This is a genomic window from Ignavibacteria bacterium (assembly GCA_017303675.1).
Lineage (GTDB): Bacteria > Bacteroidota > Ignavibacteria > Tepidaquicellales > OLB5 > OLB5.
Window position 1 is genome coordinate 922,747 of sequence record JAFLBX010000001.1, and the last position, 57,671, is coordinate 980,417.

Consider the following 57,671-nt stretch of genomic DNA (forward strand, 5'->3'; position numbering starts at 1 on the left):
GCAGGTCAAAATTACCAAGCTCAAAATGCACAACAAGCTGGAATACCTTGGCAAACTCATATACATCGCTTCTGAAATCAGAGCTTGCTTCATTGAGTACAATATTGATAAAATGCAGAGCCTGGTCAAGATCTCCGTCAAGCAGATAAAAGTAAGCAAGGTCTGTGAGCAGGATTATTCTCCTTTGGGCAGGTACTTTATCTTTGAATTTCTTCAGATTTTTTTCGATAGCGCGGGCTTTCAGCCGGCCTCTTTTCAGGTCACAATTCTGTTCATATATCAGCATTTCAATATTATCAGCATAGAAGAATATATTTATTTCTTCATGCTGTGATATCTTATTTTTCAGCCTGCGCCTCAGGCTGCCAAGCTTCATGATAGTTTCCCTGATATCATTGCGTTTGTGGCTGTAGCTGGAGCATAACAGAAAGTTTATAAGTCCAAAAGCATAGTTCTGCGGATTTTCATCTATAAAATGCGGATTTTTTTCTGCCAGAGTAATTTCTTTTTTCAGGTATTCGTAAATTTTTTCATTTTCCCTTTTAGCTGTGTAATAAAGCAGCTTGGTATGGGTCTGGTAAAGGCTGGTTGTATAAGTATTTGCTGCTGCTTCAGTGGTTAACAGCGGGTGTTTAATGATCTTTTCCATTTCATCTGTTTTCTGCGAATGCTTAAAATCAGCCTGGTGATCAACTAGGATAGTCATTCGGTCAACAAGCCAGCTGAATTCAAAGAATTCATTAAGCTTTAATATATAATCTGTCTGGTCTTTGAATATCTGTTTTCTTTTGGTATAAATATTCTTATCGGGGAATGCGAACAGTAAATTTCTTTCAGCCCCCAGAAGCTCATGAATGAATTTCAGCTTGTCATATTTATATGCCAGCTCTTTCGCTTTTTTTATCAGCTTGCCTGCTTCCTTAAATAAGGCCCGTGAAATAAGGATCTTGATATTTATCATAAGGTCTGTAAGCTTTTCTTCCGCTTTATCCTGTGCGCCATATTGGTGCAATGCTTTTAGTATCAGGTTAAACAGATATACTTTGTATACAGCGATCTGTTTTAAGAAAGTCTCTTTTTTTAATTTCTTCCGCAGCAGGTCTTCATCATATTCTTCCATACTGTCAATTGCATCAAACAAGACCAGGTAATTTTGCCTGCTTCCGCCAGCATTTTTCGCGGCAAATTTCTTAAAATAGCCTTTTTCTGATTTATTCAGGGTTTTTATGAGCCTGAAGAGGTCATCACTTACTGTTTTCAACCGGTCTTAAATTTATACTTTCGAAAATTAATCAAATTTATTGAAAAATAGCGAAATTAATGGATTTTTGCAAATTAAAACCATCAAATAACTCCATCAGCCTTTAATTTATGGGGAAATTCAATTTTTCCCGGCGGTCATTAAAACATATCTTTGCTTCATAAGAGAGAAATACTAATGCTCTCAAACAGATTTGAAAGGAAATAATACAATGCATCATAAAATATTAAAACACCTGCTTTCACTTTTTTTCGTAATAATACTGCTTACGATCCTGGGGCTGCAGTGGGCAGTAAAAGAAAACAGTCAGTTAACCAAAGAAGCAGTGAAACAGGAAACAGAAAATTACAAATTAATAATTCCGAGGTACCCGGAAAGCCCGGAAAAGATCCATCAGGAAGCAAAGATATATTAAAAAACAGATCCATACCGGAAAATACATTAAAAGGCAAAACGAACAAGAACAAAGAATCAATTAAAAATAAAACTAACCAATCTAAAATAAAAAGAAAGAATAAAAAATGATAACAGTAATTGCAATATTTTCGATAATCTTTACACTTATAGCCGGAGAGCTATATGCAGTTTACAGCAGCTACAGGGAAGACCTGAAAGATAAAAACGAAGCATTAAAAAAATTAAATTACTCCTCCAGGTAATTTCTTTTGGAATCCCCCTTTGATGAGAATATTGAAGGGGGATGAAAAAAGCACAAAACAAAAACAACTAATCTAACTAACTAATAAAATATACAATAATGAAAATAACTAAAAGAATAATTTTAACACTACTTCTGGCGGCTTCAGCGGTTTATCCGCAGACATGGGAATGGGTAAATCCCAAACCGCAGGGTAACAATCTCCAGTCAGTGGTAATGAACAGCAACACCGAAGGTTTTGCCGTTGGTATGCTTGGAACAGTTATGAAGACAACTGATATGGGAAGCAACTGGCAGGTATTGAACGTACCCACCAAAAAACACATGTATGATATAACATATTCATGGTTAAATGATGTTTTTGCATGCGGCGATAGCGGTACGGTTATAAACACATGGAATCTTGGCGGTAACTGGGCTGTTACACAGACCCCGGTAACAACATCTTTAAGGGGAATTTTCTTTCCTTCCAGGGATACAGGTTTTGCAGTCGGCTTTGGCGGGAAAATTGTACGCACCACAAACCAGGGTGCGGGCTGGCATTTGATCACGGTGCCATATACCAGGAATTTTAATGCCATACATTTTATCAATAAAACAACCGGATTCATAGCCGGCGATATGGGATTTTTTGCTAAAACAACAACTTCAGGTCTTACCTGGGATACAGTTTCTACCGGAACGACATCATCACTATTCAGGATGTATTTTAATACTCTTGGAACAGGTTACATTGTTGGTACACAGGGCAGAATACTGAAAACCACAAATTTCGGAACAACATTTGAATCAAGTATTTCCATAACTACATCAGGTCTCTACGATGTATCATTTGTGGGAAATTTTGGTGCGATCACAGGCGAGCAGGGCGCTATATGGACAACAACCAACGGCGGTGTAAACTGGACTCCGGTTTATTTCGGGCACACACCATTCAGAGGAATAACTAATAATTTTACTAACAGCTTTATTGCCGTTGGAGAAGGCGGAAAAGTATATACTTCAACAAACGCAGGTACAAACTGGGTGGGGAAAGTTACTTCCCAAACGGGTACAATCTATTCCAGCGCTTTTGCAGACGCAAATACTGGGTTTATCGGCGCATTTGGCAATAAATTTCTTAAGACAACCAACGGCGGAGAAAACTGGACTGAAATTCAGAGTTTAATCAGTTCTTACATTTATGAACTCAAATTCCTAAACAGCCAGTTTGGATACGGAATTCATTCAAGCGGGTATTATATAAAAACAACCAATGGCGGCGCAAACTGGCAGGGAAATCAAATAGCTGCAGGAATGTACGGTTGGTCAATTCATTTCACTTCAACTTCCAGCGGTTATGCTGTCGGGGATCCAGGAAAAATATACAGAACAACCAATGGCGGAGATAACTGGACAATTTCCACACACACCTCAAATGTTTATTTGACAGGTATAAGCTTTGTTAACGATAATACAGGTTTTATAACAGGTCACAATGGTTTGGTCTTAAGAACAACAAATGCAGGAAACAGCTGGGATTCGCTTGCAACCGGAACGACTTCAATTTTAACAAAGGTCGTTTCTAATCAAAACGGTGTAATTCTGGTATCAGGTATTTTCGGCAGAATTATGAAATCAACTAACCTTGGCAATAACTGGGTATCAACCACAGGGTTAACACCATTTACAATCAATGATGTGAAATTCCTGAATAATAATACCGCTTATGCTGTGGGTTCTGGCGGAGAGTTGTTTATATCGCACAATGCAGGCGATACATGGGTAAAAGAACAGTCAAAATCAGGAAATATTATCAGGACTTTAAGTATAGTATCACCTTCAAAGCTAATGCTATTTGGCGAAGAAGGTAACATGCTTAAATATACCCCTGATCTTACATCAACCGGAAATGGCAATAATAATATGCTGCCTGCAACTTATGCACTTCAGCAGAACTTTCCGAACCCGTTCAATCCTTCAACAAATGTTAAGTTCACAATTCCTTCAGAAGGTAATGTAAGGCTTACAGTATTTGATATAACGGGCAGGGAAGTGAAGACCCTGATAAATGAAAAAATGCCAACAGGCAGCTATGAAATAGCATTTGACGGCACCGGGATTTCATCAGGCGTATATTTCTACAGGCTTGATGTAATATCAACAGGCGGTGTAAGCTTCAGTGATACAAAGAAAATGATACTCGTAAAGTAAAATACAGGATAATAACCGAAAAAGATAAACATAATGAAAAATTTAAAATATATAATAACGATCTTAATAATAGCTGTAAGCGGATCATTTGCTCAAAGCTGGCAATGGGTTAACCCGCTGCCGCAGGGCAACCCGCTTAATGCAGTTAGCTTTATAAATGATAATACTGGCTTTGCCGCAGGCTTTCTTGGAACAATGCTTAAAACAACCAATGGCGGCTTAAACTGGAATGCAGTTAGTGTAAACACACAGCGCGATATATGGAAGATATTTTTTGCTACTTTAACAACTGTTTACGCATGCGGAGACAGCGGCCTTGTACTTAAATCAACTGACCTCGGCTCTACATGGTCACAGGTAAATATCAATACACCAAGAACGATGAGAGCTATACAGTTCTTTGACCAGAACACAGGAATTGCAGCAGGCTCATCAGGACAAATGTTCAAAACAACAAACGGCGGAATTAACTGGACTGCATACAATTCCGGGACCGGCGCTGATATCTGGACGATATGGTTCACAAGCCCGGATGCAGGTTACATACCAAACGGCATTGGCGCAATTCAGAAAACAAATAACGGCGGCGCCAACTGGACAGTTGTAAATACAGGCAGATCTACTTTTATAACAAAATTATTTTTTGCAAACGGTACCGGTTATGCTGCATGCACACAGGGAGAAGTATTAAAAAGCACGAATGACGGTCAGTCATGGTTCCTTGTTGGCGGGGCAACATCTGCTACAGTTAATGATATTTTCTTTACAGATGCCAATAACGGTTCGTTAGTTGTTGAGCTTGGCAGGGTTTATAAAACCACTAATGGCGGTGTTAACTGGACCCAGACATTAGGAGTACCGCTTTCAGGCAGAGCATTGACATTTATTAACGGCAAAGGATTTATGACAGCTGCAGGCGGAAGGATATTCCGTTCAACAAACAGCGGCAATGACTGGAGCCCGGTTGTAAATAATGTAATAACGAATATATCGGGACTTTCAACTCCAACACCGCTGGTTAGCTATATGGTAGCAGAAGACAGGATAGTATATAAATCAACCGATGGCGGTAACAGCTGGAGCCTGTTCCCAACACCGGTAAATATGAGCTTTACCAATTGTATAGAATTTGCAGACGCAAATACCGGAATAATTGCAGGTTCTACCCCCAACCTTAAGCGCACAACAAATGGCGGTTTGAACTGGGTAACAATAGATCCGGGAACAACTTCAGATCTTTACGGCGCGCAGTTTATTAACTCAAATACCGGATTTGTAACCGGGGATATGGGTGTTGTCAGTAAAACAACAAATGCCGGGCTTAACTGGACCCCGATCAATACAGGCACAAGCCATTCCTTTGAAAGCGTTTATTTTCTTGATGAATCAACCGGATTTGCAGGCGGAATGAACCAGAAGCTCTTCAGAACTGTGAATGGCGGCCTGAACTGGTCACAGGTTACAAGCGTAAATTCATCTGTACATGATATTCATTTTGTGAATGCAAGCACAGGATTTGCTGCCTGCAGCTTTGGTATCATTTTCAGGACAACAAACGGCGGCGCTAACTGGGATTTGCAGCAGCATGGATCATTTCAGCATAATTCCATCGCATTTATCAACAGCACAACCGGTTATTCCTCAGCGGATGACGGAAATATCTATAAAACAACCAATACTGGCATCAACTGGATTGCAGAACCGCGGGTTACTATTAATTCAATAAATGAGCTTGGTGTAGCCGCCGGAAATAATATTATTGCGGCTGGTTATTATGGAACAATATTGAAATACGGGCTGAATGTAACATCAACAGGCAACAATAATACCGGTGTTCCTTCAAAATTCTCACTTGAACAGAACTATCCGAACCCATTCAATCCTGAAACAAAAATTAAGTTCTCAATTCCTTCGGAAGGAAATGTAAAGCTTTCGGTATTTGATGTAACCGGAATGCTGATAACTGAACTTGCGTACGGCAATATGATGGCCGGAAGCTATGAAAAGAGTTTTGTTGGGTCAGGATTTTCTTCAGGCGTGTATTTCTACAGGCTTGATGTAACCGGCAGGGATGGGTTGAGCTTTAGCGATACAAAGAAAATGATACTTGTTAAATAATTCATATAAATAATAATTCAACTAACATATAACTTAAATAACTAAAACTAATGAAAAAATTTAAAAAAATAATATTCATATTCCTGGGGTTGATCACAGTACTGGGTGTATCGGGATATGTATATTTTAACCAGCAATTCCCGAAACAAATAGCAGCAGAAGATATAAAGATCGAAGTAACACCGGCAAGGCTTGAAAGAGGAAAGTACATATTTAATCATTCAGCCGGCTGCGTAGATTGCCATTCCACCAGGGATTTTTCGAAGCTCTCGGGTCCGATAACCCCCGGAACAGAAGGAAAAGGCGGAGAAAAATTTGATGAAGAAATGGGTCTTCCGGGCACATTTTACTCAAAGAACATTACTCCGCATGGTGTGGGTAACTGGACTGATGGTGAGTTAGTTCGCGCGATAACAGAAGGTATAAGCAAAGATGGCACCGTACTTTTCCCGATAATGCCTTACCTTGTCTACGGAAAAATGGATAAAGAAGATATTTATTCAGTGGTAGCTTATATTAGGACACTGCCTTCAATTCAGTATGATCCGCCGAAGAGCCATGCAAACTTCCCAATGAGCATGATAATGAAAACGATACCCACAGAAAAACAATTCACGCCAAAACCGGATAAAAGCAATATAATAGCTTACGGCGAGTATATGACCAGGGGAGCATCATGCAGTGACTGTCATACACCTTCAAAAGACGGCGCACCTATTCCCGGGAAAGAATTTGCCGGCGGTATTGAATTCAACCTGCCGGGCAATACGGTTGTAAGAACAGCGAACCTTACACCTGATAACGAAACCGGGCTTGGGCTCTGGACAAAGGAACAGTTTATAAAAAGATTTAAACAGTGCAGCGATCCCGCATATGGAAATACACCTTATAAGCCGGGTGAGTTCCAGACTATTATGCCGTGGACAATATACGCTGGCTTAACCGAAGAAGACCTTGGCGCAATTTATGAGTATTTAAGAACCGTCCCGGCTGTAAAGAACCAGGTTGAAAAATTTTCTGTGAAAACTCAATATTAATATTTTTAGCTTCAATGCAGGGTTTTAATACGGAAAATTATCACATGAGTTTCCTTTACAGTTAGGGGGTTAGTTGAACGGCGGGGAGGAGTGGTTACCTCCCCGTTTTTATAAATCTGCAATGAGTTCTATTCTTCATCTTCACACATCAGCCAGTTGACTGATTCTTCAAAATCATCGAAAGCATTAACATTATATCCCCGGTTAGAAGCACACATTTCCAGAAATCTAGCCTTATCAAAATCATGCTGCGCTCCCAGAAGGATCGCAATTTTTTTCCTGAAAGCCTGGCGATGATTACCTACAGCGGTAACCAGCTCGTAAATATCTGAGAGTGACAGGCCCGGTTCTGTTTCCCTGATATCAACCAGTATATCATGAAGATCATCCGGAGTGTTTAATCTGGCAATTTCTTCCAGCACTTTTTTGCTTTGTTCCAGGTTAAGCTGTCCTGAAGCAGTAGTTTTGATGAAATCCCTGGTTTTAACGAATTTTATCTCTGCCTTCATTATATTTAATTTTTGGTTTTAAAAAGGAAGATGTGTTAGATCTACATTGCCGCCTGATACAATAATACCGATTTTTTTATTCTTAAACCCGCTAATGTTTTTCAGCAGGGCAGCAAACGCAACTGCGCTGGAAGGCTCAATTACAATTTTCATTCTTTCCCATATCAGCTTCATAGCATTTATTATCTCATCTTCGGTAACTGTAATTATCTCTTTTACAAATTGCTTAATGACAGGGAAAGTAATATCACCCAGCGATGTCCGCAATCCGTCAGCGATTGTATTAGGGTTTTTAACCGGAATTATCTTTCCCGCTTTAATGCTTTCATAGCCATCCGAGGCATTTAGAGGCTCTCCGCCAAAAACAGCGGTAGCTTTTGAAAAATTATAAAACCCAAGCGCAATACCGCTTAACAATCCACCTCCGCCTAACGGCGTAATAACTGCATCGAGCCGCTCTGCTTCCTCGATCAGCTCAACCGCGCAGGAAGAATGCCCTGTAATGACATTAATATCATTTGAAGGATGAATGAATACAGCTCCGGTTTTTTTCTGAACTTCTTCGCATTTGGATTCCCGGTCAGAGGGATTATTGCCGGAATAAATTATTTCAGCACCGTAGCCAAGCACTGCATCACGCTTTGCAGGTATGACACTTTCAGGCATTACAATTGTTGCTTTAATTCCGGAGCATTTAGCCGCATATGCAAGCGCTTGCGCAAAATTACCAGAAGAATGTGTAATTACACCGTTTGCTTTTTCTTCCGGAGAAAGCTGTAAAACAGCGTTCAATGCTCCGCGTATTTTAAATGAACCGGTTTTCTGAAAATTTTCACACTTGAAAAAAATCTCGGTTTCAGTTATTTCATTTATTAGCCTGGATGTTAATACCGGTGTTCTGTGAATAAATGGTTTCAGATGATCTGCAGTTAATCTTATTTTTTCTTTACCGGGAAGCTCGATCGCCATTTTTATTTGAAGAGGATTTGTAAATTTTTATTATTGCAAATATAGCAATTATGAGCCAAACAATATTTACAAAAGTTGAGGGGTATGCATAATAAAACAAAGTATTAATTATCAGGCAAATACTTCCTGCTATATTCAGTGCCTGGTATAGTTTTGAGTGCGCAGTAATTTTGTGGAGGCTAAGCAATCCATACGCTGCAAGTACAAAAACTGAACCTGCCCAGCCGGTGATATCTATAAGTAATTTTTCGTTCAAAATTTAACACACCCCGTTCGGCTAAAGCCGAACACCCCTCTCAAGAGGGGAATTTATTATTATTTTGTTTTTGCAGATTCCTGCTTTTGTAGCAATGACAAAGCACTTTGGAGACGTACTGGTTACCAGCCTTTAGTTTTTTTTAAATTAACAATATGTGCCAAATGATGATCCGAGTGCCATGCATATAAATGCATAAGTGATGCAATCGTCATTTGCTGCATGCTGCCGGGGTGGTAAAGCCTGCGTTCTGTATCACCGGGCTTCATGCCCTTTAGCATTACTACCCACCTTCTGTGCAGGGCTTCAAGCAGCGGCAGTGAAAGCTCAAGTGAGCCTGATTTAGCATCCGGCAACTCTGCCCAATCAGCTTCTTCGTATGGACGGATCGTAGGGTTATCTTCGGTGAGCGCCAGTTTGAATCTAGTGTAGCTGTTTATGTGGCTATCAGCTACATGATGCACCACCTGCCTTATGGTCCAGCCTTCGGGGCGGTATTGAGTATCAAGCTGTTCATCGTTTAAGCCGTTTATCGCCTGCTTAATTTTTGAGGGAAAAAGTTCGATGGTATTAATATACCATTTAACATCATCCGGTGTGTAACTTTCTTTAGGTGAAAATTCACCAATTGGATACCTGAGAGCTTGAAGATCAGTTTGATTCATTTAAGTGAGCTTGATTATTTGTTAAATATACTTTTTATTCTTTCCATGCGGTAATCAAAAATGTGCTCCAGTTTTTTCTTTACAGCAAGTTTATGTATTGCAGGCTCTAAAATTCTTCCCGGGGGAAGATATGATACTATATCTTTGACAATTGTTCCATTTGGGTGTGACTCAAAAATATGTTCATGTATCCATATTTTGTACGGACCCTTGATCTGTGTATCAACAAACCTGTAAGGAGGTTCCCATGTGGTTATTTCTGTTTTCCATTTAAAAGAAATTCCGCTCAGCCTGATCCTGTAATCAATAAAGGCGCCCTGTTTCATTTCAATTGGCAGCGGGGTAACAATTTTAAAATTAAGCTCTGGCGGAGTAATTATATTCAGGTTTTCGGCTTTAGAAAAAAAAGCAAATACTTCTTCAATTGTTTGGTTAACAAGCGTCTCCCTGAAAATTGTACGGAGATTATTCATTATTGTGCATTTTCATGTTTATTAATATATTTTCCAGTGAGTTCAATTCTTTTCTTTTTTTGATCACAAAGATAAGTTTTGAATCCCTGTATTCCTCCAGCCATTTTTTGAATTCCGGTTCATATACTTTTCTCACAATATTCATAGCTTTGAACATTCTGATTGTTTTATTCCAGATCCAGCTATCTGGCGGGTCATACGGATTCTGTCTGAATGTATATTGAAAATGTCTTTTAACGGCGTTTAAATAACTGAACCATGGAGAATATGCAAGGTAGATTACGATTTCTGAAGCATTTAGTCTGGTTTTTATAGTAGACTGGTACGACCAGCCTTCAACTATCCAGCTGGCACTATTTAAAATTACCGTCAGTTTCTGTAAATGTTCACGTTCATCCAGGCGAACCCAGTTTTTTCCAAAAGTAATTGTATCTAAATGTGTTACGGGAAGATTTAATTTTTTTCCAAGTTTATCCGCTAAAGTTGATTTTCCGCTTCCGCCATTTCCAATTATGATTATTTTCATTTCTAATCCTAAAAAAAAGGAATTTGGTTTATCAATTTTCCTTCTTTAAATCTATTTGGACTCAAAACTTCAATATCTATTTCACTTTTCTTATTGCAGATAATTCCCGCTAATAACTCACCAATTGCGGGGGAGTGCATTACTCCATGACCTGATGAACCGTTGGCATAATAAAAATTTTCGAGGTAATGTGAACGGCCAAGTATTACATGTTCATCCGGAGACATTTCATATAGTCCGGCCCAAGAGGCACCAGTATCAATTGTACAATTTTTTAAAGCAGGTAACTTTTCCTTTGCTGTTGAAAATACTTTTTCAAGCCATACGGATTCAACAGATGTATTATAATTATAATTATTCTCAGGGGTATCGGGAAGGAGCAGAATAAGGTGACCATCCTTCATTCTGAAATGAAATGCTGAATCTACCCAGATCGTCATTGGAGTGCCTGCGGGCAGTGTATTGGTTTCTTTTATCCTGCAAACCTGCCTTTTTAAATGTTTTACCGGTAAATATTCGTCAGCAAGTCCAGCCAGCCAGCCGGCCCAGGCTCCTGCTGCGTTAATGAAGAGCTCTCCGGTAAATTTTTCTGCGGATGATTCAACACTTTCGATCATTTTGCCGGAATAATTTATTTTTTCAATCCGGCAGCCATATTCAAACTTTACACCGCTTTTTTGAGAGGAAGTTAAATAGCCGTTTAAAATACTTAACGGTTCAATGAAACCATCGCTCCGGCAAAAAGTACCGCCAATGATATTATTTAAATTTATAAAAGGGTTCAGTTTTTGTATTTCTTCAGCAGTCACAAGCTCAGCATCCGCAACACCGTTATTTTTCTGCAGGGTGTTAGCGAGTTTCAGGTTTTCCATTTCTGATTCAGACTGCGCCAAAAACAGGTAGCCGGCTTCGATGTAACCGGGATCAATGCCATGCTCACTTTTAAAATTAATTAATTTTTGGCGGGAAAGCTGTGAGAGCTCAATGTTAATTTTTGATCCGAACTGGAGGCGGAATCCGCCTGTTGCTTTGCCTGTACTTCCGGTTCCGGGTCCCGGTGCGCTATCGAGTACCAGGATATCCTTTATTCCGTTTATGCTTAAATGGTAAGCAATACTTGCGCCAATTACCCCGGCACCAATTATTATTATTTCAGCATGACGGGAAATTTTAGCCGTCATTCCAGGTTGCTGCTGTATTTTTCCTGTTTTACATTAAGGGTGAACATGTGTTCCGGGTTCTTATAACATTTTATTTCAAGTGAATTTCCGCTCGGGTCCTTAAAAAACATTGTAGCCTGTTCACCCGGCTGTCCTGCAAAACGGATAGAAGGTTCAATAATAAATTCAACATTTTCTGCATGAAGCCTGTCTGCTAATGAATGAAATTCATCCCAGGGCATTATGCAGCCAAAATGCGGTATAGGTACAATTACATGATCAACAACTCCGCAGGGGATCGATTCGGGTACTTTTTCAGATGCATGCATAGAAAGCTGGTTACCTCCGAAATTAAAATCTACCCATGAGTCAGAGCTTCTGCCTTCTGAAAGGCCGAGTATTTCACCGTAAAATCTTCTTGTAGAAGCAAGATCTTTAACTAAAAAAGAATAGTGGAATGGATAATCAGGCATTGAAATTATTCAGATTAGATTTGTATAAAAATATAAAATAATAGGAATAATATAAATCCATTTAGCGGGCTTAAAATAAAAAAAGGGAGCTTCTTAAAAAAGAAGATCCCTTCAGCATAAAAAACAGTACCAGTTTAGTTGCCTAAAACAGTTACAATTACGTTAATTACGATACCTACAGCAACTCCGACAAGTGCGAATGTGCAGGCTGATTTAGCTGCTTTCGGGTTCTTATCTTTGTTGATAAACCATAAAATAGCGCCTACCAGAGGTATACAGAAAGAAACGATCTTGAGAATCATACTCAGATCTTCGGTCTGCTGATTTTCTGTTGGTGCAGGTGGTGGTGTTGTTGGTTCCATGATTTGATTCCTCCTTTAGATTACTTAAATATACAGCTTTATAATATAATTTATTAACATAAAACTAAGTTACAGATAAGATCAAATGTCCGATCCATTGCCCCAAAAGCGCGGCAAGCGCCATGCAGGCAGCGCCTGCGGGAATTCCAGTTGCAAGCCGAAGCCAGTTATTGCTTTCACGGTTCATATAAGCCTGCGTAAGGCCGTCAACCAGTGCAGGCACCATAAGCAGGAAGATCCATAATAGACTTGGCATCCAGATAGAAAATGTAAATATCGGAAGCGCAAAGTAGCCGAGGTAAAAACCGGTACAGCGTGCGCAAACAGGGAATTGTTTTCCCTTGTAAAAAAATGAGCGCTCCGGTTTCCTGTGGCAGAAAACAAATTCAAGCTTTGTTTTCTGTTTGGGTGTATTAAGTACTGCTTCTGGCAAAAATTATGTATTTTATAGATTTAAAAATATAAACTAATAATGCTAAAAAGTAAAATCAATGTATTTTTACAATTACCCTTAATTTATTAAGGGTTGGCATCTTCCAGCTTTTTTAGCTCAATTTCTACCCAATTGCATAAAATATCTTTATCAGCCTGTGAAAGCTTTGCATCCCCGTGCAGAATCAGGTATGGCGGAAGCGGCATTTCATCAGATTTGATCTCTTCGCAGATTTCATTCAGTCTTGCTTCCTGTTTAGCGGTTGGAATTTTAGACCATTGGCTGAAGTTCATTTTTTTCCTGCCAGATGTAACATCATCCCCAACAAGCCATGAAGCCGGCGCAATTGAAGAATACCACGGCCAGATTGTATGATCGCTGTGGCAGTCATAACAGGAGCGTTTAAGAATGCTTTCAACATTAGCCGGAACATTCATAACTTTTGTGATATGAGCCGGTGTAATTTCACTTGTTGTGGACATATCTGGCCGGTTTATGAACTGGATTATCACTAACCCCAGAATTAAAACTATTGCTGATATTTTTAATATTTTTTTCATTATCACGAAATTAATTTAAATATCCATTTCAAAAAGCTTTTTACCTGTTTTATAATCAAAACCCATAATACCTTCGTTTTTAAGGGTTAACAATACAAGGTTACCTGAACGTTTTATATTGATCTTATCTTTAGTAAAGAACAGGCTTGAAAAAGTATCATCTTCTTCATCAATTTTCATTTCTTCGAAAATCTCTTCTGGTTTTAAAGTCCATAATTCTTTACCTGATTTAAGGTCAACACATGAAACAAGCCTGTTTGATTTTTTACCGAGCTGATCAAGATATACAATAATTACACTTTCGCTATCCATATGGTATATGATACCTTCAAGATAGATCTTCTCACTTAATGGTGAGACGGTAATTTTGTAATATTTTTGCAAGTGGTCGTCAGTGCTTGAGTTTCGGGAAATGCTGGACTTATTATTTTCTATACTGGCTTTAGGACCTGTAGCCAGAAGCAGAATTTTGCGCGGACTGGAAGAATTATCTTCGGGAGCTAAAACAGGATAACTTATTATTGTTGAATCTTTTGTCAGTGATTTGTTGAATTCAGAATGATCTTTATAAAGTTTATCCTCTATAAAACTGTATATGCCTTCTCTGCCGTCACGAGTTTTAACCCTGATTGTAAAATCCTCTTTATCGTAGTGAGCTTCGGTTAAACCAGCGGAAAGCTGGGGAAATTTTGATTCGAACTGTTTAGTATCCATAACCTTTTCACCGGTTTCTGAATTAAATGCTTCTATACGCGGTTCATTTTCACCGTACTCACGGGTAACTGACCAGACCTTCCCATCATGGTAAACAAGATCAATCAAGGTAATTATATCTTCGTAAGGAGTTTTAATTTTATGAAGTACTTTTTCAGTCTTAGGGTCAATTATATATGTCCATGTTTTACAGAAATAACACTCTCTACCGGTAGACGTTCTGCCAGGAGATTTAGTCGTCTGAATAAAATTAAATGAACCGTCAGTAAGGATCCATACTTTTTCTTCGCCATCTTTAGTAGGCACAACAACTGCATCCAGAAAGCTGCCGCTTAAGCTATTGGGCATTAAAGCGGGTAATGCAAAATAATAGCCGGCAATTCCGATAATTACAAGTATAACAATTGCGCCGACTATTCCAACACAACTGAATTTGGCGCAGCCTGATTTTTTACCGTAAATTTTTCTCCCCTGGTATGTATCTGACTGGGGGTATGTTACTGGTGGTTCCATTACTTTTTATATATTTAATTTTAGTAAATATATGAAAAATTGTTGAATATAAAGGTAGCTTATTAAAGAAAATTCACAGAAATTTTTTCAGCTTTGTTTTATGTATTTATCCGAAATAAACAAAAACCTGAAATCTAAAAAAAGAATCTACATGAAAAACGCAAAACCAACACCAATTGAAATATCGTTAATATTTGATTTAGTTTTCTCTTTTATAAATGTGTGCCTGTATTTTAAATATGGGTTAAACATAAGCGGTTCACCGGGACCCAGCAACGCTCCAACTGATCCCTGTAAAAACCAGCCATTATTTTTTGTATCCGTAAAATAACCTGCTCCTGGAGTTGCAATAAAGCCGACAAAATCACCAGCAGCAAGAATGAAATCGTAATTATACGAAAAACGTAAATGACTTGTGTTATAGCTTCTGAAAATATAAGAATATTCGAATGCCAGCCTGCCGTAAGGGAAAATCCCGGCTGAGATCTCCTTTGTTAATCCGAAAAATGCCTTTTTGTCTTCAATTACAAGCAATGGATTAATAATTGCAGCAAGATACCACGTGGCGGGTATATCAGCATTTTTGTAAGATACGGAAGGAGTTTTAAGTATTGATTTTCTGTAACAGGGTTCTTTAAATTTTAAGCTGTTTACCTGTGAATAAGAAGGCAGGATGTTTAGAAACAAGATTGAAGTAACAAGAAATAATATGATTTTCATGTCTTTCTAATGATTAGATACGAATTTTAACCCTATAATTGAACTTATCAGTGTAAATATAAAAAATATTCTCCAGAAACCGGCAGGTTCACCAAGATAAAATATACCAATAAGAGCGATACCGGTTGCCCCGATACCTGTCCATATTGCATACGCCGTACCAAGCGGAATTGTTCCAAGCGCTTTATCCAGAAACAAATAGCTTAAAATTGTAAACACTATGAAAAGCACTGATGGAAGCGGTTTGGAAAAGCCTTCGGAATATTTAAGAGAAATTGCGAAGCATATTTCAAAGATCCCTGCTATTAAAAGAAATACCCAGCTCATATAAATTTGATTAGTTTTACAAAAATAGAATATCAAAGAACAAATAGCAAAAACTAAATACCAATTTGTTTATTATACAACAGGAATATAAACAAGTATTCCGGCTTAAACAAAAAAGGCGATCATTGAGATCGCCTGGATAAATTCTAAAATATTTTTGACGGCAGGTTACTTAACGTTATCTTTTAAAAGGTGGGGGAATTCTTTATAGAATTTTTTTACTTTTGGAGCTATTACCATAGAACAGTATCCCTGGTTGGGATTGTTGTTGTAATAATCCTGGTGGTAATCTTCAGCCTTGTAAAATTTATCAAAGGCTGTTACTTCGGTAACTATCGGGTCATCCCAAAGTTTTGATGCAGTTATATCTGCAATTACTTTTTCAGCATCAGATTTCTGTTTATCATTTACATAAAAAATGGCTGAGCGGTACTGTGTTCCAACATCTGCGCCCTGTTTATTAAGGGTAGTTGGATTGTGAATATGAAAGAAAACGTTTAACAATTGTTCGTAAGAAATAACCGCAGGGTCAAAGGTTATCCTTACAACTTCTGCGTGACCTGTATTGCCTTCGCATACTTCTTTGTAGGTCGGGTTGGTTGTTGCTCCGCCGGAATAACCTGATTCAACCATCTCAACTCCTTTTAGATCCTGGAAAATTGTTTCAATACACCAGAAACATCCTCCGGCAAGTACTGCTGATTCATACTTAGTAGTATCCCGTTTATCTGCTGCTGTCATTTTTTCTCCGCTGATTTTTTTATTTTCATCTGAATTCACTGAAACTTTATCGCTTTTACCGCCTATAATTGAACATCCAGAAACTGCTGAAGTAATCAGCATTAATGCGGTAAAAAGCAAAAATATCGCTTTATTTTTAAACATTATACAGCCTTTCTTAGTGATATAATTTGATAACCGAAATTAAATATGAATCGTTTCAGGGGATGATTTTGGGGTGTGACAAATCTAAAACAAACCCCCATCGGAGTATATAACAAAACTTAAGATATTGAATAATTAACATTATTATATACCTGTAATTTTCCTCCCCCCTTCAAAAACGAAGGGGGGACAACAGCTTGAATCGTTTCAGCGGGTGGATTTACTATATTAATGCTGATGGCGGAAGCCTTTTTTAATGAAGATATAGTTTACAGGGAAAGCGGCAATAAAACCTGCAATTAAACCAAGCATCATACCTAGCCAGAATATTCCATCTCCCAGGCCTGCATCCATAACACCAGGTGTATATACCTGAACCAGCACTTCAAATGTTTCCATTACAGCAATGCTTAATCCTTCTGCCACAAGCACCTGTTTGAATGCGGCTTTCCACGTGTAACCGGCTTTTTTTAGGGGAACTACCCCGAGCCCGAAACCGCCAACAAAGCCAAGTATAATTGCCAATATCATTGTTGAGTGGTTACTCATACCCAAAGCTGTACCTATTATCATACCCCCAACTTCTCCAATGCCGCAGCCAATTAAACAATGCAGAGTTGCACTGAAAGCCAGCTTGAATGTGCCAGGACTTTCAATTGTTTGTATGTGATGATGGTTCATTGCTGTATTCATTTTGTTTAATTTAATCAATCTAAAAATTTTGAGTTGTCTTTAAACCCACCTCGTCTTTGCCTTCGGCAAAGCCACCCCTCCCCAGAGGGGAATTAAGCAAGATTACATATCTGCGGGATTGAGTTTAATATATATCTGTGCTGATAGCGGATTTTTACCGTATATTGCCTGCAATTCTTTTGGTGAAAAATATATGCTTCCCTGTAAACCTATCGATAAATTTGTATTTGCAAATTGAAATAGCCTGTAATTAGTACCTAAAGTAAGCGTATTAATATCGAACCTGGTATCATGGTCAAATCCTTCAAGTGAAAGCTCATCAGGATCCTTCTGAACAAATTCATACCTGCCGTATATTGCCAGCTTATTCAACTGCAGATTGCTTTCAAGCAAAAATGAATGCTCAGCATGCCCGTGCCCTTTATCATTGTATCCCCATGCAAATGTTGTGTTGATATTTCTTGTTGAAGTAAAGTTGTGACTGTGAATTAAAGATGCTGTTGTCCTTGTTACATCAACACCCGGTTCAAGTGCTTCAGGTGATTTTATAAATCCTTGTGAGAACTGCAGGGCAAAATTCTTTGAGGGATTTACCGATAAGCGGTAGCTGTAAGAGTTCATATTCATTTTATCAAAACCCCAGCGTTCTTCATCGGGTTCGCTGCCTGTTAACACTGAACCTTCGAGCCTGAAAATTTTATATCGAAAGCCTAATGTACCAACTCCGAACGTAATATGCGATGCATCCTGCCAGTGATGAGAAAGCGGTGCATCAGGATTATTGGAGCTTGATACCCTGTGCATGAATGCAACGGGTCCAAGCGCTGGTTCACCGGGATAACCGAAATAACCGGTTAAATCAATATCTTTACTCAGCCTTTGAGTATAACCAACGCTTAATTCCGCAAACAGATCATGCGGGTGCTGCCTGTTAACAAGCGGTTTACCTTCCCATGTTTCCCCTGACTGATATAGCAGCGGGTAACCATCCCCGCCTTCCGTCAGGCGGTCAAGTGAGAGCATAAGTCCGAATTTAAGTAAACCGTCTGTACCAATTTTTCTCTGTGCCATACCCATAAACCAGTTCGGTGCATCCCATTTACTTAGACCTTTAGAGCCTTCTTTAGTGATATCAGTCGATGTGTACCTTAAAAATACGCTTCCATGGAACATCAGCATCCATTTACCTGTGTGAAGCATATACCCGTTCATCGGGGATTCATCCGGCAGCCAGCCGGTTCCTGAACCGTTTCTGTTCATAGATAGACTGAGAGAATATGAATGTGACATCGGGATATCAGACTCCATATTGTGCTGGCTGTGTTCATTCCCGTTGTTATCTTTTGTTTTGTTTTCGTTCATATCATGATGATGCTTGTGATGGGTTGTATCTGTATTCATCGTTGAATCATTAACCATGTTGGAATCACTGTGATTCATTTTGCTGTGATCCATTGTGTTATGGTCATGCTGTGAATAAAGATCACTTAATGCAAAGATAGCTGCAAAAGCGATTATTATTAAATTTTTCATTTTATACTTTCTCTTTCTTGTTTTCAGTTATTATATAATTAACATTACTGCTGCCATAAGCACCATCAGCAGGTCTTCTATCAGTGTAATATTAGACATTGGCAGGTTAAACACCGTACCGAGGCAAGCACACTGAATTTTCTTTTTTTCCAGAAGGCTCTTTATAACACCAATGCTGCTTATGCTCATTACAACCAAAGTAACAATTGTTGCTTCCAGTATGGCAAAGTGGAAAAGGTAAGCCAAACCCAGTGTAAGCTCTATAAACGGGTAAATGAATCCCCAGGCTAACCATTTTTTAGCTACAATGTCATATGACATGTAAGAATACGCGAAGCCTTTTAGATCAAGCATCTTAAAAAATGAAAATACCAGGAAGAACCCGCCCATAAAAAGATGCATTGCCGACATTATATTAAAGCTGCTTTTTGAAATGCCGCTCAGAAGTGTTATACCTGTCAGATATGCAAATACAAGAAATATTGGTTTGTAAGCAGTAAAAAAAGGTCGTTTTTGCTCTGGCATATCATTTACTGATTTTTCTGAATGTTTCATCTCATCATGCATACTTCCTGTTTCTTCCAGGGAATATTTACCGGCTGCAGATAAATGTTTGTTCATTACTTCTGTTGGTATATGAGCATCCATAGTAATAACAGCCTGCGGAGGATCAAGGGTTACATCAGCCTTTATAACTCCCTGGATATTATTAAGTATTGATTTTACTGAGGCTTCACATTTCCGGCATGTCATACCGTTTACCTTATATGTATGTGTCATTTTTGTACCTTCCTTTAATTTACGATACAAAGATAGCCCGTACAAACAGGCAAAGCGTTACAGAATTTTTAAAAAGATGTATAAGATTTTATGAAAAGGGTTAAACTGTGATTTTATCGATAAAATGGCGTTTTTGTTCTTTTAATTCTTTAAAATAACTGGGTGTGAAGCCAGTTATTTTTTTAAACTGGCCCGATAAATGCTGTGAGCTGCTGTAACCCAGCAGGTAAGCTATTTCACTGAGTGTAAGCTCGCCGTAAACCAAAAGCTCTTTAGTGCGCTCAATCTTTTGGGCAATAATGAATTTTTCTATGGTAGTATTTTCAACCGATGAAAAAAGACTGCTGAGGAAAGTATACGGTTTGCCTGTAGCTTTGGAAAGATAATCAGAATAATTTATCTCAGAAGGCTTGTTGCTTTCATAAATTGACCTGATAATAAGGGTTTTTACTTCTTCTATCAGCTTTGTCCTGGAATCATCAATAAGCTCAAACCCGTTTTCAAGCAAGCTTGCCCTTAGCTTTTCAAGCTTTTCAGGTGCTATTTCTTCCGCAGGCTGCACTTCACCAAGCTGAACCGAATTATAACTGATACCAAGCTTGTTCAGCTCTTCACGAACAACCTTGATGCATCTCTGGCAGACCATATTTTTTATATAAAGTTTTTTCATATTATTTTTTACACCCCTGTTATCCTGCTTCTCCGTTCAAACAGCACTGTGTTGCGCCAGGTTCCGTTCATGCAGCCTGCTTTTTCCATGAAGCCTATTTCACGAAAGCCGCAATTTAAGTGAAGCTTAATACTGGCTGTATTTTCGGGGAAGATTGAAGAGTATAACGTCCACACTCCGTTTTTTTCGCTTTCTTCAATTAAGGAGCTCATAAGTATCTTCCCAAATCCTTTGCCTGATTGCGCCGATGTAATATAAATACTTACTTCACATATACCTTTGTAAACTTCCCGTGATGATGTTGCTGAAAGCGCAGCCCAGCCTATTATTTCATTATTCAAAACTGCTGCTAGCCTGCCAAATGGCAGTTTATGTTTATCCCAGTGATGCCAGTCCGGAGCGGTTTTTTCAAAGGTCGCATTGCCTGAAGCAATTCCTTCTTCATAGATCCGCTTTATAACAGGATAATCTGAGGCTGTAATTTCTCTAATAGTAATATTATCATTCATAACAGGTCTTCAATGGAATCCAGAATATTATTCCATTCCGCCTCCGGGTCAAAACCTGTTTCGGGCATATTCTGTTCAGCCCGCATATACCAGTATTTAGCATTAATAAGATCGCCTTCTTTTCGGTGAAGGTATGCATGGATCCATTCAGCAGCTTTGGAGGTGAGATCCTGAACTATTTCATGGGCTTTATGCCAATCACCTTTTGCATCATACCATAAGGAAAGAATAAGCGGGTCAAGTCCGGCAGGAGGTGATGCGTTTTTTAAAGAACCAATAAGCTCAGCTTTGGTCATTTATATTACTCTCTTTCGGGCAGTGATTTGAAGAATTCCCAGATCATTTCAGTAGCGTTAAAATCCTTGCAAACATTACCAACCAGTATTTTAGGCAGGTATTGTGATGCTCCGGGCCAGGTGTGCCCGCCTCCTTTGATAGTTACCAATATTACTTTTGTGCCTTCAGCGCATTTATAGTATGTTTCTTTTTCAGCAGTACATTCATCATCTTCTTTATCTTCAATTACTTCGATCTTAGTACTGGATTGGCAGGAATTATTTCCTGTAAGTATTTTAACAGTCCAGCTTGTTGAAAGGCTTACACCTCTTCCGGTTTCATCATCTTTAAAGCCCACAGGTCCGCCGTCAAATTTCACAAGCGGATCTTTTGTGCCGTTTATCAGCAATACAGAAATTGGTTTATCGGTTTTCCAGGTATCTTTCAGGTTTTCGGGAATATTTGCAGTAACGGGTGCGATTGCAAGTATTCTGTTTGAAAGCTTTAATGCCAGGTAAAAGGAAAAAAATCCGCCGTTTGAAATACCGGTGGAAAATATCCGTTTACTGTTGATTTTGTAATTTGCTGTCAGCGTATCCAGCAGCATTGAAATGAATTTAACATCGTCTCTATCCATTGGCAGCTTATCGCCGATCCTTCCGTCGTTCCAGTTTTTATCAACAGCATTAGGATATACAACAATGAAATTTTCCTTATCGGCAAGCTTGTTGAATTTTACATGATTCTTTATCTGCTCTGCCGTGCCTCCGCCGCCGTGAAATACCATAACAAGAGGCAATTCACTGCTCCCGTAATTTTTCGGAAGATGAAGTATATATTCCCGTTCAATTCCGTCAACTGAAAATTTTCCTTCTATATCACCTGCGGAATAACATACTGAAATAACAGCAAATAAAAAATATAATGTAATGAAAAATTTTTTGCTCATAAATATCTTTGCTATAATTTGAAACCTTTATTGGAATAAATTCCTTTTAAAATATGAAATTATTTTATAAAATGTAGCTGTAAAAATCATAGTATAGTGTATTTATAATGTTAAATAAGGAAGAACATATTATAGAAGAGAACATACCGCTTTTTCCGCTGGGAATTGTAGTACTGCCCGGTGAAACAAGATTCCTGCATATCTTTGAGCAAAGATACAAAAATCTTTTTGAAGATATAGAAAAATCAGACGGCAGTTTTGGAATACCATTTATTCGATCTGGTTCAATTGACGGAACTGGTTCATTTGTAAAAGTTGAAAAAGTTCTTGCCAGGTACCCGAACGGAGAGCTGGATATTGCCGTAAAGGGTATTGATATTTTTAATACTGTTGAATATAATGATGAACACCCCCAACGGCTTTACCCGTACGGCAATCTGGAATTGCTTCACAGGGATTCAATTGTACCAAGCAGACCCCTTGTTGATGCATTTTTGAAATATAACAAGCTTGTATTAAAGCTTGACCTGGAAAAATTACCAAAACCCGGATTTTATCTCATTGCGAATTCAATAGGTTTAAGCGATCTTGAAAAATACGATCTAGTAATAAGGGGAAGCGAGCAGGCGCTGAATAAAACAATGACAAATCATGTTAACTTAAGAACACTTCTGGCGCTTCAGCAGAACTCTCTGCAGGATTATTACTGCCTCAATTAAATAAAGTACAGTAATCATAAAAAAAGAGAGGTTTTGCAGCCTCTCTTTTTTTGTTGTTAATTATTTACTCGCCTATTTTTTCAGTTTCGAATTTTTTCCATTCTTCACGTGCGTATGCAAAAAATCCTGCCGGACCCTTATCAAAAGCCGGGTCAGGTTTCATTTCGCCGCCGTATTTCTCTCCGCCCATTATCTGGATCATCTGGCCGCGGATAGCATATTTATTTTCGCCTTCATGCATTATTAATTTCATATCATCGGGTGATACATCACCCTTGCATGACATCCTGTACAAAAAGGTATTTTCAGCAATTCCATCCTTGTTAATATCAGTAATTGAAATTGATTTTGGAATAAGGCTCAGCATAACATCAACAGGGCAATCTTTAATGAAGTCATTTACCTTCCATAACATTTTAGCGTTCTCGCCATCTAAAATGTATTGATAAGCAAAGAGCTCCTTTGAGCGGTTATCGCCTGTAGTTTTTTCTTCAGTTTCACATACAATAAGAACATTCTGGCCGTTTTTATCTTCCCATCTCGCACCTGCAACAATTTTACCGTCATATTTAACGGATGCAGGCAGCTTGCCCGGCTCGTAAGAAATATTTTTGATACCCGCTGTATTGTTTTTTGTGACAGTATCGGTTTTAGTTGTTGTTTCGGTTTTGGTTTGAGTTGTTGAATCCTTTTTTTGATTTTCGGTGTTCTTTACATCATCTTTCTTGCCGCATGATGAAAGAATTGCTGCTGAAAACAGAATGACTAACAGTAATTTCATTAAATTTTTTTAAATTTTGTTCTTAATTATTTTCCTGCGAGAATATTAAATATACTTCCCAGGTCAGTTGATTGTTCCTGCTGTCCTGAATTCTGAGAGCCTCCGATCAATCCGCCAATATTGAATTGATCTGACTTTCCGCCGGTTAATGAGCCGAATATTGAATTAATATCAAACCCGTTATCATTTGGATCATTAGTACGGTTGACCAGCTTACTTATTACAACAGGTACCAGTGAAGCTGCTATTTGTTTAGCAATTGGATTTGAAACTCCAAGCTTATCCATCAGGCTGTTTGTAACATTTGTTGTCAGGTTCCCAACCAATGGATTACCCTGAACCCCGGATTCTCCGCCCAGCAGGCTCAGCACATCGGCGCCGTTGCCGCCGGCTATTTGACCCTTTAAGCTATCCATAATGCTTGATGTTGTTGTTTCTATGGCAGCTTCGTTCTGTTCATTGGGGATCTGGGGATTATTTATTATCTGTTCACCTGATTCGTTAGAAACTAGTTTAAAAAGTTCATCAAACATTATAATTTTCCTTTGTAAAAAAAAAGAGGTAGCAACACCTCTTTTTTTAATTTATTATTCAAATATAATTCATTTTTTTAATAGTTTAAATGCATGGTTCCACTCGCCTTCTCTGAATCCGCGTGCACACCAGATAATACAAAGCCCTTCAAGTGCGGCGGATGCTTCGATGCCGCCGGAATCCATAACATCCCAGCCGAAGGCAGTAAGTATATCTGTTACTGACCTTTTTGATTCTTCGTTATTTCCGCAAATAAACATTGTGGGCTGGCCGCCTTCAAATTTGGGTTTATACATGTAAGCGCTGCCGATACTGTTAAATGCCTTTACAACATGAGCGTTGGGAAGCAAGGTCTGAATATGTTCACCCGCCGAGCCTTCAGCGGTCTTAACGTACTTAAGCACACCATTCACAGGCGGCTCTTCTGCTATTGGATTAGTTGTATCAATTACAATTTTGCCTTCAAAATTTTTCTTTCCGGCAAGCTCTATTACATCATCAATTGCCCGGTATAGCGGACATAATATTATAATTTCTCCATAAGCCGCAGTCTGCTCAAATGTTCCCGCTTTAACTCCTTTACCATTTCCAGAAAGCCACTCGGTAATTTTTGCTGCTTTTGGGTCACGTGTACCCAGCATTGTTTCATGACCTTCTGCCGTAAATCCAATGGCCAGCGCTTTTCCAACAGCGCCTGAACCTAAAATTCCAATTTTCATAAATAACTTTCTTTAATTATTTTTAATTAGTGTTATAAAATACATTAATTTCTGAAATTATTCCATTTTTAAACGTCAGCCACTCTATCATAGGCTTGGTTGAACCATCGGGCATTGGAAATTCATACTTAACACACACATTTTCACTACCTGAAAGAAAAACTTTGTTTTGAAATTTGACTCCGCTGTATTGCCAGCATGTATCAAGGAATTCCTTTGCACTGCTGAAATTCCCTTCAGGCGAAGTAAATTTGAGGTCAGGTGAAATATTCAAAAGCTCTTTGCTGGATGTTTCCCAGCCCTCGTAATACTGCTTTGCAATTTTTAAGACTTCGTCTGCCATTTTTCCGAAATAATAAAATTGAATTATTTTAGTTGATCAATGCGAATACTCTTCTTTAATTTTCTCGGAAATAAATATCTTCATTAAAGATTGATAAGGTATATCCTTTTTGTTAGCTATGACTTTTAGGTCATTTAACATTGACTCAGGAAGTCTTAATGAAATGGATCTGACGGAAGGTTTAAGATTTGGAAAAGATATCTTTTCTGCTTTCTTCCAGTCAATAAAGTCCGAAGTGTCATTTTTTTGCCAGAAAATTCTTTCTTCTGATTCAGATCTGAATTTTGGAATTTTTTTAAGTTTTTTCATTATATATTTCTTTCTCTTTCTTCGACATTTTTCTTGCTGAAATTATCCTTATAAGATTTTCTCTTAAAGTAAATACAACGGTCAGATATTTTTCGTTGTCAGTTCTGCCTAAAGCATAAAAGCGTTTTTCTTCACCGGTTGAATGAACTGTATCGCTTGATACAATTAAGGGATCGTTAAAAAATATTTGCTCTGATTCAAGGTTTGTTACCCCATGTTTGCGGAGATTTTTATCAATATTACCCTTATCCCATTGAAATCCTTCAATTTTATCAAAAACGATTAACATTTATATCTATTACTTTTGTATATGATAAAGATATACAATATATATAACTTATTCAATAAATAAAGTGTTCCATCTAAAATAAGTAAATAAGCTTTAAAATTATAACAGCTTATTCGGAAAAATCCTTACTTAAAAGGTTTTTGCTTTTGAAAAATATATAGGTTACAATTATCATTGTGGCCGCGCCGCCAAGAATCACAGAAGGAACTGTACCCAGCAGCTTGGCAGCCAGGCCTGACTCAAATGCGCCGACCTCGTTTGATGTAGAAAGGAATATTCCGTTTATTGCATTTACCCTTCCGCGCATGTTATCAGGAACAAGAAGCTGCAGCAGGGTTGAGCGGATAACGACACTGACGCTGTCAAATGCACCGGTAGCAAATAAAGCAGCAATAGATAAGATAAAATTTTCTGATACCGCAAAAACCAGGGTTGAGACCCCGAAGCCAGCCACAGCCAGCAATAGATTGCGCCATGCGCGTTTCATAGGGGAGTACTTAGAAAGCACAAAAAGCACCAGTACAGCACCTATCGAAGGCGCAGCGCGCATCACACCAAGTCCCTCAGGCCCGACTTTTAAGATATCTTCGGCAAATACAGGGAGTATAGCAACAACACCACCGAACATAACAGAGAACATATCAAGAGATATGGAATAAAATATAATTTTGGTTTTGTATGTATAGCGGAAGCCTTCCCTGATCTTTTCAAGCATTGAGCCTTCTTCAGAGGGGTCCGGCGGACGGTTCTTAATTAAAGCAACTGCAGCAATTGAAAGAAAAATTATAGCTATAACAAAAAGCAGCGTTCCTGAAAAACCAAACAAGCTGTAAAGAAAACCTGAAACACCCGGGCCTATAATTACACCTGTTTGCCATGATGAAGAGCTCCACGTGGATGAATTGGCATATACTTCCCTCGGCACCAGGTATGCCTTAATTGATGTTGATGCAGGAAAGAAGAACGCTTTACAGATCCCGATGAAAAATATAACTCCCCAAATTACATACTTAAACTCCCCGGCATGTTCTTCTGTTAAAAGGCTGAATGAAAGTATATACAGCGCAATTGAAGCTGCCATTGTGAATGCAAGCGACCAAAGCATGATATTTTTCTTTTTGAGCTTATCAGAGTAATGGCCGCCAAACAGCGAAAGCAGTATAAATGGTATGGCTTCTGCCAGACCTATCATGCCGATTGCAAGAGGGTCATGGGTAAGCCTGTAAAGCTCATATCCTATTATTACTTCCTGAATAAGAAGCCCAACGGTCATGAAAAAATTGGAAAATAAAAAATAACGGAACTCCGCGTACCGCAGAGCGAGGAAGGGATCTTGTTTTACAGGGGGCGGATTATTTTGCATTTAAGTTATAAAAGCAAAATAGTTTTATAAGGAAATTTTTACAAGGAATAAAGAAAAAACCAGAGACAGATTATATTTTAAAATAATAAAAAAGCTATTTCGAAAGACTAAAAATAAGGAAAAATTAATTGCCTTCAAATCAAGTAATTAATTTTTTCCCCTTTTTTCTATTACAATTTTTGTGAACTATTTGCAAATTTAAAAAACCATCTCTACCGCCAACCGCAAGTGGATTTATATGATCAACTTCAATATCATCACCATAGTAAAGTTCTCCACCACAAATAAAACACTTATTATTCTGTTTTTTTATTAATCTTTTTTTTTCATCCTCTTTTAAAAATGTTTTTCTATCATTCTTTTTATATTTGTTCTTAAATGATTTGATTAATTCATGAAACTTACTAATTTTGTCACCATTTCTGGTAAAATTAAATATTTCTTTCAAATCATTTTTAATATCATTTCGATAAAAATTAATCATTTCTAAATTTAAATCATTAATTATATACCACAAAGTGTAAAAACTTTGAGTTGTCCTTTTATTAGATTTGATATGAAATATTTTATTAAGTTCTGATTTTAAATATTCGTTCAATTCATCAATATCCTTATCGATTATAATGGCTTTTACTTTTTTAATGAACGATTCGATATTACCAACTGACCGAATAAATTTTTTCTTTTCAATGTCACTTAGAGAAACCAAGTTTAATAATTTAGTAATTTCCGATTTATCTTTAATACGTAAATTTATATTATTTTCTCGTTGATAAATATTTAAAACTTTTTCTAAATCATGGTGTTCTTTGATGTATTCTAAAAATGATAGTGTAATATATGTTTCTTCATTATCCATTCTTTTATTGTAGTCTTCAGTACGAATATGAAACCAACTTGAATGTTTTTTTGTATTTGTCTTTACTTGACTAATAATTTCTTTATCAATATAAGAATTCCACATCTCAAAGGAATTTTCTTTGATTGGATAAGGTTTATTGTTTAAGCGAATAAATAAATCTATATTGTCGAAGCTTGGATTTTGTTTTTCATCAATAAAAACTATTGGTATATTAAAATCTAATAATTTATCTTTAAATTCTGGAGCTATTTTTTCAAAAGGTAAACCTTCAAGTTCATTTAGGATTGTTAACTTATTTAATTTAAATTTATTTTTTTCTGATTTAACTCGATTACCATTTTCATCTAAAAATTCTTCACCTATAAAGCCAATAATTGATAAAAGTCTTTGTTGCCCATCAACTACCTCACAAATTCCATCTTTTCTTTTAAACACAAAAATTGGAGGTAATTTAATGCCAAGAATAATACTTTCTATTAATGCAGAGGATTTTATTTTATTAATTACTTCACCTCTTTGGTAAATAGGCCTTACTAGAAATCTATCTCTATTCATTAATCTACAGATATCTTCAATTGTATTTGTAGAGGGCTCAGGTTTATTTAGGCGTAAATTTTCTAATTTATCAAGAGCATCAATTCCTTTATTGCCTTTATTTATTTCACTAATTTTTTCCTGAAACAAAGTGTAGTCATCCAGATAATATTTAAAAGAACAATCAAATTCTTTCTCAAAAAACCTTGCAACTTTTGTATAACGATCAATTACATTTTTATAAAAATGACTATTTTCTGTTGAAAAAGAGACTTCATTATCAGATATAAAAGTAGAAAATTTTGAAATTAGTTTATTATCAATTTTTTCTAAGTTCACTTTTTCTTTTTCCAAAACTGTAAGCGCCCAAAAGAACACTTCATAGATTAACCGATTGTTGGATAATTCCTTATTTTTAAAAGAAAGCTTTAATTTATGGCATAAATCAAATTTAATTTCTAATTCTTTATAAAAATCTACTATATCTTCTAAATCTTCAACGAAAATCTCATAAAATTTAGATAGAAATTCATCTCTTCCATGTAAGACCGAATATCTCTTTATTGGTATATTGTTTATAACTAATAGTTTACGAATTTTAGATAGGGTGTTTTCTAGAGCTATAGGTTTATTAATATTATCTTTTTCTTTTTCAGAGAACAATAATACTATAACTTTTTCATAGAATTTTCTATTTTTTCGAAATTGTTCTTTAATATGTTGAGTTAAATCATCATTAATATATATCGCTTTTTCAATTTCGGGTTTTTTTAGTGGAGTTATACCAGAATTGTATCTTCTAAAAATTTCTTTTTTAATTAAATCTTCCTTATTGTCATCAAGTTTAGGCTCATTAACTACACTAAATTCTATAAATCTTAATTTTGTATCCCAAAATATTTCTTTAATTCTTTTATCTAGATTGTCGAAATCTTTTTTTGCTAAAAATTTTAATTGATATAAACCATTCTTTGTTAATTTAAATTCTTTATCTATAAAACGTTTTATGGTTTCATATCTTTGTCTTCCATCAATGATTTCAATTTTAGACCCATTATTGAACAAAACCAATGGAGGTATTTCAGTACCTAAAAGTATGCTTTCTACAAAATATGTACCTTTATTGTCGTCCCAAACATAATTTCTTTGATAATATGGATCATAAACAATTTTACTTTCTAATCTCTTATTAGCAAATAAAGCTTCAATAGATTTAACACCATTTTCAACTTTTAAATGATTCTTAAATATTTCTTGAATTTGGCTATAATTAAGTTGTATTTCGGCCATAATGGTTAGATTTATTTATTAGTTATGTTCAAATATATATTTTAGTGTTTATCAAAGCAATGGGTTAATAATGTTTATTTCAAAAAAAGTAAATAAAGTAAGTTTTTTAATTTTACTATATTTCTGTTTGCATTTGTTTAGATATATTTAAAAAAAATTAAAATTTATTCACCCGATTTTACCGCCTGATGTCCTGTTCCATTTTTCCTTTACCTTGTTTATCAGCTTTTCATTTTTCAAATCTTCATCTCTTATGAATTCTTTGAAATATCCGCAGTTTGTGCAGATATATGTAAATACTGTAAAGCTTTTTATTGCTGAAACATTTATAGCGGGCCTGTATCCCTGGATCAGTTTATTGGTGTTGTCGTACACTTCATTTGATCCGCAAACGGGACACTTGCCGGTTTTGATGGTTTCTACGTTCATAATAATTGTTAAGTATTTTCTTTTATAATTTGCTAATAAGATTCATTGTTTCCTTGGATTTGGTTCTATCAAAAATTACAGTCTGGATTCCCGCCTTCGCGGCAATGACAAGCTATTTCACTTTAGCTTCTCATTAATAGCAGTATATTCTTCAGCCGGCAGGAATTTTTCTGCCATAACCATAAGTCTTGTGAACTGCTCAGGTGCATTGGCTTTCATTCCCCCAAGCATAACCAGAAGATCGTTTTGTGTAATTGCCGGCATAATGAAGCTCTGCCATTTTTCAAATGCTTCGGGTGTGAAGCGCCCGATAATTTTTCCGCGCATTGCATGCAATTCCTGGTCAGTGAAATTTTCCCAAAGCAGGCGCTGGGTTTCGGTCTCTTCTTCAACAGTGTGGAGCAGGTATTCGCCGTGGAATTTTGAGAATTTAATATAAAGCTCAGCGCCTGAGCCGGATGCATCAGCGCCACGGGTGTTCAATTCCTTAATATCATCAAGCAGTTTTTCTATTGCATCCTGGTCCTGCTCAAGCCTCTTGTGGTCATCCATATCGTGTTTGGATGAACCCGGTATTTTTTCTTCAAGCGCTGCAAGGATAATGGAATTTTCATCGTTGGCATGTGAGCTCAGCATCATAAAAAGATCCTTGCCAAGCGAGTGCAGCTTAGTTATATCAACTGCATTGTTGAAGTCACATTTGCCCAGTAAAAACGAAAATTGTGAAAGCGCGCTTCTAAGTCCTTTATGAGCTGCTTCAAATAGTTTTACTCTCTGCATATTGTTGCTATATTGATTTTATTTATATTAACACTAATTTAAAGGGATTGGTTTTAAAATGAAGTGTAAAATTAATCCGTTCCCAAACCGGAGCCTGGGAGCGGATTAAATTGATGAATTTTTGCGAGCCGAAGGCGAAGCAATCTCATTACAAAACCTCACTACCCGTAGTTATTTAAACACATGCATTAACGCAGTTGATAAAATCCGGGAAAGTTAAGTCCCAGCAGATAGCTTATTCTAATAATAAAATTTGATTAAAAAGTTAAAAACCGATCTTCTCAAGCTGCTTAAAATCCTCAGGTGAAACCTTTGTCTCATCGCCCAGGTAATTCCATTTTATATTACCTGTATTGCCTGTGAATACACGGTTTATATCCTGTACTGTTACAGCATTTACCAAAGCTTCAAAGTTATCAAATGCATTGAGGTTTCCTCTAAGTTTCCACCTGCCTATGTTCTGGGTCTGGCTTGATGCCGTTTCAAGCCGCATAAAATAACGGGTTAAATATGCGCTTTTTGATTTAGCGAATTCATCTTCAGTGAACCCGTTCTTCCTGACGTTGTTTATGATATCCACCATAACATTTATAGCGTCTTTTGGGTGATCGGTAGTTATGTAAAACACACTGTATGGATTTGTGATCGCGTCACCGTTCATATACGCCGCCGGCGCGTAGCTTAAGCCGCGTTTTGTGCGAAGCTCGACAAAGTACTTATCGTACATAATGCTCATTGCAACCATCATAGCAATTGCATCGGGTGAATCCCACGGAATTCCTGACATAATACCCGAAAGGTAGTTTGTCGAAATTTTACGTGACTCAATATCCTGCCCCGGCTGCTCTATTTTAGTTACAGGTTCTTTTGGAGCGGGTATGCCCTCAGGTAGCTTTGCAAGTGATGACCTGACCTTTTCTATAACGTCACTTTCGGAAACATTTCCCGCTATCACCAAAAAGGCTCTTTGTTTGCAAAGATTTGCATTTATAAAAGCTTTAATATCATCAAGTGTTAATGAAGCAAGTGTGTTTTCGCTGCCATAAGGATCCTTTTCATAATTCTTACCCTTAAATGCTGTTTCCACTGTGATTCTCTCAAGGCGTGAATCAGGGTCGCCTTCATTTTGACGCGCATAAGAAATGAACTGCTCTTTTTTATTTGCGAATTCATTCGGGTCATAAGCCGGATTCATCAGGGCATCAGTGAACAATAACCATGATCTATCCCAGGACTCCTTTAGGCACTGCATATTCAGCTCACCGAAATCCAGTGAAGCGTCACTCCCGAAAGTTGTTCCCATTTTCTCAGCGGCTGCAAGAAATTCGGTTTTGCTCATTGATGTAGTGCCGCCTTTAATAATGTAGCTGTAAGCTACGGCTTCGATTCCCTGTTTATCCAGCGGGTAATTGGCGGTTCCGCCGGTTACAAAGAGCCTTGCGCTAATTACATCCTTACCGGTATTTTTAATTATTACTTTAAAGCCGTCAACATCAATTTCTTTGAGGGTATTCTGCGCATGCAGCGCTGAAACATTTACAAGCAAAACTGCTGTAAGTATCTTTAAGAAGGCTTTTGATATTTTATATATGTTCATATTAATTTTTATTTAGCTTACTCTCTTATTTGTTAATCCAGCAGGTCTTCAAATTTATTTATGTTCATTTTACTTTTCATTTCAGGTGAAAGCAGTATTCCGTACACTGCGGGCTTATCTTTGATATATTTCCTGACATATTTTTTTAAATCGTCGCGTGTAGTTTTATTGATATTTTCAATGTAATCGAACCCGTAATCCAGGTCTTTTATTGCCCAGTTATAACCCAGGGCATGAGCGTAAGACGAAGTTTGCTCCATTCTGAATTTTTCCTGGATCGCAAGCTGGTTCTTTGCGGTTATCATTTGCTCATCTGTGAAGTAATCGCCTGAATCCCACATGGCTATATGCTCTTCAAGCTTTACCATACACTCTTTTATTTTTGCGGGGTTAGGAACTATCCTCAATGAAATCGGCCCCGTGTAAATATCTGTTCCGTAGTAAAGACTTGCTTCGAGTGCAAGCCCCGCATCAATCAGTTCTTTGCTGAACTTTGAAGATTCAAGGTTCACAATATATGAAAACACATCGGCAGTGTAAGTAGCCTTTACATCTTTCCTGGTATCGGGTCCGTGCCAGCCTATATAAATTACCGGCGCCTGTGCGTTTTCGCTGGTGGTTACAAAGTACACATTATCATTCAGCGGTTTGAATTCAGGTATCGGGAACTTTTCGAACGGGTCAAACCCGGAAGGCTGCCAATCGCCGAAAATACTTTCAGCCTTTGCAAAGGCATCAGTCGGGTTTACATCACCTGCAATAATTAATAATGAATTATTCGGCCAGTAATATTTCTGCTGGATTGTACGCATTTTTTCAGTTGTTGCAGAAAGTATCACATCATGATCGCCAATCGGGATCTTGCGGCTTTTATCTTTTCCCCACATTTTTTCCTGGAATTGATAATATAAATTGAATTCCGGGCTTGATTCACCCCTCTGAAATTCACCGTTCACAACAGGATGTTCATTGGTCATTTCCTGCTCAAGAAATAACGGGTAGCGTATTGCGCTGTTCATGAACTTTAAGCCTTCATCAAGATTTGCTGCCGGCAGTGTGAAAAAATAATTCACACGGTTAACTGATGTTGTACCGTTCCAAGCAATACCAAGCTCCTTTGTACGGTTTATGTACGCCTCCTGTGAGGGAATATCCTTATTTGCTTTAAAGAACATGTGCTCGTAGAAGTGTGAGAGCCCGCTGAATTCGGGTGATTCTGTATAAGCGCCGTTCTTTACATTGATTTCAATGGTAGCAATCGGTACGCTTTTATCTTCCACTACCAGAACATCAAGCCCGTTGGGCAGCGTTTTGAAATGATATCCCGCAGGCAGGTTTGCCTGCGAAAATAATAAAGCTGAATTAATAATGAAGGCAAGAAGCGCAATTAAAGTACGTTTCATGTATGGTTTTAAATTAATTATTGATTATTATGGTGCTGCTGAAGAGGACTGTATGTGCAAATATAGGGATTTTTGAATTTATTGGAAACTGAGAAATGGAATGTTTCTTTAATAGATTGCTTCGAAAGCCGAAGCTTTCCCGCAAAGATATTTTTGCAGCCTAATTTATATTTTCTTCCTTTTTCCTGACTGTTGCTCCAATTACAATTCCCGCTGAAACAAGTATAATGTTCTTTATTATATATTGTCCTTCCAGTGTGGGTACAAATGGAAAAGAGGTAAAAGTTTCCGCGGGAAAAAGAAACAGCGGTGTTACTGTGCCTATCATTTGTCCAAACAGCAAAAGTAATGTTATCCGGAGAAATGAACGGGTAATCAGCGCTAATCCGATAAGCGTTTCAAGGGAAGCAAGCAGGTAGATAGAAACTGCCGGCTTTATCAAGCCGAAAGTGAGGATATCAATTGTTTTGGTAGCAAGCATTTCAGCTGGACTTGTGCCGGGGAAAAATTTCAGGAATCCGAACCAGAAAAATACTATTCCAAGCGATATCCTTAACAGCGGTATACCGCTGTGCGACATACTTGCCGTTATGTACCTATCGGCTTTATCGAATAATAATTTAAATTTATTAAACATTTTTCCGGTTATTTAGTCTGTTTAATGTCGCCATTTTTCTGCAGGTTCAGCGTAGTGCTCAATATACCCGCAGTTGGCGCACTTATATGGAGTAACAGGATATTGCGGGGCGTTGGCATCTGTACCCATAAAGTCTGTTATTTTTTCTTTCTCGCCTTCAACCCATACTACATAATTGTAAAATATAGGATGCTCGCTGTTGCGGACATAGAAAAATCCTTTTTTCATTTCCGCCATGCATTTGGGGCATTGTTTGTTGTTCATAATTATACCTGTTCTTCCGAAAGTTTCTCTGCTCTATCGGCTATTTTGAGTTTTTCAAAGAGCTCCGCCAAGTCGCCTTCCATCACCTGCGAAAGATTATACATTGTTAAGCCAATACGGTGATCGGTAAGCCTGTTCTGCGGGAAGTTATATGTGCGAATTTTATCGCTCCTGTCACCGGAGCCTACCATCAATTTCCTTTTCTGCGAGGTTTCCTTATCATGCTTTTCAATTTCTGCTTCAAGCAGCCTTGAGCGCAGTACTTTCATAGCTTTTTGCTTGTTCTTTAGCTGTGAGCGCTCATCCTGGCATTGTACTACAACTCCCGTGGGAATATGTGTTATACGGATCGCTGTTTCAACCTTGTTCACGTTCTGTCCGCCTGCGCCGCCGGAACGGAATACATCTATTTTAAGATCAGCGGGATTTATTTCAATATCCACTTCATCAGCTTCAGGCAGCACTGCCACCGATGCGGCTGATGTATGAACTCTGCCCTGCGTTTCAGTTTCAGGTACGCGCTGCACGCGGTGAACACCGCTTTCATATTTAAGTGTGCCGTAAATATCTTTGCCTGTTACGCTCACTATCACTTCTTTCAGTCCGCCAAGTCCCGATGATTCATTATAAGTCACAACTTCCATCTTCCAGCCTATTCTTTCGGCAAAACGTGAGTACATTCTGTACAGGTCAGCCGCAAAAAGCGCGGCTTCATCACCGCCTGTGCCTGCGCGAATTTCAAGCATAGCGTTTTTGGAATCATTCGGGTCTTTTGGAACCAAAAGTTCTTTTATTTCGGCTTCAAGCTTATCAAACCTGTTTTGCAGCTCTTCCTGTTCATTTGCCGCAAGCTCTTTCATTTCAGCGTCATTGGTCTCATATAAAAGCTTTTTATTCTCTTCAAGCTGCGCTTTAACTTTAATGTATTCATCATAAGCGTTTACAATATCAGTTAAGTCAGAGTATTCCTTCGAAAGCCTGCGGAATTCCTTCTGGTCATTTGCCGTTTCAGGCTTATTCAGCAGCTCTGAGATCTCGTTATAACGCTCTTTTACTTTTTCTAATTTATCAAACATGTTTTTTCTTTCTGAATACAAAAATACTTTTATTTGTTTGCAAGTTCAATTCAATTAACAGGCTAAAGTCAATAGATACAAAGGCTCAAAGACTCAAAGTTTATGATTTAAAAGTACCGTAAGGAAGGAAATTATTTTCAAATTGAAATTATTGCTTCAGTGAATCAAACTGTTTCAAATTTTTTCGCGCTACAGGAAGTTGCGAAACAAATTTAAAAAATATTTTTACCGTAAAAAATTTTCTGAAAAAGTTTTTAAAAAATATTTTCATTTTTTTGTGTTTACCTATTGACTATGAGTGTTAGAATGTTATATTTGCAAAGAGTTTTTGATGATGAATACAGTACCATAAAAAAATTTTGAGTCAATAAGGTTTTTGGAAGTATAAAAAAAGTTTTCACATCAAAATAAATTAAAAGTAAGGAAGAAGCCAAATTTTTTGCGGGTAGGATTTACTTACAATATAAAAAAAGAAACTGAACAGGTATCCGAAGGACAGGATCAAAAAGTTCAGAACGAAGCGTATGTTGATGATAATTTAGTCAACAATTATTCTCATCGCTTAAGCGATGTTTATGCTGAGTGGGATGATGAAGAAACAATTTCTGCAGTTGAAGCTGCGATAAAAAAAGCTGGCCATGAAGTTATTCGTATCGAAGCTGATGAAAACGCTTTCGAAAAGCTTCGCAGCACCAGGCCAGATATAGTTTTCAATATGGCAGAAGGTTTCGGCGGCGCTTCCCGCGAGTCGCACATTCCCGCAATGCTTGAAATGCTTAACATACCCTACACTGCAAGCGATCCCATCACAATTGGCAATTGCCACGATAAATCACGCTGTAAAGAGATATTAACTTATTATGGTGTGCCGAATCCCGGCTTTTTTATAACCGATAGCCACGTAAACGGCCATCCCAAGGTAAAATATCCTGCTTTTGTGAAGCCTTTGCATGAAGGCTCTTCTAAGGGTATCTATAATAGTAGTGTGGTTTACAACAACGAAGAGCTAAATCGGGAAATAACAAGAATTAAGCAAAATTATGATCAGCACTCTATAATAGAGGATTTTCTCGAAGGCCAGGAGTTTACGGTTGCTTTATTGGGAAATGGCGAAAATGTGCGCGTTTTGCCTATTGTTGGCATAAATCTGGATTGTTTGCCTGAGGATTTCCCCAAAATTTACTCATATGAAGTAAAATGGTATTTTGATACCAGGGAAAATAAGCTTGATATATTTTCATGTCCCGCAAAAATAAGCGATAAGCTCACCAAAAGGATCGAGGAAATTTGTAAACAGGCATATCATGCGCTTCGTATCCGCGATTGGGCAAGAATGGATGTAAGATGTGACGCAAATGATAATCCGTATATAATTGAAATTAATCCGCTGCCCGGAATTTTACCGAATCCGGATGATAATTCATGCTTCCCGAAAGCTGCAAGGGAAGTTGGCATTGATTATGACGGTTTGATACAGACTGTATTGAATGGCGCGATTGAGAGATATCAACTAAATGCCAAATGACAAAGCTCAAATGTCAAATAGTAAATTACAAATATCAAATAACAAAATTGATTATTAATATATATTAAATTATAATCCCGCCCCTCTCCTTTGGAGAGGGGAAGTCAGCACCAATTGTGCTGAAGGGGTGAGGTCAATGAATAAAAAACTAAACATATCAATAATTTTCAATGACCCGGTGCAGTATGCGCAGGGTCCGGTATACGAAGGCACAGATGTAGATATTGACACTATACCTGAAGCTATTGATATGAGTGAATACGGTGTGCTTGATGAAGTTAAAAGCGTTGAGCGCGCTTTGGCTCCGCTTGAGCATAACACAAAAATAATTCCGGTTGCGCTTGATATCAACAAGCTTATTAAAGAGCTTAATGAAAACAGGCCTGATATAATTTTTAATCTTTGTGAAAGCGTTGACGGCGATCCAACCCAGGAAATGAACATTGCGGGATTATTTGAATTACTGAAGATCCCCTATACCGGTTCACGCGCATTTACGCTTGGCCTGGCATTGAATAAGCCGCTTGTGAAATCTATCCTTAACCAGAACGGAATACCTACTGCCAAGCACTTTGTTACAAATACTTCAAGCATTCACCTGAACGGTCACAAGTTCCCCATGATAGTTAAGCCATCACGGGAAGACGCAAGTATAGGCATTACCAATGAATCAGTGGTTACAAATGAAGCTGACCTGAGGAAAAGAATTGAATACGTGCTCGAAGAACATAAGCAGCCTGCGCTGGTTGAAGAGTTCATAGACGGCAGGGAAATAAATGTATCGGTGGTTGGAAATGATGACCCCATAACTTTTCCCATAAGTGAAATTGATTTCACAGGTTTGCCCTCTGATTACCCGAAAATAATCAGCTACAACAGCAAATGGATGTATAAAACTGTTGAATTCGAAAACACCAAGGCGGTTTGCCCGGCGCAAAACCTGAGCGATAAAGAAGTTCAGGTAATACAGGAAACAGCAAAAAAGGTTTATAAGCTTCTCGGAGCCGCTGATTACGCCAGGGTTGATATGAGGCTTAAGGACGGCGTGCCCTATGTGCTTGAGCTGAACCCGAATCCTGATATTGCAAGCGATGTACCCGAAGATACAGGCTTTACACGCAGCGCCAAGGCGCATGGATGGGAGTACAGCTACCTGATTCAGCAGATAATCGGTTTTGCATTGAAGAGGTGGGGAGTTAAGTAGGTTTTAGGCTGCAGGTTACAGGTTGCAGGTTTCAAAATTACAGATTGGGAATTGCAGGTTGTAGTTAAATGATAAGAAAGTTAATACAGAGCGACAGGGAAAAGATACAAAGGATACTTACTGATACGGGACATTTTAATGATGATGAGATAAAAGTTGCGATGGAACTGGTTGATATTTACCTGAACGATGCGAAACAGACAGATTATATTTTTTATATTATAGAAAACGCTGAAACCCGGGAGGCATCAGGGTATATTTGTTACGGAAGAAGACCTCTGACTGACTGGACATATGATCTTTACTGGATAGCTGTAGATCCCAATATTCATGGTAAGGGACTTGGCAGCCGGCTTGTAAAACATATGGAAGATGACCTTTCAGCAGCAGGCGGAAAAATTATACTGATAGAAACAAGCGGAAAGCCGGAATATGAAAATGAACGGAAGTTCTACACCAAAAACGGCTATGAAGTTCAGACTATCATTAAAGATTTTTACAGAAGCGGTGACGACTTGTATGTTTACCGCAAATACCTTTAAAGAAAGCCTTTAAAGGTAAGGTAACCCGAAATTGAAGTAAGGTGCCCTGTGAAACCTTCCCTGAAATAAACGGGCAGGAATCCAAAAACTAAACAAGGAGTTAATATTTTATGGAACTATGGCAGCAGCTGCTAAAACAAAGCGTCAGCTCAGTAGATCAGCTTGTCGATCAGTTCGGAATCAAAAAAGAAGTTGCCGAAAGACTGGATGATTTTTTTCAGGCGAGGATAAATCCATATTACCTAAGCCTCATCCGTTACCCCGGCGATCCTATCTGGCTTCAGGCTGTGCCTGATGAAGTAGAATTATACGACATCGATGCACCTGAAGACCCGCTCAATGAAGATGAAATGAGCCCGGTTCCTAATATTACTCACCGTTACCCGGACAGAGCTTTATTTTTAACCACCAGCCAGTGCGGCCTGTACTGCAGGTTCTGCACGCGCAAGCGCAAGGTGGGTGATTCCAGCAAAATCAATATGCGCGAGCTTGAAGCGGCTTTCCAATATCTGGAGCAGCATACCGAAATTAACGATGTGATACTCTCAGGCGGTGACCCGCTAATGCTCACAGACGCAATGCTTGAAAAAGTACTCATTAGGCTGCGCCAGATACCGCATATTTCCATAATCAGGCTTGGCACAAAAATGCCCTGTGTGCTTCCGCAAAGGATCACTCCGCAATTATGTGATATGCTGAAAAAATATCACCCCATTTATGTAAATACACATTTTAATCACCCGTGGGAGATCACACCTGAGAGCACTAAAGCATGTGAAATGCTTGTAAATGCAGGTGTTCCTGTGGGTTGCCAGACTGTTCTGCTTAAAGGCGTTAATGATGACCCGGAAGTTATGCGCGAGCTTATGAAAAAGCTTCTTGCTATCAGGGTAAGGCCGTATTACATATACCAGGCTGATCTTACTAAAGGCGCTAACCATTTCCGTACACCAATTGATGTAGGTTTGGAAATAATGGATAATCTTCGCGGCCATATCAGCGGACTTGCAGTTCCGCAGTTTGTGATAGATGCACCCGGCGGCGGCGGAAAAATTCCGCTATTGCCTGAATACGTTCTTGCGCGCGATAAAGAAAAGATCATACTGCGCAACTTTAAGAATGAAGTATATGAATACCCGGACGTTCAGGAAGAACATATTGTTCTAAAACGGGGCAGGAACATAGAAAAACCGCCTAAGAAAAAGGCGAAGAAGAAGGTACCGCTCCCGGTTCTGCAATAACAATTACACATGAATCTGTTAAAAGGCGTTCAATATTGGACGCCTTTTTTATTAAATTTTTGAAATATATCAACTAAAATAACCATACCTATTGATAATTTGCGGAATTTGAGGTATGTTTGTTTCTTTACTTCATAAAAATTAACAGGATAGACCATCAGAATAAAATATTAAAACTACCATCTTCATTATTAATAAACAAAAAAATACAAAATGAAAAAACTATTCAAATCCGGCTTAAATTCATTTTTATTGCTTTCAGCAGCGGCTGCAATATTTATATTCAGCACCGCTTTCAGGAGCAGCACAGAAAAAACTGGCAGCATGCATTTCCATTCAGATGGAAGAACATGCGGTACTGTTGAATTCAACGAACTACAGATGCAGCAGTATCCGCAGTTCAGAGAGAACAGACAAAGAATTGAAGAATATACAAAAAACTACACGCATTCTGAAAGCAGATTGCTTGTAACGATTCCTGTTGTTTTTCACGTGGTTTATAATACACCTCAGCAGAATATTTCTGATGCGCAGATACTTTCGCAGATTGCTGTGTTAAATCAGGACTATGCAAAGTTAAATTCTGATACAAATTTGATCCCCGCTGTTTGGAAATCCATTGCCGCAAACACTCAGATCCAGTTTTGCCTCGCTCAGCGGGATCCTAACGGAAATCCAACAACAGGCATAACGCGTACATCAACAAGCATTACTGCATTCACCGGCTCCTCTGATCAGCGTATATTTTTTACTGCTCAAGGCGGCCATGATATCTGGGATAGGGACCGTTATTTGAACATCTACGTTTGCAATCTTGGCGGAGGTTTGCTGGGATATGCCCAGTTCCCGGGCGGAAATCCCCAAACAGACGGTACTGTAAATCTTTACACTGCAGTTGGTACAACCGGTGTTGTAAACCCTCCGTACGATAAAGGCAGAACGGTTACACACGAAGTTGGGCACTGGTTAAACCTGTTCCATATTTGGGGTGATGAGCCTGACTGCAACCAGGATGACCAGGTTTCTGATACTCCGCTTCAGGGCAATTCTTCAAGCGGATGTCCTACTTTCCCGACAACAGATGCCTGCCAGCCTAACAGTCCCGGAATTATGTTTGTGAACTATATGGATTATTCAAATGATGCCTGTATGTACATGTTTACTTCAGGTCAGTCAACAAGGATGAATGCAGCATTGAGCGGCCCGAGGGCAAGTTTGTTAACATCAAACGGCTGTATTCCAATCGGTATTACACCAATAAGCACAGAAATTCCCGCAAAGTATTCGCTTGAACAGAACTTTCCAAATCCGTTCAACCCGGTTACAAATATCAGGTTTGATATCACCCGTTCATCACAGGTATCACTTAAGGTTTACGATGCTGCAGGCAATGAAATTGCCGTGCTGGTTAACCAGGCACTTAATGCGGGTACATATAATTATGATTTTGACGCCTCAAATTACCCAAGCGGTGTGTATTTCTATGTGTTAAGCGCAGGTGAATTTACCGCTACCAAGAAAATGGTATTAATTAAGTAAATATTTTGTAAAAATTCACTTATCAAAAATATTATTTTTAAAAACCCGCTTAAAAAGCGGGTTTTTTTATTTTCATGTTTACAACTAAAATATTAGTATTGTTAAGCAGTGCATATCAATTATATTTGTAAAATTCAAAAAATTTATTGAACATTTTTTATGAAATATAAATATCCGGTAACAATTGAAAACGGTTTAGGGGAAATACTTATATTTAAATCCTGTGAAACAGAAAACGGTGAAGAAAAATTAATTGTGGAAAATTTTGTAAAGCCGGGGGCGGGACCTGTTATGCATACACATCTTTTGCAGGATGAAGCTCTTACTGTAGAATCAGGTGAGCTTACTTACCAGGTTATGGGAGAAGAGCCGAAAACTGCGCAAGCCGGTGAAACAGCAGTTTTTAAAAGAGGAGTACCGCATAAGTTTGTTAACTCAGGCACAACAGAACTGCACTGCACGGGTTACATAAAGCCTGCAAATACCATAATTTTTTATCTTTCTGCCATATTTGAAGCACAGAAGAAGTCCGGAAAGCCCCAGCCGGCGCTGATGGACGCCGCATACCTGATACACAGGTATAAAAGTGAATACGACCTGCCTGAGCTTCCCCTGTTCGTTAAGAAGTTTATGATGCCTGCGGTTTATTTTTTCGGCAGGTTGTTCGGAAGGTATCAGCATTTTAAAAACGCGCCTGAACCTTTAAAAAAATAATGCAGCCAAAAAACACTTTTCATTTTATAGGATGTAAAATTTTTTATTTAATTTTTTTTGTTTATCAAAAGTAATTTATTGCCGCATGCAAAATTTATTTTCTTTAAGAAAGCCTTTTAGCTTTTTTGTTTTTCCGGGGTGTTGATAAAAATCCTTACAAATTATTTTTCAAAAATCAAAACACCCGCCATCAACTGATTTATTGACCAATATCCATATTGCGGCATAAAAAAAACATGTCTGAAATTTTTTTTTGAGGGTAAAATTTCACACTTAATTTAGAAACTGCCTGTTTAAGAGGCTTCACGGATTGTCAAGTATTTTGGTAAAATTTTTTCTTACGATGTAATTTGCATTTATAGTTTTGTTCTATTAATTTTGTTTCCAATCGTTAACGAAAGCTAATCAAGGTCAGAATAAGGAAAGCTTTTTTCAAAACAGAAGCGTAACCCCTGCCGGTTCAAAAGATAAAGTTAAGATGTTTCTTCCGTGTTAACGATGAGTTAAATTTTAATAAAAGAATTCCGAAAATTTTTTAATTACTTACCGCATGAAGATAGACAGACTGTTTGCCGGTGAATCCAATAACCCGTATGATAAAATAGAATTTGATAAACGCACATCAGTAATAAGAAATCCCGACGGTTCGATCGTTTTTGAAATGATCGATATTGTTGTTCCCAAACACTGGTCTCAGGTCGCTACAGATATTATCTCGCAGAAATATTTCCGCAAAGCTGGTATACCCCGCGTATTAAAAAGAGTACATGAAGAAGGTGTCCCGGTCTGGCTTCAGGCAAGTGAGCCTGATATGGAAGCGATGAAGGATATTCCGGAATCAGACCGCTATCTTTCTGAAACAGACAGCCGCCAGGTTTTTAACCGTTTGGCAGGCTGCTGGACCTACTGGGGCTGGAAATATGGCTATTTTAACACAGAAAATGACGCTTTAGCGTTCTATAATGAGCATTGTTATATGCTGGCACAGCAGATGGCTGCGCCAAATTCACCGCAATGGTTCAATACAGGCTTAAACTGGGCTTACGGTATTTCAGGTCCCGCACAGGGCCACTATTATGTAGACGGCAAAACAGGCGAGCTTGCAAAATCTGAAGATGCGTACACACATCCGCAGCCGCATGCATGTTTTATTCAGTCAGTCAGCGATGACCTTGTGAATGAAGGCGGTATTATGGATCTTTGGGTTCGTGAAGCCAGATTATTTAAATACGGCTCAGGCACAGGCTCAAATTTTTCAAACTTAAGGGGCAGCAATGAACCCTTAAGCGGCGGCGGAAAGTCATCAGGCTTAATGTCATTTTTAAAGATCGGCGACAGGTCAGCCGGAGCGATAAAATCAGGAGGCACAACACGCCGCGCCGCAAAAATGGTTACGCTTGATCTTGACCATCCCGATATTGAAGAATACATCAACTGGAAGGTTGTTGAAGAACAGAAAGTAGCAGACCTGGTAACAGGCTCAAAACTCCTGAACATTCATTTAAATAATGTGATCAAAGCGTGTTTTGAAGTTCACCCCGAAAACGACCCGTTTGACAGGAAACAGAACAAACATCTTGCCAAAGCAATAAGTGATGCAAGAAAATCACTTATACCTGAAAATTATATTGAAAGAGTTATACACCTGGCAAAGCTTGGTGTAAAAGAAGTACATATTCCTACCTATGATACTGACTGGAACAGCGAAGCTTACCTGACGGTATCAGGCCAGAACAGCAACAACAGCGTAAGGGCAACCAATGAGTTCATGAAAGCCGTTGAAAATGATGGTTTGTGGAATCTTTACTGGAGAGTTGAGCTTAATAAGGCTAAAAAAGAAGGCCGTGACCCGGTTGCCTGCAAAAAGTTAAAAGCACGTGACCTTTGGGAGCAGATCGCCTTCAGTGCATGGGCAAGCGCTGACCCCGGAATGCAGTATCACACCACTATAAATGAGTGGCATACCTGCCCTGCCGGCGGAGAGATAAAAGCCTCCAATCCATGCAGTGAATATATGTTCCTAGATGATACAGCATGTAACCTTGCCAGCTTAAACCTGGTTAAGTTTTATGACGCTGAAAAAGCTGAGTTTAATATAGATACCTACCGCCACGCCGTAAAATTATGGACAATTGTACTTGAGATAAGCGTTCTTATGGCGCAGTTCCCCAGCAAAGAAATTGCGAAGCTTTCATATGATTACCGTACACTTGGCTTGGGTTATGCGAACCTGGGCGCTTTGCTTATGATGCAGGGTATTCCGTATGATTCACAGGAAGCGCTGGCTATTACAGGCGCATTGACTTCAATTCTGCATATGCGTTCATACGCTACTTCTGCAGAAATGGCAAGAGAGCTTGGCACATTCCCAAGGTACAAGGAAAATGAGCAGAACATGCTGAGGGTTATCAGGAATCACCGCAGGGCTGCTTATAACGTTCCCAATGAAGAGTATGAAGGCTTATCCATAACTCCTGTTGGAATTAACAAAAGATACTGCCCTGAGCCGCTTCTGCACGCTGCCAGGGAAGACAGTGATATGGCGCTTGATCTTGGCGAGCGTTACGGTTACCGCAACGCGCAGGTTACTGTAATAGCACCAACAGGCACAATTGGACTTGTAATGGATTGTGATACAACCGGCGTTGAGCCTGATTTTGCCCTGGTTAAGTTCAAAAAGCTGGCCGGAGGGGGATATTTTAAGATTATCAATGAATCAGTACCCCCGGCACTTAAAAAGCTTGGCTACAATGATAATGAAATTCACGATATAGTTAAATACTGCACGGGCCACGGTTCTATTATAGGATGCCCGGGCATCAATCCGCAGTCACTTGCTGAAAAGGGCTTTACTTCAGATGTGCTTGCGCAGGTTGAAAAATCTCTGCCATCAGCGTTTGATATCAATTTTGTGTTCAATAAATACACACTGGGGGCTGAGTTCTGCAAAGATACCCTTGGTTTCACCGATGAACAGCTTGATGACTATCATTTTAATATACTTAAATCACTTGGCTTTAATAAAGATGAAATAGATGCTGCAAACGATTACGTTTGCGGTACTATGACAGTTGAAGGCGCACCGCATTTAAGGGAAGAGCATTACGCAGTGTTTGACTGTGCAAATAAATGCGGTAAAAAAGGCACCCGGTTCATTTCAGCAGATGCGCACATAAAAATAATGGCTGCAGCGCAGCCGTTTATAAGCGGCGCTATCAGCAAAACCATCAACCTGCCCAATGAGGCATCAATTGATGACATGAAGCATGCTTACATGCTTTCATGGAAGCTTGGCATTAAAGCCAATGCGCTTTACCGTGATGGCAGCAAGCTTTCACAGCCGCTGAACTCAGTAAGCGATGACGATAATTTTGAGCATGAATCAGAGGAAATTGCCGAAACAATGAGCAAACCTAATGATATTATCCGTATTGCTGAGCGTATCATTCACCGCTACATCGCAAAACGCCGCAAGCTGCCTTTCCGCAGGCGCGGTTACACTCAAAAAGCAAAGATCGGCACTCATTCGGTTTATTTAAGAACAGGTGAGTACGAGAACGGCCAGTTAGGCGAAATATTCATCGATATGCACCGTGAAGGCGCGGCTTTCAGAAGCTTAATGAACTGCTTTGCTATAGCCGTATCGCTTGGCCTGCAGCACGGCGTACCGCTTGAGGAGTTTGTTGACGCGTTTGTTTACACAAGGTTTGAGCCTAACGGCATAGTTATTGGCAACCCCAATATAAAGATGACAACATCGCTCATAGATTATATTTTCCGTGAGCTTGCTGTAACATATCTCGGCAGAAATGACCTTTCACACATCTCCCAGGAAACTGAAATGAGAACAAGCCCGATAGACAGCATAAGCAAGCTTGATACTGAAACCGATTTTGAAGATGAAGAGATATTTTCAGAGAGATTTATTGACGAACCCGCCAATAAAACAGCTCCGAAAAACGATATTACACCCTCACAGAACATTCAGCATAAACCCGTTGAAAATGTATCTGTAAGCTCACAGCAGACAATCTCCGGAGGCGCGCTTGGAATACAGATGACAGGAGCCGCAGTAATTAAAAATGTCAGCGCAAGCGAAGAATCAGATAAGATAAAACAGGCTAAGCAGAAAGGTTATACCGGCGATATCTGCCAAAGCTGCGGCAGCTTAACAATGGTACGCAACGGCACTTGCTTAAAGTGCATAACCTGCGGCGATACGAGTGGATGTTCATAAATTAGGAATTAAGAATTAGGAATTACGAATTAAAGAAGATAATTTGAGCCTTAAATATAAATATGAACAATTAGGAGAGCCATTGTACACTAAGTGCAGTGGCTTTTTTTCTAAAAAATTATGAAAGGATTTGATTGATAAAATAAAAACCCCAAGTGGTGGTGCACTTGAGGTTTGTTTTCTGGTAAAAACGAAACTTAATTTGAACGTCAAGTGAGATTGGGCTTATCACCCAATTGTTTTTACCGTTTTCTGTATGTAACATAATAATTATAAAATAAACTTACAACATTTAAATCGCCACATTATAAGTGATTGTATAAGGAATAAAAATCATGTTCAAAATTAAAAAAATTCATCCTATTAAGCCAATAAAACCGCCTAATAAACTTCCAAAAATGAAGCCGATAATGCCAATTGGTAAAAGCGAATGGGTAGAAGGTCATTGGAGATATGATTACAAAACGTGAAAATACAATTGGATAGAAGGACATTGGAGAAGAAGTTAGTAAGAAAATCAAAAAAATAAATTAAAATTATGAAAAAAAATCAATGGGTCGTCCCAAACAAAGATGGATGGGGTGTCCGGGGTGAGGGTAACGATAAACTCACGTCGAAAACAGATACAAAAGCAGAAGCAGAAGCTATTGCGAAAGAAATCGCTAAGAATCAAAAGTCTGAACTAGTAATACTTGGTAAAGACGGAAAAATTCAAAGCAGAAATAGTTACGGTAATGATCCTTATCCCCCTAAAGGTTAAGGAAATTTGATTCAATTTAAAGGCTACTTTAACAGTAGCCTTTTTTATTTGTTTTGAAATTGTGAAATTTGTACTATTGAATGTATCGAAAAACGCTTTTGAAATTTACAAAGTTTTTTGCTTTGAAATTAATAAATCTTTATGGAACAGAATTTAAGCACAATTGAACATCCCCCAAAAAAAAACCGCAGAATCTTGTGGGTATTACTTTTATTACCTCTATTGGTAATAGTTGTAATTTATGGTTATAATTACATTACTCTTCAGGAGCCATTAAATACAGTTATTGAAAATGATAGCAGGAATAAGGGAATCAAAGTATCAGTAACATACGATTCCTATATTAATATCAGTTCTATTGAATACAGCCTTGAAGAGTTTAGTGGTCTCGCACCAGTTGATATATTCAGAGTTTTTTTGCAGTATGCGGAAGCACTTAAGAGCAGAAATTTTGATTATGTGATTTTGAGTCTAAATGGCAAACCCAAGTTTAAGATTGAGGGCTCCTATTTTAAGCAACTGGGTTCAGAATACTCATCTCAAAATCCGGCATATACTATCAGAACATTTCCGGAAAATCTGTATAAAATGGATGGAAGCAAAGCATACGGGCAATGGACTGGCGGGTTACTGGGAGTTTTAAAACAACAAATGGAAGACTTTAACGATTTTATTAAGAAATGGACTGAAACAAATTAATCAATTTTGTCCAATTCGTACATAAAACTTTATGTATGACCTCCACGGGCTAAAGCCTACTCCCCCTTGGTAAGGGGGAGATGTTATTTGGTGAAATTAGTGCAATTCGTGGTTAAAGCTTTTGCAGGGTTTTATGTCTGGATACCCGCCTTCGCGGGTATGACACGTCAGGGGGATAGATAAGGTAACTTTTCTCTGTGACTTTGTTTCTCTGTGTTGAATAGCTTTTAATTTTTTAATATGAACTATAAAATAATTCGCTCCAAACGGAAAACGCTGGCATTGCAGGTAAACAGCGATGCAACGCTTACTGTTAAGATACCGTACGGTGTTTCTATGGGGTATGTTGAAAAGTTCATAGAAGAAAAGCGTACATGGATAGAAAAGAAGCAGGCGCATTTCATTGAGCAGAAGGCAAAACACAAACCCAGGCAATATGTTAATGGAGAAGAATTCCTGTTTGCCGGCAAGCCGTATGAGCTGGAAATAGTTCCCGGTGCAGAAGTGCGGATTGCCTTAACAGGTGAAGGCAAATTACGTATTACCGAAAAATGCCTTGAAGCGCCGAAGCATTACATAGAATGGTTCTACAAACAGTTCGCTAAACGCCACATAACAGCCCGTACAAAAGAAATAGCTGAAGCTTTCGGTTATAAATATGCTTCGATAAAAATTAACAGCGCTAAGACGCGCTGGGGGTCATGCTCTATGCGTGGGAATCTGAATTTCTCGTGGAGGCTTGTAATAATGCCTGAGGAGATGATAGATTACGTTATTGTACATGAGCTGGTTCACCTGGAAATAAAGGATCACTCAAAGCGCTTTTACGCGCGCATGAGCGAGCTTATGCCTGACCACAGACGCCGCGAAAAGTGGCTGAAGGTGAATGCTTCTTTATCCTGAGGAACGAAGTGACGAAGGATCTCATTCGGAGAGCAAGAAAACAAACCCCCATCTTAGATATTGGTTAGAGAAGTTTAATGATTAATCCTGATTGTAGGTAGAGTCAAGATCAACTCCCCCCTTCAACTGAAGGGGGGACGAGGTCTTTATTTTTCGTTAATTGAAAATTATTGATTAATCTTAAATTAAGAAAAGATCTGCAATGGGGGTTTTGCCTTTTGATCTATTTCTTTAAACCCCTCACCCGGAGTTTGCCGAAGGGTGTAGATATCCCTCGACAGGCTCGGGATGAGGAATATATTTAAGATTATCGCTTCCCGGATGAGATCCTTCGGCTTCGCCTCAGGATTACCTGTCAATTTTTCGGTGGAATGAACGACCTATAGCCTTTATTTTTGTATCAATAAAATTAATATTTAACCATGGAAATGAAGTATTTTCAATTGCCGCCTGCGGCTGAAATGAAGCGAGCCGTTTACAGTAAAGATAAAAGCTACGACGGAATATTTTTTGTTGCCGTAAAGAGCACGAATATTTTCTGCAGGCCGGCTTGCCCGGCAAGAAAACCGCTTGAAAAGAACATGGTTTTCTACCCATCAGCGCGCGAAGCGCTTTTTGCAGGCTACAGGGCCTGCAAAAAATGCAGGCCTATGGAGCTTTCAGGCACGCACCCTGACTGGGTGCAGAAGCTCCTCAGTAAAATTGACAGTTCTGATAATAAACGCATTCGCGATGGCGAGCTGAGACAAATGGGCATACAGCCTGAAAAAGCGCGCAGGTACTTTATGAAAAATTACGGTATGACCTTTCACGCTTACCAGCGCAGCCGTAGGCTGGGTACTGCATTAACACAGATACGGGAAGGCTCCAAAATAGATGATGCGGTTTTCAGCAACGGGTATAGTTCACACAGCGGCTTCCGCGATGCATTTTCCAAAGTGTTCGGCAAACCGCCGGGAAGATCAGAAACAACGGATTGCATAGTTACATCAATGTATCAAAGCAAGCTGGGCCCGATCATAATTGGCGCGAATTCAAAAGGAGTATGTTTGGTTGAATTCAGCGACCGCAGAATGCTTGAGTACCAGCTAAAGACCCTGCGCAGAAGATTCAATGCTGCGATCATTCCCGGAAGCAATAAACATATTGAACAGGTTAAAAGTGAGCTTGACGAATATTTTAATGGGAATTTAAAAAGCTTCAAAACTCCGCTGGTTTACCCTGGCACTGATTTCCAGGTGAATGTTTGGAATAAGCTTAAAAAAATACCTTACGGCAAAACCTTATCATATGTGGAACTGGCTGAAGAGATCGGCTTAAAAGGCGCTTCCCGCGCCGTTGGCACAGCAAACGGTATGAACAGGATAGCTATAATTATTCCATGTCACCGTGTTGTGAATAAAGATGGCAGGCTTGGCGGCTATGGCGGCGGCTTATGGCGTAAGCAATGGCTGCTGGAGCTGGAGAGAATTCACTCATCCTGAGCGCATCGAAGGATATTATTCGGAATGCCAGGAAACAAACCCCCATCTATGCAAGCGGTTATTTAGTTTTTTCGTTTAATTTATCCCAATGCAGTTCTGATGCTTTTCATCCCCCTTCAATTGAAGGGGGGACTATATTTGTAATTTCCGTCAATTGTATATTATTGATAATTTTATCACCTAAGTTGATTGACGATGGGGGTTTGCAAAGGAGGGGAGCTTTTTGTTATCATTTAAGATACCAATTCGAAATATTTCCTGTAAAAAATTTTCCAGTATAACAATTTTCTTTTTTCGTTAAATTGTTTCATTCTTAAATTTACATTATGAATGTTTGCCTGTGTAAACAGGCGCGAGTTTTATTTTGAAGAAAATTGATTACACAAAATACCCGCTTCCGCGCATAAGGCATCATGCAAACCCCGTATTATACTTTCCTTTAAAACAACATAAGGGAAATAATTTCTATTACCCCCCGGTTTTTGAAAAATTGAATTGGGATGAAGTATTCGCTGACGGTAGACCCCCTGATATGCTTGATATTGGCTGCGGGCTGGGCAGGTTTTTGATAGAAATGTCACTTGTAAACACAGATAAAAACTTACTTGGCTTCGAAGTCAGGCAAAGTGCAGTGGAGTGGATCCAGGGTGTAATTGAAGGAGAGAAGCTTAAGAATGTACAGGCGCTTTGGTACAGCGCTGTGAACGGTATGAGCTTTATAGAAACCGGTTCAATTGAAAAAGTATTTTATTTTTTTCCTGACCCGTGGGTGAAAAAAAAACATTACAAACGCAGAGCGTTTTCTGCAGAGCTGCTTAAGGAAATTGACCGCGTATTAAAACCTGCCGGAAAGCTTTATTTAATGACTGACGTTCCGGAAGTAGATGAATACCAGCAGAAAATTTTAAATGAAACCGGGTTGTTCGGGTTTACTTATAATGATAAAATTACCTGGGAACCCGGTGTGCAAACGAACCATGAAATTTTTTGTGAACTCAAGGGAATACCGTTTATCCGTATGACCTGTATTAAAAGACCCGTATAGCTTTAATTTATCAACTTGTTGTGAAAACTGCTGTTTGTTTTGTTTTTTGATGATTTTTAGCGTATCCCTAACAAAAAATTAACCCGTTTTTCTTTAAAAATAACCATAAATCAGGATTTTTAACCTTTTAAATTATTTGATTTTCAGATATATTTACGGTTCAGCCTTTTAAATTAGTATAATAAATTCTGCAGAATTCATCTGAAGTAATTAGTTGTAAATTTGAATATTGGAGAGTTAAAATATTCTTCAGCAGATAATTTATTATGATTTTTTTTTTCAGGTCACAGATTTTTAATTTTATAGTATTTAATATTTCTTAAGAAAGGAAGTATAATAATTAACATGTCTTTGTTGAAAGCAAAACTTGCTTCTCAAGTTCCGGATTTGAAGGATCGAGTACGGAATTTGGGAAAGAATCACGGAAGTAAAGTTATTTCCGAAGTATCAGTTGAACAGGTTCTGGGCGGCATGAGAGGAATTAAATCACTTATCTGCGATACATCAGAAGTTGGCCTCGATTACGGGCTGGTGATAAGAGGAATCCCTATTCTTGAATTAACCGATAAGCTTCCTGAGGATGTACTCTGGCTTATGCTTACAGGCTCACTGCCCACCGAAGAAGAATCAAAAGACCTTCAAAAAGAGCTGAATGCAAGAATGGATGTTCCTGATTTCATTTGGAACATACTTGATGCATTCCCGAAGGATGCTCACCCGATGAATATGCTTAGTGCGCTTGTAACCGCATTGGGGTATGAGTCAAAATTCAGGCGTGAATATGATAAGGGCTTAAAGAAAGATCTTTACTGGGATTATACCCTGGAAGACTCACTTGATCTTATCGCAAAAATGCCGGTAATAGCATCAGCAATTTACAGGAAAAGATTCAGCAAGGGCGAAAGGATCGCTCCGAAAAAGGATCTTGACTGGGGCGCTAACTATGCGTATATGCTGGGTATAGAAGGCAACATGGATGAATGGTACAAGCTGATGAGGATGTATATGGTTGTGCACTGTGATCATGAAAGCGGTAACGTAAGCGCGTTCACTTCACATGTGGTCGGCTCTGCATTAAGCGATCCGTATTATTCACTTGCTGCCGGATTGAACGGCCTTGCAGGCCCGCTGCACGGACTTGCAAACCAGGAATGCCTGAAGTTTGTTATAGAGCTGCTTAACCATTTCGGCAAGGTGCCAAGTGATGACGAGCTGAGAAGCTTTGCAAAAGACAGGCTTGATAAAGGTTTGGTAATTCCCGGTTACGGGCATGCGGTTTTAAGGGTAACTGACCCCAGGTTCACAGCGTCACTTGACTGGGGAAAGAAAGTTATACCCAATGATGACCGTTTTGTTGTAGTTGAAAAACTGTTCAATATTGTTCCTGATCTTTTAATCGAACAGGGCAAGGCTAAAGACCCCTGGCCCAATGTGGATGCGGCTACCGGCGCTTTGTTATATCACTACGGTATCAAAGAATTTGAATATTATACTGTGATATTCAGCGTTTCAAGAGCGCTTGGAATTTGCTCACAGCTTATATTAAGCCGTGCGATGGGCGAGCCTATCACAAGGCCTAAATCAGTAACTATGGACTGGCTTGAAAAAGCAGTCAATAAATAGTGAAACACGGGATCAAGCTTCATTTTTTATAACAAATTAATTTTATTTGGAAGAACAAACACAAAATTCTGATAACTCCCGTCCTCCTGAAGAAATTCAGGAACAAGTTAATTTAAGCAATGATACCGCAGAGAACGGAAGTAAAAATGCTTTGAGGTATTTATTGCCTCTTCTGCTTTGTGTTTTTCTTTTTGCAGGGTTTACACAGGAGCCATTAAATAAAAGATCTGTTACTAAAAATAACTCGCAGGTTACTTCCGATTCAGAAGATGATAATGCGCCGAAGATAAATCTTTCAGCGCTGCTTGCAGCTGAGGAGTTTTCAAAAAACCTCCGTGACACTATTTATACAAATGATAATGTATGGCTTGAGTTCAGAATTGATCAGCAAATGCTTTATGTGCATTACAAAGACGGAAGATTAGTAAAATATCCTGTTTCATCAGGTATTGCCGGCGCTCATAAAAGTGTAAGCTCAAGGCCCGGTCTCTTTGCGATATTCCACATGAATGAAGTTCATAAATCCTCGCAGTTCAACTCTCAGCTTAACTACTTTATGGCTTTTAATATGGGTTCAGGTTTTCATGGACTTCCGGGCACAGGTTATTATGTTCATTTAGGAGTAAGGCCTTCCTCTCATGGATGCGTAAGAATGAGAAACGAAGATGCAAGGGAATTGTTCAAACAGTGTAAAATTGGAACGCTTGTTCTTGCTCATAAAGGACACACCAACAGGGTCGTAGCTTTTGCACCTGAAGGTTTTACAAATGATGCTGAATATACAAAGGAAGATTATATTAATATGCTTGCTTATAATCTTGGTACAATAATGGAAGGCAAGTATTTTATCAATCCCCCCAAAAGATTTATACTTGATGGCACTGTTATTCCTAAAATAGGGGTTAATGTTCTTTCAACTGAAGAGATCCCCGAAAAGCAGGTGCTGCCTTTCGTAATAGCTAAGTTCGAAAGCAAACCGGATTTTCTGAATAACAGGTATTCAGCTTCAGGAAATATTACCGAGCCTGTGAATTTAGCAGAGAACTTTGGTATACCTGAAGGTGATTCAGTAATTACAGAAAGCCGTCAGATTTCGGTCGCCCCCGAAATGATAAAACGTTATTTTCATAATCCATTGGGAATACTGCCTTATTTTCCGCCTAATCAATAAGTTAATACAAAAAAATAGAATTTATGGTAAAACTTGTAGCAATGTATAAAACTCCGGCTGATGTGGAAATGTTTGAAAAACATTATTTTGAAAAACACATGCCGTTAGTAAATGTTATTCCGGGACTTATAAAATCCGAAGTATCAAAGCTTAAGGTGCTTCCCGGAACAGAATCTGAATATTATATGATGACTGAAATGTATTATGAGGATATGGATTCTTTTAATGCGGCAATGGGCTCTCCTGAAGGCAAGGCTTCAGCCAGAGATCTTGTCAATTTTGCCAAAGACAGGGTTGATTTTTTCCTTGGAAAAGTAAAGTAGTTAACTGATGTTTTTAACTGTTTTTTAATAATTTTAGCAAAAAGTGGGCTTGTATTTATTTTCTTTTTTATCTATTATGCAGTCCAATCTTGTTAAAAATTGGAACAAAATTTATACTTTTAGTGTATAAATTGTAAGAAATTCATAAATAGTTTTATATTTTAACGGAGGTAATATGGTTACCGATAACATAGATATCCTGCAGGATACAGGATACGGTGCGACAGAGCTAAAAAAAACATACCAGAAATATCTGCAGCGCGGACTTATATTTGCCATTTTGATCCATGGATTTATAATCGGCACTTATTTATTTGCCAATTACATCAGCAAAATGGAAGAACAGAAGAAGACTGATATACAGCAAAGGATAATCAATGTCAGTGATCTTGAACCGCCGCCATCGGCAAATGATGAAGAAGAACCGCCGCCGCCGAAAATTGAAGAGCCGCCTGTTGCTCCTCCAAAAGATCTTACAGCTTTAACACCTGAGCCGGTTGCTAAGGAAAAAGCTGAAGAGCAGACAATTAAAACACAGCAGGAGCTTGAAGAAATTAAAGCACCCGTTGGCAACAATGATTCGGGTAAGTTCCAATACACAGGCAATGTAAAGGTTGAAGAAAAGAAGATTGAAGAAAAGATAGAGAAGAAGGAAAAAGTTGTTGAGGAAAAAACGGTGTTCCAGTCTTTTGAAGTTGAGAAAGCTCCGGAATGCGTAAATCTTTCACAGGTAAGATCCTCAATGAGATATCCTGAAATTGCAAGAGAAGCCGGAATGGAAGGAAGAGTAACTGTTAAAGTGCTTGTTGGACCTGATGGAAATGTATTAAAAGTTGGTTCAGTAAGCGGACCTGATGTATTTCATGATGAAGTAAGAGATAAAGCAAGTAACCTTCAGTTCACTCCCGGTCTTCAGAACGGAAAACCTGTAAAGGTTTGGGTTACTGTACCGTTTAACTTTAAGCTGAATTAATACCCTGTGCAGGCATAGCCTGTACACCGGATATAACGCGGCTTTAATATGATGTGATATTATAATTGAAAGTATATAATTATTTTACAATAGGAATTTCCCTCATCTTCTTGGTGATGGGAATTCTTATTTTAACAGGTGCCTATAACACAGGCGAGCTGTTCAAGAATAACGAATTTTTCCGCTGGATATTCGGGGGGATACTGGTAATATACGGAATTTTCAGGGCCTATAACGCATATCTTAAAATGCAGAACCAGGGCAAAAAACTGAGATATTACGACAGGGAAGAAGATTAGAACGAAATCCTCACCATAAATGTTAAAAATTATATGAGAGCCGAAATAAAAAAAGTATTGTTATTTGCGGCAGTTTTCAGCGTAATAACAATCAGCGCTTGTGATTATACAATGAAAAAATCCGTTTCCACTACCGGTGAGCTTACCGTTGGGGTGGATGAAGGGATATCTCCCGTAGTAAAAGAAGAAGCTTCGGAATTTATGAGGCTGAACACTGATGCAAAAGTTACCCTTAATATTAAAACCACCAAAGAAGTAATTGCAGACCTGAATAACGGCACATACAAATCAATTGTTGTAGGCAGAGATCTTACAAAGGAAGAAGCCGATATTTTTGCCGCAAATAAAATTGAAATCAAAAAAAGCGCATTCGCGCTTGACGGGATCGGTGTAATTGTAAATCCGAAGAACCCGCTTACAAAGCTGAATTTTAATGAGCTGAAAAGAATATTTACCGGCGAGCAGAAAGAATGGAACGCTTTGGACGGTGATAATAAAGATGTTTACAGCGGTAAAATAAAAGTGTTTATCGCAAGGAAGAACGCATCTGTACATGATATTTTTAAACAGAAGGTACTAGCAGGCGCTGAGTTTGGCGCAAATGATGTTATTTGCAGCACGTCATCACAGATGATGCGTGAAATTAAGGAAGACCCGAACTCTATCGGGTTTATTTCCATGGCCTGGATTACGGTATCCAATGATACGCTCGATGAATCAGTTAAACCGCTTAAAATTGCTGCAGTCGATCCTTCAACAGGTGCAATAGGAAATTATGTTGGGCTTCACCAGGGGTATATTGCAAATAAAACATATCCGCTGATAACCGAAGCGTATATATTTTCAACTGATTTTTCTATGAACCTTTCTGTCGGGTTTACAAGCTTCATGTCTTCTTATGACGGGCAAAGAATAGTGTTAAAATCAGGCTTGGTACCGGTAACCCAGCCGGTAAAAATAATACAGCTTAACTAACTGTTTAGCCGTACATTTTACAATTTATTACAAAACATCAGCCGATTTCCGGAAACAATTTATTTGAAAAAAGCTTTAAATTAGCAGAATTACTAATTATAAAAGAGAAACTATAAATTTAATATTATTTGAAAATGTTTACTAAAAATTTGTTAAGAGCGGTTACGTTTTTTATGATATTTGCTGCTGCCATTAATGCGCAGGATAATCTAGAAAAAGGGATCAATGCAGTTAAAAAAGGTGATTACCTTGGTGCGCTGAAC

The 57,671-nt window shown here is 38.5% G+C and carries 63 protein-coding genes (2 of these 63 only partly in view); 25 read left to right on the plus strand and 38 right to left on the minus strand.

The window, feature by feature from the left end; all coding sequences use genetic code 11:
* Positions 1-1,261, minus strand: the 5' portion of a protein-coding gene (locus J0M37_04200) for a hypothetical protein (GenBank protein ID MBN8584274.1). 287 nt of this gene lie to the left of the window's left edge; only the first 1,261 of its 1,548 coding nucleotides appear in the window; its start codon is at positions 1,259-1,261; its stop codon lies beyond the left edge, outside the window.
* A gap of 211 nt (positions 1,262-1,472) precedes the next feature.
* On the opposite strand from J0M37_04200, the gene J0M37_04205 reads away from it, so the two are divergent.
* The 5 genes from J0M37_04205 (at position 1,473) to J0M37_04225 (ending at position 7,267) form a co-directional block, all read left to right on the plus strand.
* On the plus strand, positions 1,473-1,676 hold the full coding sequence (locus tag J0M37_04205; GenBank protein MBN8584275.1) for a hypothetical protein: 204 nt from the start codon (positions 1,473-1,475) through the stop codon (positions 1,674-1,676).
* A 106-nt stretch (positions 1,677-1,782) separates the two neighbouring features.
* Positions 1,783-1,920 carry a hypothetical protein gene (locus tag J0M37_04210; GenBank protein MBN8584276.1) on the plus strand — a complete coding sequence of 46 codons (138 nt, stop codon included), beginning with the start codon at positions 1,783-1,785 and terminating at the stop codon, positions 1,918-1,920.
* Between the two features lie 98 nt (positions 1,921-2,018).
* Positions 2,019-4,112 carry a T9SS type A sorting domain-containing protein gene (locus tag J0M37_04215; protein ID MBN8584277.1) on the plus strand — a complete coding sequence of 698 codons (2,094 nt, stop codon included), beginning with the start codon at positions 2,019-2,021 and terminating at the stop codon, positions 4,110-4,112.
* A gap of 33 nt (positions 4,113-4,145) precedes the next feature.
* Positions 4,146-6,230 carry a T9SS type A sorting domain-containing protein gene (locus J0M37_04220; GenBank protein MBN8584278.1) on the plus strand — a complete coding sequence of 695 codons (2,085 nt, stop codon included), beginning with the start codon at positions 4,146-4,148 and terminating at the stop codon, positions 6,228-6,230.
* A 50-nt stretch (positions 6,231-6,280) separates the two neighbouring features.
* On the plus strand, positions 6,281-7,267 hold the full coding sequence (locus tag J0M37_04225; protein ID MBN8584279.1) for a cytochrome C: 987 nt from the start codon (positions 6,281-6,283) through the stop codon (positions 7,265-7,267).
* Positions 7,268-7,395: 128 nt separating this feature from the next.
* On the opposite strand, the gene J0M37_04230 is transcribed toward J0M37_04225, so the two are convergent.
* The 22 genes from J0M37_04230 to J0M37_04335 all read right to left on the minus strand — a co-directional run bounded on the left by J0M37_04230 (position 7,396) and on the right by J0M37_04335 (position 22,222).
* Positions 7,396-7,776: a hypothetical protein gene (locus tag J0M37_04230; protein MBN8584280.1), complete on the minus strand. Its 381-nt coding sequence runs from the start codon at positions 7,774-7,776 to the stop codon at positions 7,396-7,398.
* 18 nt (positions 7,777-7,794) lie between these two features.
* Positions 7,795-8,745: a threonine/serine dehydratase gene (locus tag J0M37_04235; GenBank protein ID MBN8584281.1), complete on the minus strand. Its 951-nt coding sequence runs from the start codon at positions 8,743-8,745 to the stop codon at positions 7,795-7,797.
* A complete protein-coding gene (locus J0M37_04240; protein ID MBN8584282.1) occupies positions 8,723-9,001 on the minus strand; it encodes a hypothetical protein in 279 nt (92 codons plus the stop codon). Before J0M37_04240 ends, J0M37_04235 begins: the two co-directional genes overlap by 23 nt.
* Before the next feature lie 122 nt (positions 9,002-9,123).
* On the minus strand, positions 9,124-9,666 hold the full coding sequence (locus J0M37_04245) for a putative metal-dependent hydrolase (GenBank protein ID MBN8584283.1): 543 nt from the start codon (positions 9,664-9,666) through the stop codon (positions 9,124-9,126).
* 14 nt (positions 9,667-9,680) lie between these two features.
* On the minus strand, positions 9,681-10,139 hold the full coding sequence (locus J0M37_04250; protein MBN8584284.1) for an SRPBCC family protein: 459 nt from the start codon (positions 10,137-10,139) through the stop codon (positions 9,681-9,683).
* Entirely contained in the window at positions 10,132-10,665 is a 534-nt protein-coding gene (locus J0M37_04255; GenBank protein MBN8584285.1) for a hypothetical protein, read from the minus strand. Before J0M37_04255 ends, J0M37_04250 begins: the two co-directional genes overlap by 8 nt.
* A gap of 8 nt (positions 10,666-10,673) precedes the next feature.
* Positions 10,674-11,846, minus strand: coding sequence for an FAD-binding oxidoreductase (locus J0M37_04260; protein MBN8584286.1), 1,173 nt, complete (start codon positions 11,844-11,846; stop codon positions 10,674-10,676).
* The gene (locus J0M37_04265; GenBank protein ID MBN8584287.1) at positions 11,843-12,298 is read right to left on the minus strand and encodes a VOC family protein; all 456 of its coding nucleotides are present in this window, start codon (positions 12,296-12,298) and stop codon (positions 11,843-11,845) included. Before J0M37_04265 ends, J0M37_04260 begins: the two co-directional genes overlap by 4 nt.
* A 134-nt stretch (positions 12,299-12,432) precedes the next feature.
* Complete coding sequence (locus J0M37_04270; GenBank protein MBN8584288.1) at positions 12,433-12,660, minus strand: hypothetical protein; 228 nt, start codon at positions 12,658-12,660, stop codon at positions 12,433-12,435.
* A 64-nt stretch (positions 12,661-12,724) separates the two neighbouring features.
* Positions 12,725-13,093: a DUF2085 domain-containing protein gene (locus J0M37_04275; protein MBN8584289.1), complete on the minus strand. Its 369-nt coding sequence runs from the start codon at positions 13,091-13,093 to the stop codon at positions 12,725-12,727.
* An 86-nt stretch (positions 13,094-13,179) separates the two neighbouring features.
* A complete protein-coding gene (locus J0M37_04280) occupies positions 13,180-13,653 on the minus strand; it encodes a heme-binding domain-containing protein (protein ID MBN8584290.1) in 474 nt (157 codons plus the stop codon).
* Positions 13,654-13,668: 15 nt separating this feature from the next.
* Entirely contained in the window at positions 13,669-14,880 is a 1,212-nt protein-coding gene (locus J0M37_04285; GenBank protein MBN8584291.1) for a hypothetical protein, read from the minus strand.
* A gap of 147 nt (positions 14,881-15,027) precedes the next feature.
* Positions 15,028-15,600, minus strand: coding sequence for a hypothetical protein (locus J0M37_04290; GenBank protein ID MBN8584292.1), 573 nt, complete (start codon positions 15,598-15,600; stop codon positions 15,028-15,030).
* Positions 15,601-15,606: 6 nt separating this feature from the next.
* Complete coding sequence (locus J0M37_04295) at positions 15,607-15,927, minus strand: multidrug efflux SMR transporter (GenBank protein ID MBN8584293.1); 321 nt, start codon at positions 15,925-15,927, stop codon at positions 15,607-15,609.
* 168 nt (positions 15,928-16,095) lie between these two features.
* Positions 16,096-16,668 (minus strand): peptide-methionine (S)-S-oxide reductase MsrA, encoded by a 573-nt coding sequence (msrA, locus tag J0M37_04300; protein ID MBN8584294.1) that lies wholly within the window; start codon positions 16,666-16,668, stop codon positions 16,096-16,098.
* Between the two features lie 372 nt (positions 16,669-17,040).
* Positions 17,041-17,505 carry a DUF4396 domain-containing protein gene (locus tag J0M37_04305; protein ID MBN8584295.1) on the minus strand — a complete coding sequence of 155 codons (465 nt, stop codon included), beginning with the start codon at positions 17,503-17,505 and terminating at the stop codon, positions 17,041-17,043.
* 102 nt (positions 17,506-17,607) lie between these two features.
* Positions 17,608-19,038: a hypothetical protein gene (locus J0M37_04310; protein ID MBN8584296.1), complete on the minus strand. Its 1,431-nt coding sequence runs from the start codon at positions 19,036-19,038 to the stop codon at positions 17,608-17,610.
* A 30-nt stretch (positions 19,039-19,068) separates the two neighbouring features.
* A complete protein-coding gene (locus J0M37_04315; GenBank protein ID MBN8584297.1) occupies positions 19,069-19,818 on the minus strand; it encodes a cation transporter in 750 nt (249 codons plus the stop codon).
* A gap of 100 nt (positions 19,819-19,918) precedes the next feature.
* Positions 19,919-20,488, minus strand: a complete 570-nt coding sequence (locus tag J0M37_04320) for a helix-turn-helix transcriptional regulator (GenBank protein MBN8584298.1) — start codon at positions 20,486-20,488, stop codon at positions 19,919-19,921.
* 8 nt (positions 20,489-20,496) lie between these two features.
* Positions 20,497-20,997, minus strand: coding sequence for an N-acetyltransferase (locus J0M37_04325; protein ID MBN8584299.1), 501 nt, complete (start codon positions 20,995-20,997; stop codon positions 20,497-20,499).
* Positions 20,994-21,293 (minus strand): hypothetical protein, encoded by a 300-nt coding sequence (locus J0M37_04330; GenBank protein MBN8584300.1) that lies wholly within the window; start codon positions 21,291-21,293, stop codon positions 20,994-20,996. The genes J0M37_04325 and J0M37_04330 overlap by 4 nt, the downstream gene beginning before the upstream one ends.
* Positions 21,294-21,298: 5 nt before the next feature.
* Positions 21,299-22,222, minus strand: coding sequence for an esterase (locus J0M37_04335; GenBank protein ID MBN8584301.1), 924 nt, complete (start codon positions 22,220-22,222; stop codon positions 21,299-21,301).
* Between the two features lie 107 nt (positions 22,223-22,329).
* Here J0M37_04335 and J0M37_04340 point away from each other — a divergent pair, with 107 nt between their 5' ends.
* Positions 22,330-22,941: an LON peptidase substrate-binding domain-containing protein gene (locus J0M37_04340; GenBank protein MBN8584302.1), complete on the plus strand. Its 612-nt coding sequence runs from the start codon at positions 22,330-22,332 to the stop codon at positions 22,939-22,941.
* Positions 22,942-23,005: 64 nt separating this feature from the next.
* Here the strand turns inward: J0M37_04340 and J0M37_04345 are convergent, their stop codons facing one another.
* From J0M37_04345 to prfA, 15 genes are all read right to left on the minus strand, one after another.
* Positions 23,006-23,722, minus strand: a complete 717-nt coding sequence (locus tag J0M37_04345) for a hypothetical protein (GenBank protein MBN8584303.1) — start codon at positions 23,720-23,722, stop codon at positions 23,006-23,008.
* A 26-nt stretch (positions 23,723-23,748) separates the two neighbouring features.
* Entirely contained in the window at positions 23,749-24,255 is a 507-nt protein-coding gene (locus J0M37_04350) for a hypothetical protein (protein MBN8584304.1), read from the minus strand.
* 69 nt (positions 24,256-24,324) lie between these two features.
* A complete protein-coding gene (locus J0M37_04355) occupies positions 24,325-24,975 on the minus strand; it encodes an NAD(P)-binding domain-containing protein (protein MBN8584305.1) in 651 nt (216 codons plus the stop codon).
* Positions 24,976-24,997: 22 nt separating this feature from the next.
* The gene (locus tag J0M37_04360) at positions 24,998-25,318 is read right to left on the minus strand and encodes a hypothetical protein (protein MBN8584306.1); all 321 of its coding nucleotides are present in this window, start codon (positions 25,316-25,318) and stop codon (positions 24,998-25,000) included.
* Positions 25,319-25,354: 36 nt separating this feature from the next.
* On the minus strand, positions 25,355-25,627 hold the full coding sequence (locus J0M37_04365; protein MBN8584307.1) for a BrnA antitoxin family protein: 273 nt from the start codon (positions 25,625-25,627) through the stop codon (positions 25,355-25,357).
* The gene (locus J0M37_04370; protein ID MBN8584308.1) at positions 25,614-25,916 is read right to left on the minus strand and encodes a BrnT family toxin; all 303 of its coding nucleotides are present in this window, start codon (positions 25,914-25,916) and stop codon (positions 25,614-25,616) included. The genes J0M37_04365 and J0M37_04370 overlap by 14 nt, the downstream gene beginning before the upstream one ends.
* Before the next feature lie 109 nt (positions 25,917-26,025).
* Positions 26,026-27,279 (minus strand): MFS transporter, encoded by a 1,254-nt coding sequence (locus J0M37_04375; GenBank protein ID MBN8584309.1) that lies wholly within the window; start codon positions 27,277-27,279, stop codon positions 26,026-26,028.
* 139 nt (positions 27,280-27,418) lie between these two features.
* Positions 27,419-29,965: a DUF262 domain-containing protein gene (locus J0M37_04380; GenBank protein ID MBN8584310.1), complete on the minus strand. Its 2,547-nt coding sequence runs from the start codon at positions 29,963-29,965 to the stop codon at positions 27,419-27,421.
* Between the two features lie 168 nt (positions 29,966-30,133).
* Positions 30,134-30,394 (minus strand): hypothetical protein, encoded by a 261-nt coding sequence (locus J0M37_04385; GenBank protein ID MBN8584311.1) that lies wholly within the window; start codon positions 30,392-30,394, stop codon positions 30,134-30,136.
* Positions 30,395-30,511: 117 nt separating this feature from the next.
* Positions 30,512-31,174: a hemerythrin domain-containing protein gene (locus J0M37_04390; protein ID MBN8584312.1), complete on the minus strand. Its 663-nt coding sequence runs from the start codon at positions 31,172-31,174 to the stop codon at positions 30,512-30,514.
* 265 nt (positions 31,175-31,439) lie between these two features.
* A complete protein-coding gene (locus J0M37_04395; GenBank protein MBN8584313.1) occupies positions 31,440-32,771 on the minus strand; it encodes an insulinase family protein in 1,332 nt (443 codons plus the stop codon).
* Positions 32,772-32,803: 32 nt separating this feature from the next.
* The gene (locus tag J0M37_04400) at positions 32,804-34,174 is read right to left on the minus strand and encodes an insulinase family protein (protein MBN8584314.1); all 1,371 of its coding nucleotides are present in this window, start codon (positions 34,172-34,174) and stop codon (positions 32,804-32,806) included.
* Between the two features lie 160 nt (positions 34,175-34,334).
* Complete coding sequence (locus J0M37_04405; protein MBN8584315.1) at positions 34,335-34,811, minus strand: DoxX family membrane protein; 477 nt, start codon at positions 34,809-34,811, stop codon at positions 34,335-34,337.
* Positions 34,812-34,832: 21 nt separating this feature from the next.
* The gene (locus J0M37_04410; protein MBN8584316.1) at positions 34,833-35,075 is read right to left on the minus strand and encodes a hypothetical protein; all 243 of its coding nucleotides are present in this window, start codon (positions 35,073-35,075) and stop codon (positions 34,833-34,835) included.
* Positions 35,076-35,077: 2 nt separating this feature from the next.
* Positions 35,078-36,151 (minus strand): peptide chain release factor 1, encoded by a 1,074-nt coding sequence (prfA, locus tag J0M37_04415; GenBank protein MBN8584317.1) that lies wholly within the window; start codon positions 36,149-36,151, stop codon positions 35,078-35,080.
* Positions 36,152-36,614: 463 nt separating this feature from the next.
* Between prfA and J0M37_04420 the strand changes: the two genes are divergently transcribed.
* From J0M37_04420 to J0M37_04510, 19 genes are all read left to right on the plus strand, one after another.
* Positions 36,615-37,676: an ATP-grasp domain-containing protein gene (locus J0M37_04420; GenBank protein MBN8584318.1), complete on the plus strand. Its 1,062-nt coding sequence runs from the start codon at positions 36,615-36,617 to the stop codon at positions 37,674-37,676.
* A 136-nt stretch (positions 37,677-37,812) separates the two neighbouring features.
* Positions 37,813-38,880, plus strand: coding sequence for an ATP-grasp domain-containing protein (locus J0M37_04425; GenBank protein MBN8584319.1), 1,068 nt, complete (start codon positions 37,813-37,815; stop codon positions 38,878-38,880).
* Positions 38,881-38,948: 68 nt separating this feature from the next.
* A complete protein-coding gene (locus tag J0M37_04430) occupies positions 38,949-39,422 on the plus strand; it encodes a GNAT family N-acetyltransferase (GenBank protein MBN8584320.1) in 474 nt (157 codons plus the stop codon).
* Between the two features lie 110 nt (positions 39,423-39,532).
* Positions 39,533-40,663: a KamA family radical SAM protein gene (locus J0M37_04435; protein ID MBN8584321.1), complete on the plus strand. Its 1,131-nt coding sequence runs from the start codon at positions 39,533-39,535 to the stop codon at positions 40,661-40,663.
* A gap of 213 nt (positions 40,664-40,876) precedes the next feature.
* Complete coding sequence (locus tag J0M37_04440; GenBank protein MBN8584322.1) at positions 40,877-42,202, plus strand: T9SS type A sorting domain-containing protein; 1,326 nt, start codon at positions 40,877-40,879, stop codon at positions 42,200-42,202.
* Between the two features lie 159 nt (positions 42,203-42,361).
* Entirely contained in the window at positions 42,362-42,916 is a 555-nt protein-coding gene (locus J0M37_04445) for a cupin domain-containing protein (GenBank protein MBN8584323.1), read from the plus strand.
* 550 nt (positions 42,917-43,466) lie between these two features.
* Complete coding sequence (locus J0M37_04450) at positions 43,467-47,153, plus strand: vitamin B12-dependent ribonucleotide reductase (protein ID MBN8584324.1); 3,687 nt, start codon at positions 43,467-43,469, stop codon at positions 47,151-47,153.
* A 538-nt stretch (positions 47,154-47,691) separates the two neighbouring features.
* A complete protein-coding gene (locus J0M37_04455; protein ID MBN8584325.1) occupies positions 47,692-47,913 on the plus strand; it encodes a DUF2188 domain-containing protein in 222 nt (73 codons plus the stop codon).
* A gap of 192 nt (positions 47,914-48,105) precedes the next feature.
* Positions 48,106-48,612 carry a hypothetical protein gene (locus J0M37_04460; GenBank protein MBN8584326.1) on the plus strand — a complete coding sequence of 169 codons (507 nt, stop codon included), beginning with the start codon at positions 48,106-48,108 and terminating at the stop codon, positions 48,610-48,612.
* A 240-nt stretch (positions 48,613-48,852) separates the two neighbouring features.
* Entirely contained in the window at positions 48,853-49,515 is a 663-nt protein-coding gene (locus J0M37_04465) for a M48 family metallopeptidase (protein MBN8584327.1), read from the plus strand.
* A 422-nt stretch (positions 49,516-49,937) separates the two neighbouring features.
* Positions 49,938-50,999, plus strand: coding sequence for a methylated-DNA--[protein]-cysteine S-methyltransferase (locus J0M37_04470; GenBank protein MBN8584328.1), 1,062 nt, complete (start codon positions 49,938-49,940; stop codon positions 50,997-50,999).
* Between the two features lie 364 nt (positions 51,000-51,363).
* Positions 51,364-52,044 carry a tRNA (guanosine(46)-N7)-methyltransferase TrmB gene (trmB, locus tag J0M37_04475; GenBank protein ID MBN8584329.1) on the plus strand — a complete coding sequence of 227 codons (681 nt, stop codon included), beginning with the start codon at positions 51,364-51,366 and terminating at the stop codon, positions 52,042-52,044.
* A 387-nt stretch (positions 52,045-52,431) separates the two neighbouring features.
* Positions 52,432-53,667 (plus strand): citrate (Si)-synthase, encoded by a 1,236-nt coding sequence (locus J0M37_04480; GenBank protein ID MBN8584330.1) that lies wholly within the window; start codon positions 52,432-52,434, stop codon positions 53,665-53,667.
* Positions 53,668-53,713: 46 nt separating this feature from the next.
* The gene (locus tag J0M37_04485; protein ID MBN8584331.1) at positions 53,714-54,838 is read left to right on the plus strand and encodes a L,D-transpeptidase; all 1,125 of its coding nucleotides are present in this window, start codon (positions 53,714-53,716) and stop codon (positions 54,836-54,838) included.
* Positions 54,839-54,861: 23 nt separating this feature from the next.
* Positions 54,862-55,161: an EthD family reductase gene (locus J0M37_04490; GenBank protein MBN8584332.1), complete on the plus strand. Its 300-nt coding sequence runs from the start codon at positions 54,862-54,864 to the stop codon at positions 55,159-55,161.
* A 175-nt stretch (positions 55,162-55,336) separates the two neighbouring features.
* Positions 55,337-56,134: an energy transducer TonB gene (locus tag J0M37_04495; GenBank protein ID MBN8584333.1), complete on the plus strand. Its 798-nt coding sequence runs from the start codon at positions 55,337-55,339 to the stop codon at positions 56,132-56,134.
* Positions 56,135-56,250: 116 nt separating this feature from the next.
* Positions 56,251-56,433, plus strand: coding sequence for a hypothetical protein (locus J0M37_04500; protein MBN8584334.1), 183 nt, complete (start codon positions 56,251-56,253; stop codon positions 56,431-56,433).
* A gap of 33 nt (positions 56,434-56,466) precedes the next feature.
* Positions 56,467-57,408: a substrate-binding domain-containing protein gene (locus J0M37_04505; protein ID MBN8584335.1), complete on the plus strand. Its 942-nt coding sequence runs from the start codon at positions 56,467-56,469 to the stop codon at positions 57,406-57,408.
* Between the two features lie 134 nt (positions 57,409-57,542).
* Positions 57,543-57,671, plus strand: partial view of a tetratricopeptide repeat protein gene (locus J0M37_04510; GenBank protein ID MBN8584336.1) — the beginning only. Its footprint extends 1,332 nt past the window's final position; 129 of the gene's 1,461 nt are visible here — the first part of the coding sequence; it begins with the start codon at positions 57,543-57,545; the stop codon falls past the right edge of the window.

Excerpts from the sequence above, each read along its gene's own strand:
- J0M37_04500 (MBN8584334.1), top strand. The coding sequence starts at position 56,251 with ATGGGAATTCTTATTTTAACAGGTGCCTATAACACAGGCGAGCTGTTC.
- J0M37_04430 (MBN8584320.1), top strand. The coding sequence starts at position 38,949 with ATGATAAGAAAGTTAATACAGAGCGACAGGGAAAAGATACAAAGGATA.
- prfA (MBN8584317.1), bottom strand. The coding sequence starts at position 36,151 with ATGTTTGATAAATTAGAAAAAGTAAAAGAGCGTTATAACGAGATCTCA.
- J0M37_04350 (MBN8584304.1), bottom strand. The coding sequence starts at position 24,255 with ATGTTTGATGAACTTTTTAAACTAGTTTCTAACGAATCAGGTGAACAG.
- J0M37_04470 (MBN8584328.1), top strand. The coding sequence starts at position 49,938 with ATGGAAATGAAGTATTTTCAATTGCCGCCTGCGGCTGAAATGAAGCGA.
- J0M37_04360 (MBN8584306.1), bottom strand. The coding sequence starts at position 25,318 with ATGGCAGACGAAGTCTTAAAAATTGCAAAGCAGTATTACGAGGGCTGG.
- J0M37_04215 (MBN8584277.1), top strand. The coding sequence starts at position 2,019 with ATGAAAATAACTAAAAGAATAATTTTAACACTACTTCTGGCGGCTTCA.
- J0M37_04325 (MBN8584299.1), bottom strand. The coding sequence starts at position 20,997 with ATGAATGATAATATTACTATTAGAGAAATTACAGCCTCAGATTATCCT.
- J0M37_04465 (MBN8584327.1), top strand. The coding sequence starts at position 48,853 with ATGAACTATAAAATAATTCGCTCCAAACGGAAAACGCTGGCATTGCAG.
- J0M37_04225 (MBN8584279.1), top strand. The coding sequence starts at position 6,281 with ATGAAAAAATTTAAAAAAATAATATTCATATTCCTGGGGTTGATCACA.
- J0M37_04345 (MBN8584303.1), bottom strand. The coding sequence starts at position 23,722 with ATGAAATTACTGTTAGTCATTCTGTTTTCAGCAGCAATTCTTTCATCA.
- J0M37_04380 (MBN8584310.1), bottom strand. The coding sequence starts at position 29,965 with ATGGCCGAAATACAACTTAATTATAGCCAAATTCAAGAAATATTTAAG.
- J0M37_04255 (MBN8584285.1), bottom strand. The coding sequence starts at position 10,665 with ATGAAAATAATCATAATTGGAAATGGCGGAAGCGGAAAATCAACTTTA.
- J0M37_04265 (MBN8584287.1), bottom strand. The coding sequence starts at position 12,298 with ATGCCTGATTATCCATTCCACTATTCTTTTTTAGTTAAAGATCTTGCT.
- J0M37_04220 (MBN8584278.1), top strand. The coding sequence starts at position 4,146 with ATGAAAAATTTAAAATATATAATAACGATCTTAATAATAGCTGTAAGC.
- J0M37_04455 (MBN8584325.1), top strand. The coding sequence starts at position 47,692 with ATGAAAAAAAATCAATGGGTCGTCCCAAACAAAGATGGATGGGGTGTC.
- J0M37_04505 (MBN8584335.1), top strand. The coding sequence starts at position 56,467 with ATGAGAGCCGAAATAAAAAAAGTATTGTTATTTGCGGCAGTTTTCAGC.
- J0M37_04410 (MBN8584316.1), bottom strand. The coding sequence starts at position 35,075 with ATGAACAACAAACAATGCCCCAAATGCATGGCGGAAATGAAAAAAGGA.
- J0M37_04445 (MBN8584323.1), top strand. The coding sequence starts at position 42,362 with ATGAAATATAAATATCCGGTAACAATTGAAAACGGTTTAGGGGAAATA.
- J0M37_04210 (MBN8584276.1), top strand. The coding sequence starts at position 1,783 with ATGATAACAGTAATTGCAATATTTTCGATAATCTTTACACTTATAGCC.
- J0M37_04385 (MBN8584311.1), bottom strand. The coding sequence starts at position 30,394 with ATGAACGTAGAAACCATCAAAACCGGCAAGTGTCCCGTTTGCGGATCA.
- J0M37_04450 (MBN8584324.1), top strand. The coding sequence starts at position 43,467 with ATGAAGATAGACAGACTGTTTGCCGGTGAATCCAATAACCCGTATGAT.
- J0M37_04290 (MBN8584292.1), bottom strand. The coding sequence starts at position 15,600 with ATGAAAATCATATTATTTCTTGTTACTTCAATCTTGTTTCTAAACATC.
- J0M37_04425 (MBN8584319.1), top strand. The coding sequence starts at position 37,813 with ATGAATAAAAAACTAAACATATCAATAATTTTCAATGACCCGGTGCAG.
- J0M37_04235 (MBN8584281.1), bottom strand. The coding sequence starts at position 8,745 with ATGGCGATCGAGCTTCCCGGTAAAGAAAAAATAAGATTAACTGCAGAT.
- J0M37_04365 (MBN8584307.1), bottom strand. The coding sequence starts at position 25,627 with ATGAAAAAACTTAAAAAAATTCCAAAATTCAGATCTGAATCAGAAGAA.
- J0M37_04400 (MBN8584314.1), bottom strand. The coding sequence starts at position 34,174 with ATGAAACGTACTTTAATTGCGCTTCTTGCCTTCATTATTAATTCAGCT.
- J0M37_04245 (MBN8584283.1), bottom strand. The coding sequence starts at position 9,666 with ATGAATCAAACTGATCTTCAAGCTCTCAGGTATCCAATTGGTGAATTT.
- J0M37_04230 (MBN8584280.1), bottom strand. The coding sequence starts at position 7,776 with ATGAAGGCAGAGATAAAATTCGTTAAAACCAGGGATTTCATCAAAACT.
- J0M37_04340 (MBN8584302.1), top strand. The coding sequence starts at position 22,330 with ATGTTAAATAAGGAAGAACATATTATAGAAGAGAACATACCGCTTTTT.
- J0M37_04305 (MBN8584295.1), bottom strand. The coding sequence starts at position 17,505 with ATGAATACAGCAATGAACCATCATCACATACAAACAATTGAAAGTCCT.
- J0M37_04285 (MBN8584291.1), bottom strand. The coding sequence starts at position 14,880 with ATGGAACCACCAGTAACATACCCCCAGTCAGATACATACCAGGGGAGA.
- J0M37_04205 (MBN8584275.1), top strand. The coding sequence starts at position 1,473 with ATGCATCATAAAATATTAAAACACCTGCTTTCACTTTTTTTCGTAATA.
- J0M37_04370 (MBN8584308.1), bottom strand. The coding sequence starts at position 25,916 with ATGTTAATCGTTTTTGATAAAATTGAAGGATTTCAATGGGATAAGGGT.
- J0M37_04330 (MBN8584300.1), bottom strand. The coding sequence starts at position 21,293 with ATGACCAAAGCTGAGCTTATTGGTTCTTTAAAAAACGCATCACCTCCT.
- J0M37_04435 (MBN8584321.1), top strand. The coding sequence starts at position 39,533 with ATGGAACTATGGCAGCAGCTGCTAAAACAAAGCGTCAGCTCAGTAGAT.
- J0M37_04250 (MBN8584284.1), bottom strand. The coding sequence starts at position 10,139 with ATGAATAATCTCCGTACAATTTTCAGGGAGACGCTTGTTAACCAAACA.
- J0M37_04390 (MBN8584312.1), bottom strand. The coding sequence starts at position 31,174 with ATGCAGAGAGTAAAACTATTTGAAGCAGCTCATAAAGGACTTAGAAGC.
- J0M37_04315 (MBN8584297.1), bottom strand. The coding sequence starts at position 19,818 with ATGACACATACATATAAGGTAAACGGTATGACATGCCGGAAATGTGAA.
- J0M37_04490 (MBN8584332.1), top strand. The coding sequence starts at position 54,862 with ATGGTAAAACTTGTAGCAATGTATAAAACTCCGGCTGATGTGGAAATG.
- J0M37_04375 (MBN8584309.1), bottom strand. The coding sequence starts at position 27,279 with ATGCAAAATAATCCGCCCCCTGTAAAACAAGATCCCTTCCTCGCTCTG.
- J0M37_04440 (MBN8584322.1), top strand. The coding sequence starts at position 40,877 with ATGAAAAAACTATTCAAATCCGGCTTAAATTCATTTTTATTGCTTTCA.
- J0M37_04355 (MBN8584305.1), bottom strand. The coding sequence starts at position 24,975 with ATGAAAATTGGAATTTTAGGTTCAGGCGCTGTTGGAAAAGCGCTGGCC.
- J0M37_04295 (MBN8584293.1), bottom strand. The coding sequence starts at position 15,927 with ATGAGCTGGGTATTTCTTTTAATAGCAGGGATCTTTGAAATATGCTTC.
- J0M37_04405 (MBN8584315.1), bottom strand. The coding sequence starts at position 34,811 with ATGTTTAATAAATTTAAATTATTATTCGATAAAGCCGATAGGTACATA.
- J0M37_04320 (MBN8584298.1), bottom strand. The coding sequence starts at position 20,488 with ATGAAAAAACTTTATATAAAAAATATGGTCTGCCAGAGATGCATCAAG.
- J0M37_04310 (MBN8584296.1), bottom strand. The coding sequence starts at position 19,038 with ATGAAAAATTTAATAATAATCGCTTTTGCAGCTATCTTTGCATTAAGT.
- msrA (MBN8584294.1), bottom strand. The coding sequence starts at position 16,668 with ATGACAGCAGCAGATAAACGGGATACTACTAAGTATGAATCAGCAGTA.
- J0M37_04280 (MBN8584290.1), bottom strand. The coding sequence starts at position 13,653 with ATGAAAAAAATATTAAAAATATCAGCAATAGTTTTAATTCTGGGGTTA.
- J0M37_04260 (MBN8584286.1), bottom strand. The coding sequence starts at position 11,846 with ATGACGGCTAAAATTTCCCGTCATGCTGAAATAATAATAATTGGTGCC.
- J0M37_04495 (MBN8584333.1), top strand. The coding sequence starts at position 55,337 with ATGGTTACCGATAACATAGATATCCTGCAGGATACAGGATACGGTGCG.
- J0M37_04335 (MBN8584301.1), bottom strand. The coding sequence starts at position 22,222 with ATGAGCAAAAAATTTTTCATTACATTATATTTTTTATTTGCTGTTATT.
- J0M37_04270 (MBN8584288.1), bottom strand. The coding sequence starts at position 12,660 with ATGGAACCAACAACACCACCACCTGCACCAACAGAAAATCAGCAGACC.
- J0M37_04395 (MBN8584313.1), bottom strand. The coding sequence starts at position 32,771 with ATGAACATATATAAAATATCAAAAGCCTTCTTAAAGATACTTACAGCA.